The organism is Mycoplasma sp. 773, from assembly GCF_053851515.1.
Genome location: NZ_JBSQAV010000001.1, coordinates 57,672 through 115,342, shown reverse-complemented (window position 1 = coordinate 115,342; position 57,671 = coordinate 57,672). Strand labels below are relative to the sequence as shown.

The 57,671-nt window shown below is 27.7% G+C and carries 36 protein-coding genes (2 of these 36 cut by a window edge); 13 read left to right on the top strand and 23 right to left on the bottom strand.

Annotated elements, in window-relative coordinates; all coding sequences use genetic code 4:
- The 3 genes from ACWXVJ_RS00400 to trmB form a co-directional block, all read right to left on the bottom strand.
- On the bottom strand, nt 1-1,109 hold the 5' portion of the coding sequence (locus ACWXVJ_RS00400) for a variable surface lipoprotein (protein WP_455966007.1). Its footprint begins 889 nt before the window's first position; 1,109 of the gene's 1,998 nt are visible here — the first part of the coding sequence; the start codon lies at nt 1,107-1,109; the stop codon falls past the left edge of the window.
- A gap of 311 nt (nt 1,110-1,420) precedes the next feature.
- Nucleotides 1,421-4,162 carry a DNA gyrase subunit A gene (gyrA, locus tag ACWXVJ_RS00395; protein ID WP_455966005.1) on the bottom strand — a complete coding sequence of 914 codons (2,742 nt, stop codon included), beginning with the start codon at nt 4,160-4,162 and terminating at the stop codon, nt 1,421-1,423.
- Between the two features lie 95 nt (nt 4,163-4,257).
- Nucleotides 4,258-4,863, bottom strand: a complete 606-nt coding sequence (gene trmB, locus ACWXVJ_RS00390; protein WP_455966003.1) for a tRNA (guanosine(46)-N7)-methyltransferase TrmB — start codon at nt 4,861-4,863, stop codon at nt 4,258-4,260.
- A 139-nt stretch (nt 4,864-5,002) separates the two neighbouring features.
- Between trmB and ACWXVJ_RS00385 the strand changes: the two genes are divergently transcribed.
- Complete coding sequence (locus ACWXVJ_RS00385; RefSeq protein ID WP_438340542.1) at nt 5,003-5,617, top strand: DUF402 domain-containing protein; 615 nt, start codon at nt 5,003-5,005, stop codon at nt 5,615-5,617.
- A gap of 52 nt (nt 5,618-5,669) precedes the next feature.
- Here ACWXVJ_RS00385 and ACWXVJ_RS00380 read toward each other — a convergent pair whose 3' ends face one another.
- The 5 genes from ACWXVJ_RS00380 to ACWXVJ_RS00360 form a co-directional block, all read right to left on the bottom strand.
- Complete coding sequence (locus ACWXVJ_RS00380; RefSeq protein WP_455966001.1) at nt 5,670-6,947, bottom strand: hypothetical protein; 1,278 nt, start codon at nt 6,945-6,947, stop codon at nt 5,670-5,672.
- Between the two features lie 204 nt (nt 6,948-7,151).
- Nucleotides 7,152-9,347 carry an ATP-dependent zinc metalloprotease FtsH gene (gene ftsH / locus ACWXVJ_RS00375; RefSeq protein WP_455965999.1) on the bottom strand — a complete coding sequence of 732 codons (2,196 nt, stop codon included), beginning with the start codon at nt 9,345-9,347 and terminating at the stop codon, nt 7,152-7,154.
- Between the two features lie 59 nt (nt 9,348-9,406).
- Nucleotides 9,407-10,348: a tRNA lysidine(34) synthetase TilS gene (gene tilS, locus ACWXVJ_RS00370; RefSeq protein WP_455965997.1), complete on the bottom strand. Its 942-nt coding sequence runs from the start codon at nt 10,346-10,348 to the stop codon at nt 9,407-9,409.
- Nucleotides 10,338-10,892, bottom strand: coding sequence for an aminoacyl-tRNA hydrolase (pth, locus tag ACWXVJ_RS00365; protein ID WP_455965995.1), 555 nt, complete (start codon nt 10,890-10,892; stop codon nt 10,338-10,340). The genes tilS and pth overlap by 11 nt, the downstream gene beginning before the upstream one ends.
- A 39-nt stretch (nt 10,893-10,931) precedes the next feature.
- Nucleotides 10,932-13,208, bottom strand: coding sequence for an ATP-dependent DNA helicase (locus ACWXVJ_RS00360; RefSeq protein WP_455965993.1), 2,277 nt, complete (start codon nt 13,206-13,208; stop codon nt 10,932-10,934).
- A gap of 131 nt (nt 13,209-13,339) precedes the next feature.
- Between ACWXVJ_RS00360 and serS the strand changes: the two genes are divergently transcribed.
- Both serS and ACWXVJ_RS00350 read left to right on the top strand, forming a co-directional pair.
- On the top strand, nt 13,340-14,605 hold the full coding sequence (gene serS, locus ACWXVJ_RS00355) for a serine--tRNA ligase (RefSeq protein ID WP_455965991.1): 1,266 nt from the start codon (nt 13,340-13,342) through the stop codon (nt 14,603-14,605).
- 86 nt (nt 14,606-14,691) lie between these two features.
- Entirely contained in the window at nt 14,692-15,282 is a 591-nt protein-coding gene (locus tag ACWXVJ_RS00350; protein WP_455965989.1) for a hypothetical protein, read from the top strand.
- A 71-nt stretch (nt 15,283-15,353) separates the two neighbouring features.
- Here the strand turns inward: ACWXVJ_RS00350 and pyk are convergent, their stop codons facing one another.
- Entirely contained in the window at nt 15,354-16,775 is a 1,422-nt protein-coding gene (pyk, locus tag ACWXVJ_RS00345; RefSeq protein WP_438340534.1) for a pyruvate kinase, read from the bottom strand.
- Nucleotides 16,776-17,725: 950 nt separating this feature from the next.
- On the opposite strand from pyk, the gene ACWXVJ_RS00340 reads away from it, so the two are divergent.
- From ACWXVJ_RS00340 to ACWXVJ_RS00320, 5 genes are all read left to right on the top strand, one after another.
- The gene (locus ACWXVJ_RS00340; RefSeq protein ID WP_455965987.1) at nt 17,726-19,189 is read left to right on the top strand and encodes a DUF1846 domain-containing protein; all 1,464 of its coding nucleotides are present in this window, start codon (nt 17,726-17,728) and stop codon (nt 19,187-19,189) included.
- 9 nt (nt 19,190-19,198) lie between these two features.
- A complete protein-coding gene (locus ACWXVJ_RS00335) occupies nt 19,199-20,383 on the top strand; it encodes a phosphopentomutase (protein WP_455965985.1) in 1,185 nt (394 codons plus the stop codon).
- A 69-nt stretch (nt 20,384-20,452) separates the two neighbouring features.
- A complete protein-coding gene (gene proS / locus ACWXVJ_RS00330) occupies nt 20,453-21,886 on the top strand; it encodes a proline--tRNA ligase (protein WP_455965983.1) in 1,434 nt (477 codons plus the stop codon).
- A gap of 17 nt (nt 21,887-21,903) precedes the next feature.
- Nucleotides 21,904-22,206, top strand: a complete 303-nt coding sequence (locus ACWXVJ_RS00325) for a thioredoxin family protein (RefSeq protein ID WP_444704934.1) — start codon at nt 21,904-21,906, stop codon at nt 22,204-22,206.
- Between the two features lie 7 nt (nt 22,207-22,213).
- Entirely contained in the window at nt 22,214-23,026 is an 813-nt protein-coding gene (locus ACWXVJ_RS00320; RefSeq protein ID WP_455965981.1) for an HAD family hydrolase, read from the top strand.
- Nucleotides 23,027-23,142: 116 nt separating this feature from the next.
- Here ACWXVJ_RS00320 and ACWXVJ_RS00315 read toward each other — a convergent pair whose 3' ends face one another.
- The 12 genes from ACWXVJ_RS00315 to uvrB form a co-directional block, all read right to left on the bottom strand.
- Complete coding sequence (locus ACWXVJ_RS00315; protein WP_455965980.1) at nt 23,143-24,837, bottom strand: hypothetical protein; 1,695 nt, start codon at nt 24,835-24,837, stop codon at nt 23,143-23,145.
- Between the two features lie 1,009 nt (nt 24,838-25,846).
- Nucleotides 25,847-36,403 carry a hypothetical protein gene (locus ACWXVJ_RS00310; RefSeq protein ID WP_455965978.1) on the bottom strand — a complete coding sequence of 3,519 codons (10,557 nt, stop codon included), beginning with the start codon at nt 36,401-36,403 and terminating at the stop codon, nt 25,847-25,849.
- 280 nt (nt 36,404-36,683) lie between these two features.
- Nucleotides 36,684-37,514 carry a hypothetical protein gene (locus tag ACWXVJ_RS00305; RefSeq protein ID WP_455965976.1) on the bottom strand — a complete coding sequence of 277 codons (831 nt, stop codon included), beginning with the start codon at nt 37,512-37,514 and terminating at the stop codon, nt 36,684-36,686.
- A gap of 20 nt (nt 37,515-37,534) precedes the next feature.
- A complete protein-coding gene (locus ACWXVJ_RS00300) occupies nt 37,535-39,007 on the bottom strand; it encodes a hypothetical protein (protein ID WP_455965974.1) in 1,473 nt (490 codons plus the stop codon).
- 9 nt (nt 39,008-39,016) lie between these two features.
- A complete protein-coding gene (locus ACWXVJ_RS00295; protein ID WP_455965972.1) occupies nt 39,017-39,772 on the bottom strand; it encodes a phosphotransferase family protein in 756 nt (251 codons plus the stop codon).
- A 9-nt stretch (nt 39,773-39,781) separates the two neighbouring features.
- A complete protein-coding gene (gyrB, locus tag ACWXVJ_RS00290; RefSeq protein ID WP_455965970.1) occupies nt 39,782-41,749 on the bottom strand; it encodes a DNA topoisomerase (ATP-hydrolyzing) subunit B in 1,968 nt (655 codons plus the stop codon).
- A gap of 628 nt (nt 41,750-42,377) precedes the next feature.
- Nucleotides 42,378-43,043: a LemA family protein gene (locus ACWXVJ_RS00285; RefSeq protein ID WP_444704914.1), complete on the bottom strand. Its 666-nt coding sequence runs from the start codon at nt 43,041-43,043 to the stop codon at nt 42,378-42,380.
- Between the two features lie 29 nt (nt 43,044-43,072).
- Entirely contained in the window at nt 43,073-44,953 is a 1,881-nt protein-coding gene (locus ACWXVJ_RS00280) for a hypothetical protein (RefSeq protein ID WP_455965968.1), read from the bottom strand.
- Nucleotides 44,954-44,967: 14 nt separating this feature from the next.
- On the bottom strand, nt 44,968-45,912 hold the full coding sequence (locus ACWXVJ_RS00275) for a hypothetical protein (RefSeq protein ID WP_455965966.1): 945 nt from the start codon (nt 45,910-45,912) through the stop codon (nt 44,968-44,970).
- Between the two features lie 278 nt (nt 45,913-46,190).
- A complete protein-coding gene (locus ACWXVJ_RS00270; RefSeq protein WP_438340519.1) occupies nt 46,191-47,846 on the bottom strand; it encodes a ribonuclease J in 1,656 nt (551 codons plus the stop codon).
- A 112-nt stretch (nt 47,847-47,958) separates the two neighbouring features.
- Entirely contained in the window at nt 47,959-49,284 is a 1,326-nt protein-coding gene (locus tag ACWXVJ_RS00265; RefSeq protein ID WP_455965964.1) for an MnuA family membrane nuclease, read from the bottom strand.
- 134 nt (nt 49,285-49,418) lie between these two features.
- A complete protein-coding gene (gene uvrB / locus ACWXVJ_RS00260) occupies nt 49,419-51,395 on the bottom strand; it encodes an excinuclease ABC subunit UvrB (protein ID WP_455965962.1) in 1,977 nt (658 codons plus the stop codon).
- Between the two features lie 78 nt (nt 51,396-51,473).
- On the opposite strand from uvrB, the gene ACWXVJ_RS00255 reads away from it, so the two are divergent.
- The gene (locus ACWXVJ_RS00255) at nt 51,474-52,319 is read left to right on the top strand and encodes a leucine-rich repeat protein (RefSeq protein WP_438340516.1); all 846 of its coding nucleotides are present in this window, start codon (nt 51,474-51,476) and stop codon (nt 52,317-52,319) included.
- 490 nt (nt 52,320-52,809) lie between these two features.
- On the opposite strand, the gene ACWXVJ_RS00250 is transcribed toward ACWXVJ_RS00255, so the two are convergent.
- On the bottom strand, nt 52,810-54,399 hold the full coding sequence (locus tag ACWXVJ_RS00250) for an MATE family efflux transporter (protein ID WP_455965960.1): 1,590 nt from the start codon (nt 54,397-54,399) through the stop codon (nt 52,810-52,812).
- 90 nt (nt 54,400-54,489) lie between these two features.
- On the opposite strand from ACWXVJ_RS00250, the gene ftsY reads away from it, so the two are divergent.
- The 4 genes from ftsY (at nt 54,490) to ACWXVJ_RS00230 (ending at nt 57,142) form a co-directional block, all read left to right on the top strand.
- Nucleotides 54,490-55,545: a signal recognition particle-docking protein FtsY gene (ftsY, locus tag ACWXVJ_RS00245; RefSeq protein WP_444704905.1), complete on the top strand. Its 1,056-nt coding sequence runs from the start codon at nt 54,490-54,492 to the stop codon at nt 55,543-55,545.
- Nucleotides 55,545-55,763 carry a sigma factor-like helix-turn-helix DNA-binding protein gene (locus tag ACWXVJ_RS00240; protein ID WP_455965958.1) on the top strand — a complete coding sequence of 73 codons (219 nt, stop codon included), beginning with the start codon at nt 55,545-55,547 and terminating at the stop codon, nt 55,761-55,763. The genes ftsY and ACWXVJ_RS00240 overlap by 1 nt, the downstream gene beginning before the upstream one ends.
- 91 nt (nt 55,764-55,854) lie before the next feature.
- Nucleotides 55,855-56,583 carry a UMP kinase gene (gene pyrH, locus ACWXVJ_RS00235; RefSeq protein WP_438340512.1) on the top strand — a complete coding sequence of 243 codons (729 nt, stop codon included), beginning with the start codon at nt 55,855-55,857 and terminating at the stop codon, nt 56,581-56,583.
- A 7-nt stretch (nt 56,584-56,590) separates the two neighbouring features.
- On the top strand, nt 56,591-57,142 hold the full coding sequence (locus tag ACWXVJ_RS00230) for a ribosome recycling factor (protein WP_438340511.1): 552 nt from the start codon (nt 56,591-56,593) through the stop codon (nt 57,140-57,142).
- Between the two features lie 378 nt (nt 57,143-57,520).
- On the opposite strand, the gene ACWXVJ_RS00225 is transcribed toward ACWXVJ_RS00230, so the two are convergent.
- Nucleotides 57,521-57,671 carry the 3' portion of a transposase gene (locus ACWXVJ_RS00225; RefSeq protein WP_455965956.1) on the bottom strand. Its footprint extends 86 nt past the window's final position, so the window shows 151 of its 237 coding nt (coding positions 87-237); the start codon falls outside the window, past its right edge — the gene reads right to left on this strand; its stop codon occupies nt 57,521-57,523.

Sequence of the window (57,671 nt, the reverse complement as noted above, 5' to 3'; positions counted from 1 at the left end):
ATATCTTTAAAAACATATTGTAATTGATGATTCTTTGTTGTTAATCAATAAGATTTATTAGTTAATTTTGTATAATCGCCCTTTTCGATAAATGTTTTATCTTTTGAATAATAAGGATAAACAAGAACATCCTTAAGTTGTGCAACTAAAAATTCTTTTTGCTTTTCTTGTGTTAAATTATGAGGATTAATAGAAGAAGGATGCGCATATCTTTCTTTATCAATTGTTTTGGTTATTTTTTTACTTATTTTTTTGTCTGTATTTGAATATAATAGAATATCAATTTTATATTCATTATCAGACACCTTAACTAGATTAGAAAGTTCAAAATTATACAAATTTTTATCATATTCCGAAACAACAAAGTTAGGCTTATTTTCAAAATTATTAATTGATACATTCGTAAGTACATTTTGATAAGCCTTTTCATTATTAAATCTTATCTTTAACTTTGTAAGGTTCTCATCTAATTTTGCTTTTTCTTCTAATTCTTTGTTTATTTGATTCATACCTTTTTTTCATCCAGTTAGAATGAAAAATTTATTTTTTTCATGTCTTATATTGGTATTTTTCTTTTGTAGTCGATATATAAAGGTAATGTCATTAGTTTCTTCGTTTTTAACAGCCTTGTATTGACTAAATTCAAAAGTCTTAGGCAAAATCTTAATAATTTTGCTCAAATCAGCTTGTGCTAATGTAGTATTTTCTATACTTGGATAACTAAATCTTGTATACGATTCCGCTAATTTAAGCAACTCTTGATCAGATTTTTTTGACAAATTAGCAATTTTAGATTCCATTTCATTTTTTGCTATTTCCATATGGTTAGTAGTAGATTCTATCATAATTAAATCACTACTGTTTTTTAAAATGTCCATAGCTTTATCTATAGCCTTTTGATAAACTTCCTCTTCTTCGAAACTAAAAGCTAACGATGCCTTATTTGCACTAAAGATTCTGTTTGTTTCCTCAACAGAAGTTTTTAATAAATTCTTAATTTTTTTTAAATCTTTTTTTGCATCCTGACTGCATGAAATTGATATCACAGGAATGGTAATTAATGGTGAAATTAACCCTATTGATAATAAAATTCTCCTATTTTTAGACATAAAGTTCCTCCGTAAATTTAAAAGAAAAGGCCACAAAAAAGTGGCCTTTTTATCCCTTAGATTTTATTGATTTTAATTCTTAATCTGATTGATTTATTCATTTTATAGTGAAATTATAGCATAATTAACATAGGCATTATAAAAGCACTGAAAAAGTAATAAAAAAGTCCTAAAATGGACTTTTACTTGCAACTATGCGTATTTAATATATAACAACAAAAGATTTATTTTGTGCTTGGTTTAAATACATCTAATATTTTATAATATTTTGACTAACTAATTTAATATTATATTTTTTATTTAAACAATTTTTATTCATTATTATTGGTCTTTTCTTCATTTTGAATATCAAGATCAACATCACTGGTAATATCTTTTAATTCAGTATCAGTCAATTGACGTGTTTCATTTTCCTCGCCTGTTTCGTTAATTACTTTTGCCACTGCAACAATAGAAGAATTTCTCTTCTTTAGATCGATTAATTTAACTCCTTTTGCATTTCTTCCAGTAATACTTACGGCTTTTAGTGAAAATCTAATTGTAACACCCTCGTCGGTTATAACAATTATATCCTCAGTTCCTTTTACAGTTGCTGAGTAAGCAAGTTCGCCAGCTTTTCCTTCATTTAAAGCTAAAACACCCTTTGAATTTCTTTTTGTTTTTCTAAATGAATCAACAAGGCTTAATTTTCCATATCCACTTGCACCAAGACTAAAAATATAATTCCCCTCGCTCGAGGTCGAAGCAGAAACTACCTTTTCATTTTCTCCTAATTTTATTCCCACAACGCCAGCTGCTAATCTACCTTTTGAATTAATATCAGCCACCTCAAAACGTGATAATTTTGAATTATTGGCCGCTATAAAGATGTCCTCATTATCAGTCGCAACTAGTGCCTCAACAAGACTATCTCCATCCCGCAATCCAAATGCTAGTTTTCCGTTTCGATTAATTAATTTATATAATGATAAATGTGATTTTTTAATAATTCCCTTCTTAGTTACAGTTACTAAGAATTTATTTTTATCATAGTCGCTATCATCAACACTTAATATTTTTATAACACGTTCATCACTACTTAAAGCACCAATGATATTAATAATTGGTGTACCTTTTGATTGCTTAGTCCCCACTGGGATTTCATATCCTCTTACACGATAAACCTTAGCTCCAGTAGTAAATATCAATAAATCAGTATGTGTATTAGCTACCAGAATGTCTTGAATATCATCGTCTTGATAGGTTTTAGCAGTTGAAACACCAACGCCACCGCGGTTTTGTTCTTTGTACTCATCTAAATCTAAACGTTTTAAATAGCCATTTGTAGTAACAGTAATGACAACGTCCTTTCTAGGAATCAAATCCTCATTATTAATATCAGAGGCTTCATCTCAATTAATTTGCGTTTTACGGCTATCTCCATATGATTCTTTGATTTCGTTTAACTCTTTTATTATTAGATCAATTAAAGCATTTTTATCGCCCAATATTCTTTGATATTCGCCAATTCTTTCGTGAACTAATGCCAGCTCTTCATTCATCTTAGTAATAGCTAATCCAGTTAGTCTGCCAAGTCTCATATCAACAATGGCCTTGGTTTGAATTTCACTTAAATTAAACTTATTACTTAATTCTGTTTGCGCTTCTACATCAGTTTTTGATTTCTTTATAATTTCAATTACACGGTCGATATTTTCAACGCAAATTTTAAGGCCTTCCAAAATATGAGCTCTTGCTAAATCTTTTTCTAAATCAAATTGCAATCTTCTTGTAAGAACATTAATTTGGTGTTTTAAATATACTTCTAAAGCGGTTTTTAAATTAAGTTTTTGCGGTTCATTATTAACTAGAGCTACCATATTAAATGAAAATCTAGTTTGAAATTCTGTTAATTTAAATAATTTATTCAAAATAACTTCTGGGACATATGCCTTCCTAATTTCGATTACAATTCTTATACCATCACGGTTTGATTCATCACGAAAATCGGAAATTCCTTCAATTTTTTTATCCTTAATTAAATGATTTATACTTTCAATTAAGCTTGCTTTATTTTTACCGTATGGAATTTCTGTAATAATAATTTTAGATTTGCCGTTACTCAATTCCTGAATAGTTGCCTTTGAACGTATAGTAACACGGCCAACTCCTGTTTCATAGGCGCGTATTAAACCTTCTTTGTCAAAAATTATGCCTCCAGTTGGAAAATCTGGCCCTTGAATATATTCCATTAATTCACTTATTGTAATATCAGGGTTTTTTGCCAATGCACAAACACCATCGATAACCTCATTTAAATTATGAGGTGGGATACTTGTTGCCATACCAACAGCAATACCATATGAACCAGAAACTAATAAATTAGGAAATCTAGAAGGCAATACTACTGGTTCTTTTTCTGTCCCATCATAGTTATCAATAAAATCAACAGTATTCTTCTTAATACCATCAACCATAGCGCCTGCAATCCTTGACATCCTTGCTTCTGTATAACGCATAGCCGCAGCAGAATCGCCATCAATAGAACCAAAATTACCATGGCCATCAATTAAAGGATATCTCAAAGAAAAATCTTGAGCCATTCTAACCATTGCTTCATAAACTGAACTATCACCATGAGGGTGATATTTACCCAACACATCCCCAACAATACGAGCAGATTTTTTATGTTGCACATTATGAAACATCCCTAATTCGCTCATACCATATAATATTCTACGATGAACTGGCTTTAGTCCATCCCTTGCATCAGGTAAAGCTCTTGCAACAATAACACTCATTGCATATTCAAGAAACGAACTCTTCATAACCGTTGCAAGATCAGCCGGTCTTAGTCCGTTTACTTCACTATCTAGAATTTGACTTTGGACAACATAGCTTTCATTATTTTGGGGAATATATTCCTCTTCATCATCTATTGTTTCTTTTGGCTCGTCATCAAAAACTCTTTTAATTTCATCGCTAACTGCATAAAAATCATCTATTGTTTCCTCTTTGCTTTTTTCCTGGCTCATTTTTAGTTCATCTAGTTTTTTTTCTTCATCATTAAGCATATTTACTCCTATAATATATTACAAAGTAATATATTAATTATATCAAAAAAGATATAAAAATTAAAGGCATAAAAAAACCATAAACTTTTTATGGTTTAAAATTTAAAAGCAATAAAATAAATTTTTTTGCCTTCATTTCTGAATTTTTCTTCATAATCAGTCAATTTATTTTCAATTTGATAATTACAATTATGTAAATCCGACGTATGATAAATTATATCAGCGTTAAATTCCTTTAATTGTTCCAATGCAAATTCATATAACCCATTATTATCAGTCTTAAAATAAACTTTGCCTTCCTTATCAAGAACAGATTTATATTGTTCTAAAAAAGTTTTATAAACTAATCTCCTCTTAAAATGCCTTTTTTTAGGCCATGGATCAGAAAAAGTTAGCCAAATTGTTTTTACCTTATCGGCAATAATTTCATTAAGTTTAGCAGCATCACCCACAATTATCTTCATATTTTTTAAAGACTTTTGTTCAATCTTCTTGAGCGCTGATAATGCTGGGGTCGAGTATTTCTCTATACCTATATATTCATTTTCCGGATGACATAGTGCTAATTCTGAAAGCATCTTGCCCTTTCCCATACCAATCTCAACAACAGCATCCTTTTTAGGTGTATAAGGGAATTGGTTAATATAAAATTCGCTATTTTCGAGAGTGCTTAATGCGTTTTTATTATGTCTTAATCTCATAGATAAAATTGTATAAAACCTTCTTGCATATTTTTTAAAAAAGATGGTTTTTAGTAACTTTTGTTTATAATTTTTATGATAACTAACTAAGTAAAATTAGTTTCTTATACATATATTAATTATTTAAAAATGAGGATACATGAGCTCTAATAATGAGATTAAGAGTTTTCATGATTTAGCAAAACAAGAAAATATATCAAAATTAGAATCAAGAAAACCTAAGAAACTATATCAAATGGGCCAGCTAGTTTCTGTTCAAGCTTTTAAGTATGATGGCACATTATATCGACAATATGAAGGGTGTAAAATCATAGCTAATCTTGATGATTTTGTTGTTGTTTTATTAATGAAAACAAAAGTGCAAGAATCAAATATCAACTGGCTAGTTTCAAAACCTATTTTGTTTTTCTTTGCCAAAAATAAATTTTATAATGCTTCGATAACTCTTAATGATGATAGACCAAACAATATTTATGTTAATTTAGCTAGCCCTTTTTTTATTGAGGATAATATCATTAAATACATTGACTTTGACCTTGATATTAAATGTTACAACGATGATGAGTTTAACGTTATTGACTGAATTGACTTTAAAGAATCGATAACCAAGTTAAATTATCCTTTAAAATTGATTTATCGCATCTATAATGAACTTGATTTTTTAGAAGAACAAAGTAGATTAAAAAGGGGTATTTTTTCTAAAAAACTTATTAACGATATTAAAAAACAATTAATAAATTCCGGCGATATTTAGAATATTTAAGACTAATAAAAATAGAGGAAATTCCCTCTATTTTCTTTTTATTTTAAGCAATTTCTATTTCGGAAGAAACAACTTCATTGCCAATAATAGGAGCACCATTTTTAACAAATTCAGCACCTTTATATTTAATTATTAAAGTAAATTTACCGTCTTTTTCATTAACTTCGTAATCAAGCTTGCTACTGATTTTTGTTTTATTTTTACTAATGTATGTTGGATTAGAAGGGTTTGCAAGTTGATAGTTCTTTCCGTCTTTATTTCACTCAATACCGTTTGATAATAAAACCTGGTCCGATTCAGTCAAATCTTTTCAATTAGGGTGTTGATTTCTTTCGGTCCAAACAATGGCATGCGAGGTGTATGAATATCATAGATCAATCTTCTTTTGTTTTAAATCTTCTTTTAAGGAATCTTTTTTAGAATATTTATCATTTAGTTTAAACTTACCTTGTGTAGTTTTAATAAAGGCATCAACATCGCTAATTTTTTCATTAGTTTTTGGTACCTTAATTGAAAATTCTAATTTAGAAGTATTAGAAGTATCGGAAATTATGTGATTTCCATCTTTACTGTATGATGCACTTTTATATTCAACAATTACTTCAAAATCAACAGTCTTATTTTTTCCATCAGAATCATCTTTCTCACTCTTTTTGACTATTTTATAGTTAAGCTGTGATTGCAATTCTATTGAATTTCTTTTCTTATTTTCATAGGTTGATTTTTCAGAATTAACAAGTTGTGTATCTTCTAATAAACTAGCATTTTTTATTGTAAATATTACATCAACCCCTTTTTTTCAATTAGGATTCTTACCTTGTTGTGTTACAACTATATTTTTATCTTTTCTGCCATATCATAATCAAACTTCTTTATTTAATAATTTAGCACCATATTTAGTTTTATTTTCTTCACTAACCTCAAAGATATCTTTTAATTTCTTAATTACTTGATTTTCTTTTTTTGTTTCATCAATAGGAGCACTTGGATTATCGCCTGTTTTGTCATCTGGTTTAGGTGTTGGTTGTTGTTTGTTTTTTAATTTAATCTCATTAATTTCATTAATAAATGCATCCTTTATTCGTTTAATTTCTGCATCTGACTTCGCTTGAGCTAATAAATTTCTTGTCTTTGTAACACTTTGCGCTAATAAAACTTTTGTTTCGGCAGTTAAACTTTTATCCTCTTTGATAGTTTTATTAACATTTTCAATTTCTTTTTCTAATAATTGTTTTTCAGAATTAGAGCATGAAACTGCTAAAACAGGAACAATTCCGATACTTGTTAAGGGCAATAATATTTTTAATAAACTCTTCTTCATAATCTTTTCTTCCTTTGCGTGTTTAATTTACATTATCTATACAGTAATTTATAATTAACTAAATTATAATATATAACAATTACATAAACAAATTAAAGCTAAAAAAGATACTTAATATAACACATATGGCAAATTATTAAATTAAAATCCCAAAAGACACCATGTTATTGTCTATTGGGATTTTAAATAAAAAGTTATTCAATTTTAATTATTATCATCATTTTCATCATTACCAGACAAATTATCATCCAATGGAACATCATGTTTTGCAAGTTCCTCTGCTAAGTCGTTTTTATATTTATCCTCAGTTATTTTTTTAGCTCCTGAAACTTCATTAAATAAATTATTAAAATCAACTTCTGAATAATCTACTTTTAATTGTTCTTTTGTTTTGCTTAGCCCTTCTGGTAATTTCATATTTTCAGCAATATATTCAATTTCCTCAGCAACGATTGTTTCTTTAATAATAAGAGCATCTTTAATTAACTCTAATAAATCGCGATTCTCTGAAATAATTTTATGTGCTTCGCGTTCTGCTGTAAGAATAATTTTGCGAATTTGTTCATCAATTTCTTGGCCAACCTTGTTTGAAAAAGAAGCATTTTTCATATAATCACGCCCTAAAAATGGATTTGATGTATCTTCCTCATACTTAATAGGTCCTAAATCAGATAAACCTCATTCAGTAACCATTCTACGTGCAATAGATGTTGCCTTAGCAATATCATCACTAGCACCAGTTGACACATTTTCCTTTCCATAAATAATTGCCTCGGCGACACGGCCACCCATAAATGAAGTAATAATAGCAATTAACTCTGATTTTGAACGATTGTATTTTTCTTCCTCAGGCATCATTAAATTATATCCACCTGCCTGACCACGAGGGATAATGGTAATCTTTTGTACCTTATTGCCGCCTTTCATTTTAATTCCGACAACGGCATGTCCCGCTTCATGATACGCAACTGCTATATTTTCTTTTTCAGAAATTGTTCTTGATTTCTTAGCAGGACCCGACATAACTCTATCAATAGCTTCATCAATTTGTTCTAAAGTAATAAATAGAGTTCTTTCTCTAACGCTCAATAATGAAGCCTCATTAATTACATTTTCGAGTTGTGCACCCGAAAATCCAGGAGTTCTTCTAGCCAATTGTGAGAAACTAATTTTAGGATCAACTCTTTTTCCTCTCGCATGTAATATTAGGATTTGTTCTCTTTCTTTAATATCAGGAAGTCCGACAGTAATAGTTCTATCAAAACGACCAGGTCTTAATAAGGCAGGATCAAGAACATCAGTTCTATTAGTTGCTGCCATAATTAAAATTCCACTATTTTCCTTAATGCCGTCCATTTCTACTAGCAATTGGTTAAGAGTTTGTTCTCTTTCATCATTTCCGCCACCAATTCCAGCGCCCCGCGATCTACCTACAGCATCCAATTCATCGATAAATATAATTGCAGGTGCATGTTTTCTTGCTTCTTCAAACATATCTCTAACACGTTTGGCCCCAAGACCAACGAACATTTCCACAAAATTTGAAGCAGAAATAAAGAAGAAGGGCACATTAGCTTCCCCTGCTGTAGCTTTTGCAATTAAGGTTTTACCAGTTCCTGGAGGCCCTCCAAGTAAAATACCTTTAGGGATTCTGGCACCCGCAGCATCATATTTATTAGGATTTTTTAAATAATCAACTAATTCTTTAACTTCTTCCTTAACTTCCTCATTTCCTGCTATATCTGAGAATTTTTTATTTGAATATACTCTTTGTGCTAATGATTTATTACCTATACCAAAATCACCGCCCAATCCTCTTCTTGACATTGATTTTAAGCTAAATACAATAGCAATAATAATAATTCCAAAGAAGATTACATTAATTGCTGGACTTATGTATTTTTCGAAGATGCCAGCCTGTGGAATTGGTGCTGAACTAAATGAGCCAGAAATACCACCACTTGTTGAAGTTATGGCACTAAGAGCTTCATAATATGTTTTAGTATTTGTTCATGAAATTAATGAAGATGGTAATTCCCTTTCTAATAATCCACTTAAGTTAATCGTAAATGAATAAGATGAAAAGGGATAAAATTTTCGACCAAGCAAAAATTGCAATTCATTCTGGGTCCCATTAACTGTAATATTTAAAGTATCAGAATAAGTATTTTCTAATCATTGCGAAACATAAAGACCATCAGTTTGACTTTTTGCTGTTTCTCTTACGACTTTTTCTAAAAAACCTAGATTCTCGTATTTGATTGAAGCAGCACGAATTTGATCAACTGCAATTAAAACAAGAACTATAAAGGCAACAATAGCAATAAAAATCCCAACTATTCCAAATAATCCAATTTTTTTCTTTTCTTTCGGTTGTGGAGAGTTATTTTTATTTCCCATATAAAACTCCTTTCTATAGTAATTTAATTTGATTTATTAGCAAAATTATAAAATAAAAATTAATTTTTACAAATTTTTAGAGACGCTTGCTTCTTATAGATAATTACTTCATCATTAATTTTAAAACCTTTAAAATTTTTTTGAGACATAATAAACTTTTTAAATGAATTTAATTTATTTAATGATATTTTAATATCCTTAACATTAGCGTGCAAATATTCAAATAAAATTTCATTAATATAACAATGATCAAAGTTTAGAATTTTATAATTGTAATTAGATTCCCTAAACTTTTTAAATTCATTATTTACAAGATTTTGTTTTTTTTCTAATTCTTTATTCAAGAATTTTAATTTTAAAAATAATTCATCTTTTTGTAAAGAAGAACATTTTTTTAGACCAATTCTAATTTTATTTCTAGTATATATAGGCAAATTATTTGTATAATCAATAGCATATAGAATCGCAAATTGATTACAGAATGCTAAAATTTCATCTTTGTATCACAAATTAATCATCGGTCTAAAAATATTCATGTTATTAATTTTATTTAATGGCATTATTCCATATTGTTTGGGGTGTCTAAAAGTTTGCTTCTGAAATAAGAATGTTTCAAGACAATCATCCTTGTGATGCGCAAGAACTAAATAATTAGCCTTATATTTATCATAAATTTTTTTATAAAATGTATATCTTTGATCACGTGCTATTTTTTGAAAATTACCAATATGATCATTTGATTTTTCTATTGAAAAAATTTCGCATACGATGTTATTTTTATAGCAAAAATCTCGAACTATTTTTTCATCTTTTCACGAGTCCTCACGCTTATTATAATTAACACAAGCAACAATAATTTTTTGATTTTTCATAAGATTGAGCAGTCACATTGAATCAGGTCCACCACTAATGCCAAGGATAAAGGTTTCATCCAATGAAACAAGGTTATTAATAAATTCATTAAAAAATTTTTGTCTTAATTCAATTAACTTATTTTCCATAAATTTTACCTGAATAGTTATTCATAACATAACGAATATCATTACTAATAAATTGAATTAAGGCATCAGATGCTACATCAATAACTTTTTCAATTACCAATGAATCACTATAACTAAATTTTCCTAGAACAAAGTTAATAGCGTTTTCCTTTCTACCAATCCCCACTTTTAAACGTTTAAAATCTTGGGTGCCTAGATGGTTTATAATGCTCTTAATGCCATTATGGCCTCCTGAAGAGCCTGATTGTCTAATAGTAACTTTACCAAGTTCGGTATCCATATCATCATAAACGACAATGATATCGTCGATCATTATTTCAAAATAATCGCAAATTGCTTTAATAAATTCGCCACTATTATTCATATATGTCAAGGGTTTAGCTAAAATTATTTCACTATCCTTATAAAAAATTCCATTAAACTTTTTTTCCTTTAGGGGACATTCTAATTTCTCGGCAAGTTTGTCAATAACCATGAAACCTACATTATGTCTTGTTCTCTCGTACTCAACACCTGGGTTTCCCAATCCAACAATTAATTTCATAATTTCTCCTTAATAATTAAAATTAAAACAAAATATTTGTTATTTATGATTTTTCATTCATAGATATTGAATATTAGTAATTCTTTTGGAATCGTCGTCATTTGCAATACCAAATTCTAGCGCACTTTTTTCACCTATAATAACACTATATTGCTTTGCTCTTGTTATTGCTGTATATATTAATTTTTTACTTAATAATTTTTTGGCTTCTGAGAATAAAATTACAATTACAGCCTTGCACTCACTACCTTGATATTTGTGAACACTTGTACAATAGGCTGAATAAGTATTTTCAAAGAAATAGGCTCTTGGTAAGGTAACCACTTTATCATCACTATCAAATTCAATGGAAATGTGTGATAAAATGGGTTCCTTTTTTGTTGTTGATTTAGCATATATAAATTTCGAAATATAACCTATTTCACCATTAAAAACTTTCAATTTAGAATCATTAACTAGGTTGATAATTTTATCATTAATTGCTAATGTTCTTTCACGATATTTAGCGACTTCAGGTTTTTCTTTATTTCTAAAATAACTAATAAGAGCCTCATTAACTTCATCAATACCAGTTTCATAACGATATATTGGGCTAAGAATAGCTATGTCTTTTTTTGTATAGCCTTGAGCTAATAATTCTTCAATCTTCTTAATTAATTTATTTTTAAGTTCAAGGCGATTTGTTGGATAAAATTCAGAATTTTTTGATTCAAAATCCGGAAATACCCCTTCATTTATTTTTAAAGCATCTTTAACAATATCAAAGTTTCCAGATTGACGATATATATTAGTTAAAATAATAGTTTTAAAAATATTATTCTCAATAAAATCTTTAATTAAGTAGCCACTGCCAATGGCCGGCAATTGATCCTTGTCACCAACTAAGATAATTTTAGTTAATGTATATTTTGATATACCTTTTAAAAGATTATAAAATAAATCCAATGACACCATTGAAAACTCATCAATAATTAAAATACCAATATCAGAGGTTGAATCTTCATTAGTAAAAAATCTGTTACTTTCTTGATCTCAACGCAAAAAACTATGAATTGTTTGGGCCTTCATATTTTCTTGCTTTATATTAATATTAATTGTTGCTCGACCAGTCGGAGTTAAAATTGCTATATCGTTATGATCATATTTTTTAGCTAATTGGTCAATAATTTCATTAGTTATTAATGTTTTACCAGTCCCAGGATTGCCAGTAATTAATACTAAATTCTCAGTTAAAGCCGATTTAATAGCTGTGACTTGTTGTGCATCAAAAATCGATGGAATATTTAAAATATTAGGCTCTTCGTAATTTGATTTCTTTAATATATATGAAAGACGCTTTACAACATATTCTTCTTTATAGATTGTATCGCGAGTAGTATAGTACTCACCATCAATGTATTTTAAAGAAATAAGCAATCTTTTTTCTAATAATTGGGCAACTGTCTCATCAAAATGTTTCTTAATACTATTAAAAATTTCATTATTAAAAATATTACATAGGGTTTTATAAAATTTATCTACTTTAATTCGCGTATTACCAGAATTAAAAAAATATTCTTCCACAAATGCATATAAATAAGTTGCGTTTTTTTGAACTAGCGATGTAGGATTAAATTCAATTGCAATCTTATCAATATCAGATATCTTAATATTTTCATATTCTTCAAGGTCAAAATAAAAATTGTATAAATTATCAAAATACTCATCTAGAAAACTTTTAAGGCTACTAAATTTCTTTAAAATTAACCTGCTTGTTGCCTTTGAAACATTAATCTTAAAAAGGTGTGATATATCAATTAAATATTGAAAGTTATTTTTTATTATTTCCACAAGTCTTTTTCAATCTTCCGCAGTGATACCAAATGTTTGCCCATAAAGCTTTTTATCGTCATAAATTTTTTGAAAAACATCTTCTCCTAAATCTCTTATCAATGTATTAAACTTAACATTTTTTAATTCATTAAATAGCTCTAATTTAAAAACTTGACTTAAATATTCATTTTTTTCCTCAATTAGAAGCTCAGATGTAACTTTTTTAAAAGGGATTTGGGAATCGATCAAATAACTATCATTATATTTTGAAAGGTTATTTTTAATTACGCTTATTTCATATTTTTTTTCGTGAATTTCAATTTTTAATTCGTCAAATAAATGATCATAAAAAGTTATGGTTATTGAATTATAGGAATTTAAGATTATTGGATTTTTTTTATCATTTTCTAAAACTTTAAAAGCCACAATTGCTGTACGCTGATCTCTTGATCTCCATAACACTTTTTCAAATGTTCCAGTTACTATAAAATTCTGTTTAAGCATATCTTTTTAATTGTAGCACAATCATACTTTTTTATGACCTATTTAAGGATATGCAAATTAAAGTTAATAACAACCATACTTTATTAAAAAAGTATAAAATTATTGATAGTTTAATTCAGGGAGTTTAAAATATGATTGATCTAAAATATCTTTTAAAAAATAAGGAAGAAGTAATTAGAAAACTTGCTAACAGAAATTTTGACCATTTAGCACTTGATAAAATTTATGAACTTGGTGACAAAAGAAATTCATTGATTCATAATTTAGAAGGTCTTCAGGCCAAAAGAAATAAACTAAGCGAAGAAATAGGAATCAAAAAAAGAAATAACCAAGATTATAACTTGCTAATGCTAGAAGTAAATGAAGCCAAAAAACAAATTGAATCAATCGAATCTGAAACAAATCAAATTGTCAAAGAAGTAAATAAGTTATTATTACAAATACCTAATATCCCGTATGATGACGTGCCAATAGGTTTAAGCGATGAGGATAATGTTTGCATTGGCGAATATGCTAACCTTGGACGTGGATTAGTTAAAAATGTCTTGCCGCATTATGAAATCGCAACTAAGCTTGATATTGTGGATTTCCAAAGAGCCGTTAAACTTTCAAAATCACGCTTTGCACTTTATAAAAACGATGGGGCTAGATTAATTAGGGCGCTTGAAAATTTCATGTTAGATACACATATAAAAAATGGATATAAAGAAATTATGCCAATGCACCTAGTTAATTCAAATATGCTTTATGGCACAGGACAACTCCCAAAATTTGGCGAAGATCTTTTTAAGGTCGAAAATAGTGACTTATGACTGATACCAACTGCCGAGGTTCCAGTCACCAATTTGCATTACGATGAAATATTAAATCTTGAAAATCCTATCAAATATGTCGCATATACTAAATGCTTTAGATCTGAAGCTGGAAGTGGTGGTAAAGATACAAAAGGCTTAATTAGACAACACGAATTTCACAAAGTTGAACTAGTTAAATTCGTTAAACAAGAAGATGGCTTATTGGAATGACAAAAAACGGTCAATGATGCAAAAAGCATTTTAGAATTACTAGAAATACCTTTTAGAGAGCTTATATTATCAACAGGTGATACGGGATTTGGGTCAGCTAAAACAATTGACCTTGAGCTGTGAATTCCTTCTGAGCAGAGATATCGCGAAACTAGTTCAATTTCAATTTATAAGGATTTTCAAGCGATTAGAGCAAAAATTAGATATAGAACTAAAGAGGGAAAAACTAAATATGCATACACAATAAACGGTTCTGGTTTAGCCATTGATAGAGTTGTTGCTGCTATCTTAGAAAATTATCAAAATGAAGACGGTTCGATAACTGTTCCAAAAGTTTTAGTTCCATATATGAATAAAGAAATAATAAGATAAATAAGTTTAGTATTTTAAACAACTAAATGTTATTAAGAAATCAAATTATAAATTCTTTATTATCCTAAAAATGGGGAAGAATAAATATGCAACCAGAGAAAAACGAAAATATTCAAAATGAAAATGTGTTATATGAGGAATCAAAAAATTTGTTAAAAAAACTTAATGAGCCGTTAAATTCCTATGAAGATTTCACTAAAATTTTCTCGATTGAGGAAATAAGTAAGAAACAACATGACGATTTTTGCAAACTATATGACGGGGAAGAAGAATATAACCAAGAATGGGGCCACACATTTTTCTGTTATTACTACTATCTTAGCAAACATAAAATTATTGACTCAATAAAAAGAGATTTCTTCCTAACAAAGTCAGAATCAGAAGAAAAATTATATAGTTTAACTACCTTAGAAATTCTTGACAAACTGCCAAATATGATTCTTTTTTTGGATAGAAAAATTCTTGCTAATAAATATATTTGACTAGACACCAAAATAGGCGAAATTCTATACTCAATGTATGGTGAAACAACATTTGGTTTTTTAGATAAATATTTTGAAACAAATGAAAGAATTACATTTAACCCTTTTTCATACATCATAAATCAAAAAATTTCTAAGCAACTAAAAAAATTGAGAAATACATATAAACTCGACAAAAAAATATGATCTAAATAAATAGATTAAAATTGTTTAAATTAAAACCGCATGCCTAACGTTGCGGTTTTTTTTATTAATAAAAATAACTTTTAGAACTCATGTGAAGTAATATTTAAACTATCCACAACAATAAATTTATCACCTTTTTTAGCACCATATTCCTCTAAAACTTGACGTCCAGCATCGTGATTATATTTTATTAAAGATCTTACAGCTTCTGAATGCTTTTCACAAAATACGCCCGCAGTTACTCCATAACTCCATACAAGTTTGTCGTCACTTACAACACCAATAATATGAGCATTAGGACGATACTTAGCTACCTCTTTTAATAATTTACCACTATGTGATAAAACAATAGCAAACTTATAATCGCCAGGTTGCAATATTGATGCTACTTCATAAGCAATTAGCATTCTTGAATTTTGATCATTAGCAACCTTTTGAATTTGTTTCTCATAGAATAATTCAGTAAAATATTCTTTTTCAGCTCTCTTCGCTATTTTGGCCATTGTTTTAACAGCTTCAACTGGATATTTTCCAGATGCGGATTCACCAGAAAGCATAGTTGCATCAGCACCTAATTCAACAGCGTAATAAACATCAGTAACTTCTGCTCTTGTTGGTAAAGGATTATTTTCCATTGAGTCAAGCATTTGTGTTGCAACGATAACATTCTTTCCTTGAATTCTTGCTGCACGAATAATTTTCTTTTCTCAATATGGAACATCATAATAAGGTATTTCTAAACCTAAATCACCTCTAGCAATCATAATTCCATCAGATGCTCTAATTATTTCGTCAATATTGTTAATTGCCATTTGAGATTCAATCTTTGAAATTATTTGAATATGTTGTCCGTTATGCTCATCAAGAATTTTTCTTATTTGATTAACCTGCGCTGCATTATTAACAAATGATGCTGCTATATAGTCAACTTTATATTGAGTTCCTCAAATAATATCATTAATATCTTTTTCTGATAAAAATGGTAGAGAGAAATTAACGCCCGGAATATTAACTCTTTTATTTGTTTTTAATTTATGAGAATTTATAGTTTCAACAATAACTTCATTAGGTTTTACTTCTTTAACAATAGTTACCAATTTACCATCATCAATCAATACCTTATTGCCTTCATTAACATCTAGGTCCATACGATATGAAACGGTAATAGTATTCTCATCTCCAATTAAATTTTCATATGATTTTTTATCTGTTCTAATAGTTAATTTATGTTTAGCAGGAATTAAGCAAACGCCATCTTGCATCTTACCAATTCTGATTTCTGGCCCCTTTGTATCCAACATCAATGAAATTGGTCTATCTATTTCTTTTGATATTTGTCTAGCAATGTCAAACTTTCTTTTATGATCGTCAATTGTACCATGTGAAAAATTTGCTCTAATGGTTGTAACACCAGCTTCAATTAAAGCTTTCATTGTTTCATAACTTTCACTTGAAGGTCCGACTGTAGCGACTATCTTAGTTCTTAGTTCATTAAATTTCATGTTATGCCTTTCGAAATTTTTTATATAATAAAATTTTACTCTTTATTTAAAACTTGTTTTTTTAAATAATGATAAAAATACCAAAATTACTTTCCTTTAAAGATTTTTTAATTTTACATTAGTTAAGATTTGACTGCAATAATAAATTAGCAAGATAAAAAATTATTTTTCTACTAATTTTAAGGGACAAAATATACAAGGTAGATAAAAATCTACACAAAGATGGGAACAAACAAATAAGATTCAATTATTAACTTTTTAAAACACCAAAAACTTATATGCTAAAATCAATTTTGTTTCTATATCTAAAGAATCTTTCTTTGCCAAAAACATATTTTTACAATAAAAATTGCACTAAAAAAACAATATATTTTAATTTTATAAATACAACTATAGTTTGAAAAAATATTTAAAAAACAAAATTTAAAAAATTAGTAATAACATATTAGGTTCTTTTTTACTTTATATTATTTAAAATTAAAATAAATAAATCTATCTTTAAGAAGCATCAAAAATTTTTTGCACTATAAATAGTAACGTCTATCATTTGATCTTAGTAGTTTCACTGATGATGTAGCATTCTTTAAAAGTTTATTTACTACCTAAAAATCAAAAATGTATGAGGATTTATAGTCTTGGCGCTTTTGATAATGCAATTAAAAATAAGCATTCAACACGGTTAATTGCAAAATAAAAATCGTTTTTATATAACAAAGTTCAATGTAAAGAAGCAATTTAATTGTCAAAATTCCCCTTTATTAATTTTTTGTAATCATAATTTTTAAAAGCTCATCTAAACTTTAAAAACTAATTATCATTATATAGTTTATGAAGCATTGCGTTGTTCTTCCTTTTAAAAGATGACTATTTGTAATTTCTTAATATCATAATATTAAATTGTTATAAAATTATTTAAGAATTAAAATAAATTTATATTTTAGGAAAAATTTATGGAAATTGGTTTTGATAATAACAAATATATTAATCTTCAATCTGATGAAATTAGGAAGAGAATTGATAAGTTTGGCAATAAATTATATGTTGAATTTGGTGGAAAACTATTCAATGACTTTCATGCCACAAGAGTTTTGCCAGGATTTAAACATGATGCAAAATTACAAATGCTGTTAAAACTTAAAGACGAAGTTGAAATAATGTTAGTGATTGCTGCCCAGGATATAAAAAACAGAAAAATAAGGTCTGACATTAATATTACATATGAAGAGGATATTTTTAGAATTATTAATAAATTTAAAAAATATGACCTTGAGGTTAAAAATGTTGTAATAACACAATATGAAGATTCTATTCAAATCAAGTCCTTTATTCATAGGCTAACTAAACGAAGGATTAATGTTGTTAAGCAATATCATATAAAAAACTATCCCCACGACATTGAACATATTGTATCTGAAAGCGGTTTTGGCAAAAATGACTACGCTATTACTAAAAAAAGAATCATTGTCGTAACGGCGCCAGGACCGGGATCTGGGAAATTAAGTGCAATACTTTCACAACTGTATCACGACAATAAGAATAATATAAAATCTGGCTATGCTAAGTTTGAAACTTTTCCCATTTGAAATCTACAAGTAAATCATCCTACCAACCTAGCATATGAAGCAGCTACAGTAGATTTAAATGATATAAATATGGTCGACTCATTTCATTGGAACGCATATAAAATCAAGGCGACAAATTACAATCGAGATCTTGAAGCATTTCCAATATTAAATAATTTATTAACAAAAATATACAATACATCACTGTACAAATCGCCAACAGATATGGGTGTTAATATGGCAGGATTTTGTATTACCAACGATCAAGCAGTTACCATAGCCTCTCAAAAAGAAATAGTATGTAGGTATTATCAAACCAAAGTAAATTACCAACAAGATAAATGTCCAAAAGTCTATCTAAATAGATTAAATAAAATAATCAAGAATAATAATATTGACCCTAATATTATAGGATCAATAAAATTTGCAAATGAATATACCAATAAAAATAATGTAGTTTGCTCAGCTATTGAAATAAATTCTGGTCATGTTTTGTTAGGGAAAGAATCTAAGTTATTAAATTCTAATAGTGCTGTAGTTCTAAATGCCTTAAAGTACTTTGCAAAAATTGATTCAACAATTGACGTTCTAAATCCTGATGTCATAGAATTAGTTAAGGATTTAAAACAAAACTTACATTACAATCATCTATCACTTGATGTTAAAGAAACGCTTATGGCCCTTTCAATTAGTGCGCTAACATCTAAAATAGCTAAAAAAGCATATGATCAAATTAATAAACTTGCTGGTTTATATTTACATAGGACCACAATATCAAGCGAATCTGATAAAGAAATTTTAAAAAGTATGGATATATATTTAACCGAACAAGTTGAAGTAATAAAACATTAAGGAGAAATTATGAAATTTAATCGTATATTTTTTATTGTAACAGATGGTTTAGGAATTGGACCTGAGCCTCGTCAAGAAGAATTTGGTGACAAAGGTGCAAATAGCTTATTGCATGCCTCTGAAGCCTTACCACTAGAAATTCCAACATGAAAATCATTAGGTGTTACCGAAGTAGCCAAAATTGCAGGACATAATCAAAAAGTAAAAAAACCGCTTGCATATGTTGCAAAAATACATGAGATATCAAATGGTAAAGATACTCTAACCGGGCACTGAGAAATGATGGGGATTTATACAGAAGTTCCAAACCCTCAATTTACTCAAAAAGGCTTCCCTGATGATTTGGTAGCTGAACTATCAAAAGCATTTGATGGAAGAAAAATTATTGGTAATAGAAACGCTTCTGGTACAGTTATTTTAGCTGAACTTGGTCATCAACATATGGAAAAAGGAGATATGATTATTTATACTTCTCCTGACTCGACTTTGCAAATCATTGGTGATGAAAAAACATTAGGTGTTGAAAAACTTACCGAATATGCAAAAAGAGCAAGAAAAATTTGTTCCTCAAAACCAGAATGGAATGTAGCAAGAGTTATATCGAGACCCTTCGTTTATGAAAACGGAAAATTTACAAGAACATTCAACAGACACGACTTTGCAAACAAACCAACAGGGCACATTATTCTTGAGGACTTACAAAAAAAGGGTATTGAGGTTATTGCAATCGGAAAAATTAACGACATTTTTAGTGGTGTTGGTATTGATAAAGTGTACGGCCCTGCTTCTGATGATGAAAATATGGACATTGCTATCAATATCGCTGCATCTTCATCAAAGAATCAATTTATATTTGTGAACTTAGTCCAATTTGATAGCCACTATGGGCACCGAGAAGATCCGATTGGATATAGTCAAAATGTTTCAAGATTAGATATTAAACTAGCAAAACTAATTAATGCTATGAAAAAAGATGACTTATTAATTATGACTTCTGATCATGGCAATGACCCAACCTTTGGACCAGACCATACCAGGGAAGCTCTACCTTTAACAGTTTATTCAAAATCATTCATGCATCCGAAAGTTTTAGGGTCGCTAAAAGGATTAGGAACAGCTGGTAATATTGTTGCTAGAAACTTTGATATTCCTACTGTAGCAACCGGCGATGATATTTTTGATGATTTAATATAACAGCTTATCTGGCTGTTTTTATTTATAAATAAAAATACAAAAACAAAAAAAACTATAAAATTATAAATTGTGAAAAAACTAGAAAAAATTACAACTCAAAAAGAGAATTTTGCAAAGTGGTATACCGATGTCATACAAAATGGTGACTTAATGGCTTATGGCTCTTCGAAAGGTTCGATCATATTCAAACCATTATCATTTGGAATTTGAGATAATATTCGCCTTATCCTTGACAAAAAATTTAAGACCTTAGGTGTTCAAAATGTCAACCTACCTCTTTTGATTCCAGAAAGTTTATTAGCGAAGGAAAAAAATCATATTGCAGGTTTCAATCCAGAATTAGCAACAATCACTGAAGTTGGTGGAAAGAAACTTAATGAAAAATTCTATATAAGACCAACAAGTGAAGTTTTATTCGGCGATTTCTTTAAAAACGAGGTTGAATCATACAATGATTTACCTTTAATTTACAATCAATGAGTCAATGTCCTTAGATGGGAAAAAACAACAAATCCTTTTTTGAGAACAAGAGAATTTTTATGACAGGAAGGTCATACACTACACTCTAATTCACAAGAAGCACAGGAACTAACTAAGAAAATGTTAGATGTATACACCAACTTTATTGAAGAATATCTAGCAATACCTGTTGTTAAGGGACAAAAAACCGAACATGAAAAATTTGCCGGCGCCAATTATACTTTTACTGTTGAAGCAATGATGAAGGATGGCAAAGCATTGCAAGCTGGAACAAGTCATTATTTGGGCCAAAATTTCACAAAAGCATTTGATATCACATTCAAAAATAAGGAAAACAAACTCGAAAATGCTTATGGAACATCATGAGGTGTTTCGACAAGATTGCTAGGCGCGTTAATAATGACTCATGGCGATGATAGAGGAATTATTATTCCACCTAAAATTGCTCAAATAAAAGTCGACATTCTTGAATTATTTGCCTCGAAAGATCCAAGAGTGGCACATGTTGCTGAACAAATTCATGAAAAACTAAATGAATTAAATATAGAATCAAAAATAGATAAAACTAATAAAAGTGCGGGGTATAAGGCTGCCAATTCCGAAATTCATGGTACACCTTTAAGAATTGAAATAGGTCCTCGAGATCTAAACGAAAATAAGGTTACACTTGTCAGAAGAGATACACTCGAAAAGATTAGTGTCTTTATTGATGAGGCAATAAATAAAACTCAAATGTTATTGGTTGATATACAAAATAACCTATTAAGTGAAGCGAAAAAGAGATTAACTAACAATATAAGAGTAGCTTCAAACTATACAGAATTCAAGAAACTGATTGAAGATGGGTATTGAGTTATAACTAAATTTAATGGCAACGGCGATGATGAAGATAAAATCAAGGAAGAAACCGGAGCTTCAACACGGTGCATACCTTTTAATGTCAATATATTGCCAGAGTATGAAAATTGTTTCTATACAAACAAAAAAACTGATAAAGTTGTTATTTTTGCTAGAGCATACTAAATGAACGGAGATTAAATATGTACAAGAAATTACTACAAAACGAATTAAACGACGATCACTTGACAGGCAAAGCGGTTTTGGCTTTTAGAGCGGTTTGATGTCCACCATGCCAAATGATAGGCCCAGAAATCCAACGTTTAGGCACAGAAAATGAAGGAATTAATGTTTTTGACTTTGATATTGATCAAAATCGTGATTTTGCACGTGAAATGAACGTATCAAGCATACCTTCATTGTTCTTCTATGTTGATGGAAAATTAATTAATACTTCACAAGGATATATGCCTGCTGAAGAATTAATTAAAAAATTTAACAACTAAATAAAATATGATTAATTTTAAACCAAAAGCCTATTTTACAGACTTAGATGGTACATTATTAGATTTACCTAAAACAAAAGAAGGACTAAGTAAGGAAAATTTTGAAATAGTTAAAAGCAAAAACGACTCGGGAATACCTTTCATCATTGCCACTGGACGTTACGCATCAGATTTTGTTCTTAATTTAGCTAAACAAACAAATTCGCCATATGTAATATGTCAAAATGGTGGTTTGATTGTTGATTCAAATGGTGAAACCATATTAAAAAACGAAATTCAAAAAGACACTGTAATGTCTATTGTTGAAATTCTAAAAGAAAAAAAATTATTTTTCATTTTCAATAGTGGTAACACAATCTACGGTACATCCTCTAAACTAAAGTTATTCAGACCTTGAATTAAAAATTTAATTCAAAAAACTTATGATGATATTCCTCATATTACTAATGCCACAAAAATCATTACCTTTGGCGGAAGCAGAAAATATATAAGAATGATAGCGGAAGAATTAGCTAAGAAATTCAGAAACCTTTCACTTCATATTGTTTCAAAGGGTTATGCGATTGAAATTAATGACATAAACGCAGGAAAAGGAAAAGCAATAGATTATGTCTGCAGACTTCTTGATATTAATCCAATTGAAACTGTACATTTTGGAGACTCAGGTAATGACACTTCAACAATCCCTTATGTAGGGGCATTTATCGCTATGAATAATGCGTTAAAAAACATTAAAATTCAAGCCAAATGAGTAGCTGGCTCTTATAAAAAATCTGGGGTTGCTAAGGCTGTAAAAAAGATCGAAGGTAATAATAACTAATTTTATATTTATTAATAAAATCAAAAATAAGGCACAACTTTTTTTAATGGGTTGTACCTTATTTTTTTGATTGTTTCTAGCAAACTAATACAATGGTGATATTAAATCTCATAATTTTAAGCAATATTTTTAATAAAATCCTCAAAATCTAAATTGTAATGATTTGTTAAATCTAAAATTTTATCTTCAAAATAAATTTCAAGACTGTTTTGCGATTCAAGAAGGGTTTTATCTGTATCGATATCTTTTATAAATGTTTGAAGATAATAATTCATTATTTCTTTTGTTTTAGTTTCAATATTTAAATCTTTAAATGCATTAGACAAATCATTTTTAAAATTATTCACTAATTCATCAATTTTTCCAAGCAAATCAATTCTAGTTTTTACGGTTTGATAATTAGCATCAGTCGAAAGGAATTTATCCAATAAAATATTAACAACATCATGATATGAATTTATTTCGATTGGATATAATAAAAACTTTTCATAATATTCTTTACCAAGGCTACCGTTTTGAACCTTGTCATTATAAACGTCTATTAATTTATTGGCAGATAATAAAAAGTCAATCAATTGTTTGTTAAATGTTTCCTTTTTTTCCCATCACAAATCATGTAAATCATAAAATTTTTGCAATTTAGGCATATCAATATTTAAATTATCATCATATAAACCATATCTTTGTATTCTTAACTCTAGTTGTAAATCTGAAAACGCTTTTTCTAGTTCGCCAAAAAACATTGTTTTAGGTGTATAAAGTTTTTGATATTTTTCTTCGATGTTTTCTTGGGAAGTTAAAGGATCAGTAAAATCATAAACATAATTGTTTCTATTAAAATAGGTATATAAAAGTGTTAAAAATCTTTTTAATAAAGGTGTATCAAGATTTTTGACTAATTGTCTATTAATAATAAATTTTTCATAATTTCAATAAAGTCCTTTGTCGTTATAATCCTTTTCTAGAACTTTTTTTAATTTATCATTAAAAACAAAAACATTTTTAAGTTCGTTAGGATAAAGTGGGGATGGGTCATTAGGATTATAAAAGTGCTGGCTGATTTGCTGTCTGACACCTTGCTCATATCTTTCTATAAATGCTTCGGTATTATAATAATGTCTCAATCCCGCTTTTTTAACTTCTTCAACATCTTTTAGATAAATTGGCAGTATTTTATTCTTAAAAATATTATTTAAGTATTCTGCCTTATAATAGCCGTCTGAGATTTTGAATTTTTCATCATTAAATTCTGAATTATCATTAAGAAACTTGCTAAATCTATAGTTACTTTGGTAGTAATCTTTATATTTTTCTTTAAAGTAATTATATTGTTCATTAAGTTCCTTAACATCGTAATTAAGAGCAAAAAATTTTAAGGTTGGTTTATCCTCGCCTTTGTACTTATATTTTAGTAGAATGTATAATTCAGCACTAGGATCGTTAATAATATATTTTTCGTCTTTTAATTGTTTAATGAAATTTTTATCAACAACCTTGATCTCGTTATATTCTAACTCATCCTTATTTGTTATTTTTAAAACCTTAGTATTATCTTTTAAATCTTTAAATAATTCTGGTTGAAATGGAACTTCTTCTTTTAAAACCACACTATTTTGTCTATCCATTGAAGGTTTAGTTTCTTTCGCTGGTAGCACAGTTTCTTTCTTCATTTGATAGGATTGACCTATCCTAATTCCGCCTAGCAAAGCGCCAACAACAACGCCCGTTCCAAAAATAAGTGGAAGTGCAATAGCTAATGCTTTCCTTTTTCTATTTTTTCTTTCTTCTTGCGAAACATTTCCATCTTGCATATATATTCTCCTTTTCATTTTATTAGCAATTTATATTAATATTTGATATTCGAAAATAAAATAACGCTTATTTTTTAAACGAATCTACAAATTTATTCTTTTATTTACTAATAGATTTTTCTATCTAGTTTTTACCGATAGATACGCGAAAATTTTAAATTATTTTTTATGCTTTTTGAAAAAAAAAAAAAAAAATAGCGAAAATATAAAAAATAAAATTTTTAAACCTTAAAACTATGCTTTTAAACTTTTTTTTAAAATTTAATTCTTGTTTTTTGCATTTTTATAATTTTTCTCTTGTGTAAAATTCTTTTAAATTTTTAAAAAATTCGATTTTTTTCATAATTAATTCCTTTTAATAACAAAAATCTAGACATTAATTTGTCTAGGTTTTTAAACTGTATACATCAATATAGGTTTATTTTTTATAAAAAAATTAATATCAAAGTTATTGCAAAAAACATTTTTGCTAAAAAAACTATTTAAACCAGCAAGATTTATAATGTCTTGCTAAAAATCCGTGTTCATACTACACATCATTATTTTCTTCTATATTTTTTGCACTAGCATTTTTTTTATATCAATATTTCTTTTTATACCAATAGTAATGTTCTATCACAAATAAAAGAATCCTGGCAATTGTAAAAAGCGGTAATATAAATAAGGGCAACATAAAAGTGTCTCATTATGCACATCCGTCTTGCAATAAATGCAATTCCGATCAATAAAATAGGTGGTCACAACCCAAATATAATATTTTTCCATTAAAACAATTGTTTATGCCATTTTTTAAAATTATTTTGAGCAATAACAAATTCTTTATTTTGCTCAATTTTTATCATTAACCCCCACTAATATATTGATTATCTATAAAAATAAATCAATTATAAGGCTAAAAACTTCTTGATTTTTTAGTTTTTGAATTTGCTTGCACTACTAAAATAACTTACAAACTTATTAATATTTTGAATTATTCTTATTATTTTTAAAAAAACATAAATCAATTTTTTTATATTTTCCAACCTAAATCGTAATGCGTCAATAAATTACTATTTTTATTCTGTCTACGGAAATAATCGTATGTTGTTGCTCCACCTACAAAGGCGGCTACAAGGTATTCATTTCCTTTAACTTCTTGATGAGTTCTTGCATTATCTAATAAAGCAGCAACGGAAAAAATTCCATCTTTACTTGGATTTTCCTTAAATTTTGCAAAGCCAAATCCTGCAATGGTATCTACAGTTGCATATAAATCCTCTATGCTCGTAAGTTTTTTATCTTTTTTAGCTAAACTAATTGCCTGATCAATTAAATTATGGTAATTGTCTAGCGGAAATTGATTTCATTTATGATTTTTAACATAACTGTCATTATATAAATTTGGTTTTCATTGCGTAGCGGCGCTGAATATATCTTTAGTGTCCTGCTGATTAAAATATCCAGTTTGATCGTTGCTAATTTGCACTCACATATGTGCAAATTGCGCTAGTGTTCTATCCGAACTATTTGATTCTGTATATGTATAATTATTTTGATACTTTGTTTCGCCGTTATTTTTAAATCCTTTAATAAAATCCTTTTCTTTAAATTTATTAATTAAATTAATATATTTAGGATTTAAAGATTTTTTTGCTTTACTAATAAGAATTTCGCCTATGAACTCAAGTGAATTGAGCACACTGTAAAGACGCTTTGATTCATAGTATCTGCTAAAAATAAATTCACGTTCAATTTGTTCTTCTTGTTGTACGTTAGAAGCTCTTTCAATCTTTTGTTTAAATTCCTTTATATATTGTTCTTCAGGAGCATTAAGAATTTGCTTCTTATTTTTTTCTGGATCAGAATTGCTTGTTTTTAACTGTTTTAATCTAGTTTCAACCCTTTGTACAATTAATTCTTTTCTAACATTTGATATAATATTTTCTAATTTAGTTAAGGAATCAGCATCATCTAACATACCGTTATATTTTGATTTTGAATCATTACTTTTTAGTTTACTAATCATTGTTTTTAAATCGCTTAGTTTTCTTTGATATGATCTTAGCTCAGGAATAATAACATTTTCAATTGTATTTTTATCAGGAGCTAATTGAACTCTTTGGTTAAAGATATTTAATACTGATTTAGGTATTCCGCTTTTATCAATTATTAAATAATCAATATATCCATGATATAAAGGAATTGTATAATCGTTAAATTTCTTTAACTCCGCTGCACTATTAAATGTTCTTGCATCATTAACTAACTCTTCATATCGTTTAATTCCATTAAGAACATTTTTGCTTAGTAAGCTCTTGTTGTCTCTTATATATTTTTCAAGATTCTCAGAACTACTTCAAAATCTCGTCAACTCTCTTTTGTACTCTAGAAGATCATTTCTAATTTCTTCTAGCTGTGCTGCATCGCCTGCAGATGCAATCTTTTTAATATAAGCTTTTTCTACTAATAAATCGGTTTTAAATGAATCTTTTAGCAATCTAACCACTTCATTTGCCTTTTCTACAAATTGATTTAATTTATCAATATCATTTTCTTTTGTTATACCCAACTTATCCTTATAAGATTCGCGAAGCTTAGACAATTCTTCATTAACTTGTTGACTATGAACTAGTTCATTACCGCTTCCAACATCAGATGATTGTAAATCCGTAATTCTATTAATCTTTTCTAAAACCTGGTCAAATTTATTTATTTTAGCAAGTAATAATCTTAATTTTTCTGATGTATCAGATTTTGAAAATTCTTCATTTCAAACGGATGTTTTGGTTGCTACATCAATATTTTGAATTTTAGTCTTAATATTATTAACCAATTCATTGAGATTATTTAGTTTGGTTTCCAATGCTTGCACTTCTTGATGATTATTAATTTTAGTACTTATTTTTGTAAAACTATTAACCAAAATATTCTTTAAGTTATTCTTTGAATTCAAGGAGTTTGCTTGATTATGGTTATCATTAGGTAAAGCTAATTTATCAATGAAATTATTGTAATTCGCCTTAACTGCTTCAATATAAATTAAAGCAACTTGTTGCATCCTATTTTCGTCTGGAAAGCCATTTATAGCATCGATTCTTGCTATAAACACTTTTTTAGAATCACCTAAATGTTTGAAAGTGTTGATATGATTTTTAGCTAATACTTTCATTGTTAGCAATAATTGTTTTTCTAATTCACTAACCGTATGGTCAGAAGATTTAGGGTGGGTTCTATTAAATCTTGCTGCAAGATTCGTTTTATTTTGTGCTTCAAAATATTTTTCTAACACTTGCTTATAATAAGCAACTTTTTGACTTCAATCATCTGGAAAAGCAGTCTTTACTTGGAGTATAGTTGTTGCTTTATTTAATTCAGTTTTGATTGCTTGTTTTGCAAATGCATTATTTTCACTATATTGTAGTAAATCAACTTGCGGAGCCTTTTTGCTAATCTCATCATTAAGTTTGCTTAATTCAATTGCTTTATTTATAAATTGATCAATTGTATTTAAATTATCAACACCTACACTTAATACATTAATTGAATGTTGCGCCTCACTACTATTCTTATTTGGATAAGGAATATTATTAATAATTAATTTTAATTTACTCTTAAATTCAGATTTAATTTCATTTATCAAAGAGTTAGCTTCATCACCATCTTGGATAGCGTCAAGTTTTTTATTATATTGATCAAACCTTGTAGCATCTTTGTTATTAAGATTTTTATAGGCTTCAACCAACTTCCTAGATTCATCATACTTAATTTTAAAATCATTAATTTGAACTATTATGTTTTGCATTGTTTGGATATCTAAAGCATTTGAAATTGTTTTATTAAATGTTGTTTTGTTACTATCCTTAGCAAATAAAGAAAGAATGTCTTTGGCAGTTTTCACTTTTTCATTAAATTGCTTAGCCTCATTTGTTAACCTAGTTATTTCACTATGATAATTTAAATAATTTATTCCTTCTTGTCTAAGTAAGATTATATATTTATTTTGTTGATTGATATTTAGAAAAATCAATTGCTTTACTTGTGCAATTGCTTTTGCTCTTGCAATTTCAACTTCAATTTCATTTGCCAGTTGCGACGAAGTATCTGCTTCTTGCAATTTATCTAATCTCGTTTCAAAATCTCTAAGCTTAATTTCTTCTTTCTCATTTAGTGACTTATATTCGTTAAGTTTTAAAGTAGCATTGCTAAATTGATTTCTAAATTGTTCTATCTTATTCAACACATTTTGAATATTGCTTGCATTATTTGCATTTTCAATTTCCATCATTAATTTAGCTCTATTCCCAACCTTTCCAATTTGGGCTAGTTTATTTCTTGATTCAAGTACTTTTTGATTAAATATTTTAGCATCATTAACTTGGAGCTCAATTTGTTGCTTCGTAGTTGCTTTAAGAATTTCATCCCTATAATACTTATGAGCAGCCTGAGTTAGATTATCTTTGGCAATCAATAAATAATCAATAACACCATGATATAAAGGAACCACCTGTTCAATTATGCTCTGCAACTCATTTGGATTAGTTTGAGTTCTTATATGTTTAATGAATTCATCAAATGTTTTGAATTTTGTGCCATTAATTATTCTTTCATTATCGGGCTTGGCAGCGTTTTCTAAAAGTTTGTCTCTATGATCAAAAATATAAAAACCGATATAAGGGGATGTCTTTTTTCAAAATACATCCATTTTATTTTTAACTTCAGATGCATTATTCATTATAGTCTCAATTGAACCTACGCCAATAGCCTCTTTGATTTGCTTTAAAAATACTGACATCATTAATGTATCTCTTTTTACAAATAACATTTTTAACCTAGTATATGCGGCCTTTACTTCACTAACAATAGATTTTAACTGCATTATTTCAGATTGATTATTAGCGCTAAAGGTGTAGTTTAATAATTTTTCTCTTAAACCTACTATGTTTTGATTTACATCTAAAACATCTTCCGCCTTGCTACCGTAACTAATGTCAAATTCATTTTTTTCGAGATCAATAATGGATAAAATATCTCTTTGTAGTTCAACATACCACTTGATCTTATTTTTAAGTTCCTTTAGTTTTTCTAAGTTATCTGCTCTTGAAAACAAATCATTGTAGAACATTTTTTTGGTAATATCTGTTATCAAATTTATCAGGCTATTTAAGTCATCAACCTGCTCTTTATATTTCCTTAATTTATCATGCAAAATTGTGACTTCTTCATTGACCAAAATAACTTGATTTATCTTAAACGAATCAACTAATTGAGTTTTAATTGTTGCTTTTGATTGGGCGGAATTACTATCTTGTGGATAAGCAAGATTTTGAATAAATTCAATCGCATCATCAGCAATAGCTTTATTAATAATTTGATGCGGTTTTTCAAAAATATCTTGATCTATAGCAAAAATTATACCATCAACTAAGATATCATTAATTTGCTTATGCAATTGTTGTTTTTTGCCTTCATCGACCACTAATAAACTATCAATTTTAATCTTTGCTTGTTTTTTAAATTCAGTTATTAATAGTTGACAAAATTCTTGCAAACTCAAACCTTCGCTATCACTTGCGTTCTTTTGAGGATATGTATGACTTAATTTATTGGTTACAAAATAAGAATTAATACCAAAGTACTTCTCAGCCAATTTCTTGAGTGTTTTAATATGCTGAGGTCAACTTTTAGGAAGGGTTTGTTCTAATTCGGCAACTGAGGTTGCAGAATCAAAACCTTCCAAAATTTTAACTAGTGCATGCGAATTGCTTTCGCTATATTCAATGGTTTTTGCTAATTCTATCAATTCTTTGAGCTTAGTATCAAATGTTTGTATCTCTTGCTTCTTTATTGTAACTTCACTATTGTTATTTAAAGCTTGAACTTCATCCTTAATTTTTTTAATTGACTTAGCAACAAAATCATTATTTTTCTTAGGATAAGAAACCCGATCAATTAACTTAAATGTTTCTTCTTTTTTATTTTGCAACTTTGCAGATTCAACTACTAAATTAATGCCAATATCATTAGTTTTTTTATCTATTTCGCTTTTATAGTCTTCTTTTTGTTTGGTAGATAAATCAACTAAATTATCAATTACATCAGCTGCTTTGGCTCTAAGTAATTCTAATCTAATGTTCTCAAGATTTTTTATGTCAGTAACACTATTAATTAACTTATTTATTTTATCCTTCCGAAAGGCATCTACAATCAATGAAACCTCATTATTTATTGTGGTTATTTCATTTTTTAATAAATCTAAAATATCGTTAATAGGATACAAGCCCTCTTCGCTCTGAACAGAATCAATTTTTGCATTAAATAAATTTCTTGAATTCTGTGAAGTCGCATCATTAATAGGATACGGTATTTTTTGAATCTTTTGCTTGGAATTTTGTTTTTGAGCTTCAAATATTTTTGCATTAATATCAGTTAACTCTTGTTGTAAATCCAAACTATTTCCAGATATTTTTTGGGTTATTTCTTGCTTTTTAGTTTCTTTAACTAGATTATCCAAATCGGTTAATCCATCAATTAATTTATAGGCGGTTTCACGTTTTGCATTATATATATTTAGTTTTAAAACTTCTTCTTCTTGCTCATTGGTTAGAGAACTCAATTCATCAAGTAATTTTGCCTGATTTTCAACTGAAATAGGATACTTAATGCCTTCAATTAATTCCTTATATTTTTCTATCTTGCTTTTTAAATCGTTATTAGCTAATTTATTTATTTGGTCTTTATTAATTGACTCATCTAATTTATCATTTAATTTCTTCTTAGCCAAACTAGGTTCTATTGGATAAGAAAGAGAATTTATTCTATTTTTAGCGTTATTAATAGCTACTTCTAGTTCGCTAAGTTCCTTTTGTTTTAAGTAATAACTATTTTCATTTGTTATATTGTTTAATTGTGATTTTAAAATAATTTTAGCTTTGGCGTTACTTAAAGGATAAGGTAATTTGTCAATCTTAGCAATAAGATCAATTTTGTAGGCTTCATTCAAAACCGCAACCATTTCATTGTATGATTTGTTATCTAATTTTTTGATTAATTCAGAAGATTTTGTTGTCTTGTCAAGATTAGATAAAGCTTTGATTTTTTGTATTATTTCTTGTTTATCTTCTTGTAATGCTTGATTAATTTTTTTGTTAAATATTTCAAATTTATTTGATTCATCAGCCTTATTGAATTCTATATTTAAATTATCTAAATGCTTAGGGTTTATTTTTTCCAAAATTCCTTTAGAATTAAAAATATTTTTCTCAATTTCTTCCAGTTCTCGTGCTCATTTATTACTTAATAAATTTGTATCATTAGACATAGTACTAAAATCAACTTCAATCTTCTTAATAATTGAAGTAATTGCTTCAGATTGTTTCGATTTAACTGATGGGTATTCTAATCCTTTAGCTTTTTCAATTAAATTTTGTTTCCGAGATTGACGATATTGAGACTCATTTTCATTTTTTGCTGCATTAATGTTTTTCAACAAAAGATCAAAGTTATTTTTATCAACAGATCTATTTAATTCCTCCTTTAAAGCTTGTTTTCTTTGCGCTATATTATTTTTTAATGGGCTTTTATCTAAACTATCAATTGCTTCCTTTGCCTTTTTAATTTTTTCTGGAATTGATTTAATTAGATTTTCTAGTACTTCAATTTCATTACTATTTTTAGCTAAATCAATCTTCGAATTCAATATGATAGTTGCAGGGGCTGGCTGAGGAGTATCCTTATAATAATCAAGTTCTAAAATTTGTTTTTTTAATTTATATTTAGCAATCTCGACTTCAACTTTTTCAAGATCACTTTTATTAATTATTGTGGTAATTAACTTTTTGAGTTCAAATTTAACATTATTTACATCAATAACATCTTGCAAACTTAAAGAATCGATTAAGTCTCTAGCCTTATGAAGTTCGGCAACAAAATCTTTAGTTTGCTCCTTAATTTGATTATAAGAATTATCATCAATAACTATTTGATCAATAACATTATCGAATTGAGCTTTTGTTTTATTAAAATTATTTTTAATCGATACATCTGAATTACTATCATTAACATAGTCGCTCATTGAAATTAGTTTCTTAATTTCCTCTTTTTTATCTTTTAACCTTGCCTCATTGACTATCTTTTTTATATTTTCATAGTCGTCATTAGCCTCTATTCTAGCATTAAATGCACTAACTAATTCTTGGCTTAAATTGGTTAACTTAGTTATTTCTATCTTCGCCTCGACCACATCGCTAGCATGTGCATTAGCAATCTTTTTAATTAATTCATTAAATTCTTGATCGGTGTAAGAATCTCTTAATTTGCTCCAAAGTTCTAATTGATTCTTTTTTGATATTTTATTAATAGCTTGTTTACTTGATTCAATGTTAATTGTTATATTAATGATTTTGTTATCTATTTCAGTAATTTTTTCAGAAATTCCAACACCATTCGAATCAGTATAATAACTTTTAATCTTGGAAATAGCTGGGGCATCATTGCTTCCAATGTTAAAAACGCCATCGCTTTTTGGATATGGGAGAGATTCCACCTTATTATCAAGTGCTAATTTATTTGATTGGTTATCAAGTGCATTTTGAACCAAAGTATTTAAATTATCAAATTCTTCATTTGTATTTGCTTCATCAAATTTTTCTTTTATTTCATTAGAAATTACTAACAAATTAGATAGTTTTGTATTAACAATAGCAATATTTCTTTTTATTTTTTCGATTATAGATTGGTAATTGATTACTTGTTGCAAATCTTGTAAGGCTTCAATTTGAGAAATTATTTCAAGAACTGCTGGGGCTTTATCCTTATGTGGATATTCAAATTTCTTGACCTCGTTAATTAATTTATTTTTTTGATTTTGCAACTTAGCGTTTATTACTACTTTTTGAATTTCATCATATGTTTTAAAAGTACTATCATTTATTTTTTCTTTAAACTCTTTAGATTGATCAGATGTCAATAAATTAAGTTTTTCTATTTCGGCAATTGCCTCATTTTTATCCTCATTTTTAGCATCTTGAATTATTCTTTTAAGTTCATCAAATTCATTATTATTTGGAGGTAAAAAATTAGAGTTATCAAGTTTATTGTTTAAACGTGTCTGTTTTTGCGGATTTACTTTTTTAATATCATCCTTATAGCGATTTATTTTATCAGCTAAACTATTAATTATTGAAGCTATATTTTTAATTTTTTCTAATTTTTGATTTTGACCTAATGTAGAATCATTTTCAATATTATTTATCTCATTAATCATTTCTTTTATTGCAGGAGCATCTTTACCAGAAGGATAAGGAAGCCTATTAATCTCAGATTTAATAATTTCAATCTCGTCCCCTGCTTCCAAAGCAATAATAAGCTCTGAGTCAACAATAATTTTCTTTATTTCATCCAATGCGATATCTAAGGCTTTATTAATTTTCTTAACTAAATCATTTTGTTTTTCGCGTTGGCCAACATCTTTAATTTTATTGTTAATCAAATATGCTTTGATTTTTTCTAGTATAACATTTAGCTGATAAATATTCGTGGCTTCATTTATTTCATCATTTATCGAATCGCTTAATTGCATACTAAAACTTAATGAGCCAAGTTCATTTATTAGATGCTTTTTCATATCATTAAATAATTTCAATGCTTCAATTTCGATATTTTTATACTCATCCTGCGTAGTATTTTCAGCATTAATTTTCTCTTTAAAAACATGATATTGTGAAGAATTATATGATTTTGAAACACTCATTAATGCTTCATTCTTTGCCTTTTCTAATATAGATTGGGCCTCGGTTATAATGTTACGTAGGTCATTTTCAGTGCTTGATTTATTAGCAATTATGGATTCAAAATTAGACTTTTTGTCACTTTGTGCAAGACGCATAACTATTTCTGAAGCAACTTTTCTCAAATCTTCTGTATTTGCTAATAATGCATCAATATCTTTTTCTATCTTTTTGATTTCATTCTCTGTTTCTGCTTTAATTAATTCACTATTAAATTTATCCCTTGTTGTTGAATTTTCTATTTTATCGGCCTTATGTTGAACATGATCCTTGAAATCCTTAATATAAGTATTTATTTGATTAATAACATCAAAAATTTGTGAAGGATTATGAATTTCGGTATTTAATTTTTGTTCTATAGCAGTCTTGAAATTTGAAATATTTAGTCTTTTAATCAAATCCTTAGCTTCTGCTTGCAAAATCGAAAGAGCTATTGTATCGTTTACTTCAACCATAACTTCATCTAAATTTTTATTATCTAAATTGTTTACCTTATTAACTAATTCTTCGATCATAGGAGATAAAATTGAACTATCATTAATTTTCTGTATCAAGGAGCTATTAATTATTTTGATAAAATCAGCTTTATTTTCAAACTCTAAAGCCTGAAAGAATTTATCTTTAATATCCGTTATTTGTTTAAGATCAAAATTATCACTTTTTAACAAGGCGCCATACATTTTTTTTATATATTGATCGGATACTCTTGATAACAAAAATTGAGCTTCATTTTTATTAATTTTCTTTGCCCTATCAAATGTATTAAACACTTTTTCAAAAAATATTTCATTTTCTACGGTCTTAATTAAGGCTTCAATTTCATTTTGATTTATTGCCTTATTTTGCTTGTTATAAAAATAGTTTTTCGTTCTTGCAACAATCAATTTTGATACAAGGTCCAAAAGTTTTTTCCTTTTATCATTCAATATTTTTTCAATCTTGTTATTGATATCGTTAAGCTGTTCAATTGTTGTTGAATCCTTTGCTTTTTTAACCAAATTATTTCTTTCTAATCCGTAAGATAGCGCTGAAAGAGTATCCAGTGTGGCTATTTTTTGTTTAATAAGTTCGATGTAATTTAATGATTTTGTATCCTTGATTTTATTAATTAAGTCTGCCTTTTCTTCACTACTAAAATTAGAATTTTTCGTTATTTCTTCAATTAAATCCTCCTTAATTTTTTCAAACGTTCCCCGCTCACCACGTTTAGCAAGATATAACAAAATATTAGATTTTAGTCTAGCTAAATCTTCATTATTTGCTACTTTATCTAGTTCTATATAAAATTCTTTAGCTTTATTTTTATCGATTAGAACAACCTTTTTAATTAACAAAATAATTTCATTTTCATATTTTATAAAGTCCACAACTTCTTTCTTTGTGTAGATTTTTTGTTCTAATGAATTAATTTCATCTGCTTTATTTTTTTCAATATTTTTAAGAGATTTTGAAACTATGTTATCAGCAAGATTTTTTATTTCTTCTATATCCTTTTTGTTTTCTGCTATTACCTTATTAATCAGTAAAGCAATCTTTTCTTGATTTTGTTTTGTATACTTATTGAAATAAGCATTTTTTAGAAATGCTTGCACTTCAATTTTAAGAGAGCTATCATTATATAAAGAATCGGATTGTTTTTTTAATATATCCTTTAAGTAAAAATAGTTTTGTTTTAAATCCAATTGATTTTTTAAATGCGAATCCAAAAGAATATATGTTCACGTCCCAGCAGTCATTAATGTTGCCGATCCAGCCATTGTATATAATACATTACGTCTTTTTTTATTCAAATTTTTAGCCATATATCACCTCTATAATATACTAAGTATTATATATATATATATTGCTTAGATAAAAACTTTTTTATGATAAAAATCAGCAAAAACAACAAAAAACATATTTTTTGGTTTTTATTCTTTTTATGAATATTTTATTATTTATATAGAATAGACATCAAAAAATAAGCACTATATTTTCATTTATAAAAAAATAAAATTTTAGAAATTATAAAGAAAAAACCATCTTAATTAAGAGGTTTTTTGTTTACATGCTAAGATTGTTTTGGTATATTTACCTTGCTTTTTAATTCTTTTTTTCTTGCTTCGAATCGCTTTTAGATTCTATTGTTTCAAATGAAAATTTCACTAAAAATTTCACCTTATCTATTATTCCGTTTTTATTGATAACATTTATTTTGAAAATAAAGTCTTCATTCTTAATTTCTTTTTTTGCCACAACATTTCTAAAGTATTCGTGTATTTTAGAAAATAATGTCTTTATTTCAAAACCAGTAACATTCTTCTTATTTTCAATAAAAAATGTTTTATTGTTCATAGTAAAATAATATGAAATAGCTAGCTTTAAACTAGTTAATTGTTGAATAAAATATTTAAAATCAATGTCATATTTATTTTTATCTTTAAATTTTTTAAACTCATCTTGCAGCTTCACCACTGCAATTTCCTTATCGGAATTTTTATCTAAAGCAAACACAAATTTCTTATTATCAAAATAACTATCTAAATTATAGCCAGTCTTATAAAACGAGTAGTTTGTCAAAAGATGAACTCCATATTCTCCATTTTGATTCGATATTTCAACTTTCTTGTCCAAATCAAACAATTCGCTTGCTGGTATTTCCTTTTCAAGCACAAATGTTGAAATTGTGTTGTTTTCAGATTTTTCGCTCTTTTCGAATTTAACATCACGTTCGCTATCATATAAGTAATTTACACTTCTCGACTGATTTGTTGAATAAAATATCGAAACACCAGAAATTACACCAATTGATGCAATTATTCCAGAATACATAAAAATAGTTGTCAATAGTTTTTTAATATTCTTTTTAGGTTTTGCCGATAAAGAATTATTCATATCACCTTTAGACTCGATTTTTTTGTTATTCTTTCTCATTAACTACTCCTATATATGTTTTAGCTCTTATCTTCAATTAAAATTTCTTTAATTCTATTAGCTATATTTCTAACTAATTTATCATCATTATTTAAAACCTTATTTTGCAAATAATGAACAAATAATGCCATAATACGATATCTATAAAAATCTAGTGGTTTATGTTTATTATATGATCGCCAAAATTGTTCCTCGATATTTTTATTAACTTTTAAATTTTCAAACATAAATGCAATATCTAAATATCTAGAACTGCGATAAGCAATTGATCAGTCAATCACATAAATACCTTGATTATCATCTCATAAAATATTTTCAAAATTAAGATTATTATGACAATTTGCATCAATCTCAATTTCTTTTATTCAGTTTACAATTTGAGAGATGAGATCATTACTACCAATTTCAATAACTAAATCTTTTTTATTTACATTATCCAAATATCACTTTATTTTTTCATACAATATGTAGTTAGGGAATTGAACATTTGAATCGTGATAGGTTCTCATAATTTTAGCCAATATCTTAATAGTTCTATGAGTTAATTGAAATTTATCCTTTCTAGTTAGCCATCTTCAAATAATTTTATTCTCATCTTCATAAATAAAAGTTGGAACAAAATAAAAATCTTCAATTGTCTTAATTTTAAGACGGTTATCAAATTGATTGTGGTGCTTATGCACAATAAATTTGTTGTTAATTATTGAGGTTCTAGTTTTATATACATTTAGGGACTCAGGAATTATATCCTTATTAATTGTTAAATAACGATAATCACTCTCATATTCTGCCTCGCGGTATGTATTAACCAAATATATGTAATCATCAAAAACATCCTTGTCTAAATTAAAATAGTCAATAATCATTTTTTTATCAATTCCAATGTTAATGTGCAGTAGTACAAAATCAAAATATGGGGAGTTAAGAGATACGCTATCCATATCCACCAACTTAACAAAGTTATACTTGTTAACTATAATATTATGTTTTTGGATATTATTGTGACTCAAAACTTGTTCTTCATCTTTGTACTTATGAAGCAATTCATGATATTTTTTGTCTTGAATAATAAACTTATTTCAATTAAATTTTTGCACCTCAATATTACACTCATGAAAACTCTTTACACAATTAAATATTGAATAAATAGTGACCTTTTTAAATTTTATATGAAATAAATCTTCGCCCGGAAATCATTTTTTTATATATATTCCGTCTTTAGCAAAAATATAATCCTTAAAATGTTTAATAACAATAAATTCATTCTCACATTCAGCATCAAATTTATGTTTAGGTATTCTTATTTGTACTCAAAGATTATTATACTTAGCAATAAAATATGTCTTATTTAATTCATGACGATAAAAACGGACATGAGAAATTCTCTTTGCAACTTCTTCATCAAAAGTAGTTCTAATCATTTCAAACATTCTTTCAATTTCAAACAAATGCGAATTATCAATAATATGATTGTTTTTTTCTTCTAAATACATAGATCTTCTTTATAATTTTGCCTTATATTCTTTATCATATTCAACTATTAACTTATCAACCCTATCTAAATAAAGTTTGTCATCAAATGGTTTTATTGCATGTTTATTTATTCATAAAACAATTAATGCATTAACTATAATTTTATGAGCAAGTAAATATTTATGTTCAAAATCATCTCCATAAGCATCCAAAAATATTTTTTCCTGTTCCTTGCTAAGATTTGATGATTCAATAAAATATGCTAAATCAAAATGTATATCGCCCATTGTTGCATACTCTCAATCTGTTATAAATATCCCTTTTTCATTGTCGATAAAGTTAAATAATCATAAATCATTATGAACAGGAGCTGAATTATCAATATTTTTTAAAAATAAGTTAATTTTTTTGTAATGTTTGTCTAAAATTGGAATTTTACGACCTAACTTAGATATTGTTTCGCGATAAACCTTAAACCTTCTAGCTATTTGATTTTCCTTATAAAACTTTAATTTTGAATTATGAAGAGTAATCAATTTATTACCTATCTCTTTTAATTGTTCATTTGTTAATGTATTTGGATTTAGGATATCTCCTGGAATTCATTCATTAATAACCATGGTTTCATCTTCGGATATTGTTTTAGGAACAAAACTAAAACAATTTAAAATACTATTAGGTGTCTTATGATTGAAAGAATCAAACTTTTTTATTTTAATGAATTGTTTATTTTCTTCATCAAAATATGTGGTGTTGGTATATCCTTGATTTTTAACTAACTTCATTCTTATTCCTTAAAAATCAATATTAGATACATATTTAGCATTTTCTTCAATAAAGTCATGTCTTGGTTCAACTTCTTCACCCATTAGTGTTGTAAATACGCGGTCGCAAACAGCTACATCATTAATTTGTACCTGAAGCATTTTTCTAGCATCAGGATTCATAGTGGTTTCTCACAACTGTTCAGCATCCATTTCTCCAAGCCCTTTATAGCGTTGTATAGAGATAGCTTTTCTATCATCAAATTTGCTTAATATTTCTTCTTTTTGAGCATCGTTGTAGGCGTATTCAACTCTCTTTCCCGCAACTATTTTATATAGTGGAGGTAAGGCTATATATACAAAACCATATTCAATCAGCGGTTTTAAATAACGATAAAAGAAGGTTAAAAGCAATGTTGAAATATGAGCACCATCAACGTCAGCGTCAGTCATAATAATAATTTTGTGATATTTTAGTTTATTAATATTAAAATCATGTCCAATACCAGTACCTAAAGCATGAATAATGGTCTGAATTTCTTGATTTGATAAAAATTTAACCTTATCATTTTTTTCAGCATTTATTACCTTTCCTCTTAAAGGCAGTATAGCTTGAATAGATCTATCCCTTCCGCCTTTCGCTGAGCCACCAGCAGAATTCCCTTCGACAATAAATAATTCTCTTATTTCCGCATTCTTAGATGAACAGTCTGCAAGTTTCCCAGGAAGACCGCTAAATTCCAACCCATCTTTTTTTCTTGAAGCTTCCTTGGCAGCATTAGCAGCTAATCTAGCACGTTGTGATTGCAAACATTTGTTAATAATATTTTTAGCAATATTAGGATTTTCAGCTAAATATCTTTCTAAAGACTCTGAAACGACTTTATTCGTTGCATAACGCGCATTTGCTGAGCCAAATTTTGATTTTGTTTGACCATCAAAAACAGGATCACTATGCTTAATAGAAATAACTGCAATAAGTCCTTCTTTAGAATCCTCTTTGCTTATTTTTTCATTTCCCTTAAACAATCTATTTTCCTCAGCATATTTATTAAAGATTCTTACTATAGAATCATAAAACCCATTTTCATGTGTCCCGCCCTCAGTAGTTTGAATATTATTAGCATATGAAATAACTGTTGATTGATAGGCTTCATTATATTGAAAAGCAACCTCTACTAAAATTTCAACTTGCTTTGGCGGTTTGTTATTAGCAATCTGCTCCTCAGTTGGTTTGTCAACATCACTAAATGTGCCTAAGGCATAAATAACTTCTGGGTTTATAGTCTTTTTACCTTTATTAAGTTCTTTGACGTAGTCAACAATACCCCCATCAAAACAAAAAGTTTTTTTAGTATCTTTTGTTAAATCAATTAGGTTAAACATAAGGCTCTTATTCAAATAAGCCACCTGCTTAATATGATCGCTAATAGTACTAAAATCAAAATCTATTTTATCCATAACCGTATAATCAGGATGGAATTTAATTCTTGTGCCAGTTTCACTGATAGGCACTTCACCAATAACTCTTAAATCATCAATGGGTTTTCCACCATTTTCATATTTTTGATAATGTAATTTACCTGCTCTTTTTACTCAAACTTCAAAAGAATCACTTAAGGCATTAACCACAGAAGCTCCAACACCGTGTAATCCACCACTAACTTTATAGTTGCTTGAGTCAAACTTTCCGCCAGCATGCAAAACTGTTAAGATTGTTTCAACAGCAGATTTTTGTGTTGAAGGATGGATGTCGACAGGCATGCCACGTCCATTATCCTCAATCTCAATAAAATTATCCTTATGCAAGGTAACGCTTATCTCAGTAGCATAACCAGCCATTGCCTCATCAACTGAGTTATCTAAAATTTCTCAAATAAGATGATGAATTCCTCTATAGCCGGTTGAGCCAATATACATTCCTGGTCTAACACGTACAGGATCTAACCCTTCAAGAACTTGAATATCACTAGCAACATATTTTTTTTCCTCAGGCATTTTTTCTCCTTACAATATAATTGCTTTGCAATTATAATAAATAAATTATATCAAAAAGTCATGAAAAAATGGTTTTATGTAAGCATGGTTAATATTAATAAATGTAAAATTTTCTAATTAATATGTTGTTCTGCCTAACAAATGATATTTTTCTTTTCATTTTAAGGAATAAAATGCAAATAAACACAACTTTATTAATATATTTTTTAGTATTCTAATATACAAAAACATCAGCAACTACAATATTTAACATATCTCTATCTTTACATAACCAACAAGTGCAAAATTTAAATCCTTTTCTTATCCTACTTTTCGTAAATTGTTATTATTTTTTAGTTCTTGGCCTTTTCGAAACCAGTTCCTTTTTTTTAGGACTTTGCCACTTTTTATATTAAATTACCTTTTGCTAAAATATATATTTTTTACATATTTTTTTATATTTTAAAGCTGCTAGCTTCTTTTAAATACCGCTTTTAAATGCCATGGGAGCAATCCCTTATTTGTTTAAAAAGATCTAATCTGTTCTTTTATATTTGGCTATCGCACATGATTAAATTTAATTTTAAAAAATCCGGGCACAAGTGTGTCTGGATTTTTTGACCGTGTTTGATTTGTTTTGATATTTTTATTATTTAAACGCGCCTGTTAAACTGCTAGTATCAACATCTTGTCTTTCTACTTCACTAGCTTGAAATAGTGGTTGGTTATAAATATTGTTCTTATTAGCAACAATGTTTGTTCAAAATTTATAAATTTCAGCATTAAAACTTCTTGCTTGAGCATTATAGTTTCTAATAGTTGCATAAATTTCATCTTCTTGAATAGCAATTTCGGTTTGAAATTGAAGATATGATCTATCAGCTTTTAGATTTGGATATTGTTCAATTTGAATATTAATTGCTCTTTGAACTGAATTTAACGTATCTGATACTTTTGCAACGTCTTTTTCTCCCTCTATGTCAACTAATTGTGAACGTAATTTAATTATTTCTTTCTGAGTTGATTGTTCATATTCGGCATATCCTTTAACAACATCAAGTTGTTTAATCAATGTTGCTCTTCTTTTCTTTTCAGCCGCCTGAATAAGAGAAGATGCCTCTTGAATTCTATTCATTCTTTCAAGTAGTTCATTTCTTTTGCGAATGGCAACTAATAGTATTATTCCGATTGTTATAATACATAAAATTATAAATAACGTTCTTTCACCTTTAGTTGGTTGTGGAATTTTGATTGAATTATCAACATTAGGCTTAAACCCTTCATTTGATTGAGGTGTTCTTGAATCAAATAGCATATTGCCTCCTTTATGATTAAATAATTATACTATCTAAACATAGCAAAAATTTTATTTATCTCATCTTCACTAATTTTTTCATTTATATAAATATATGTACCGTTGCTATCAATTGATATTTTATAATCTTTATTAGCAATAAGCGATTTTTTTATTCTGTTAACAAACAAAAGGCAATCATCTAGTTCATCACTTCTATTATTATGCAAGCTCTTATTAAAGGCTAAATATTTATCTGTATATTTCGCTGCATCCATAAATGAATTTGAAATTGAATTTTCTCGAAACAGATCACCATATGATACAAAATCATTATCTTCGTTTAAGAAAACAGAAGGAATTCAAATAATAAATTTTTCTTCTGTAAATAAATGAAACCTTTCAAATGGCACCTTAATAATAATCCCACTTTTATATACTTCATCAATAAGTTGCTCTTTTCAATATGAATCAATACTAATCTTTAAAATAAGGGCATTTGAGTGCTTTATTCCAGTATCTTTCTTATATTCTCTATCAATAATTTGTTCTACATATTTAACATATAATTCACGAGCATTATCTTTTGTTTTCATTGAAAACTTATTTCCAGTAATTGCTTTATTAATTACATCAAAATAATTAAAAAAGTCTGTTTTATCATCACTAACACTAGCATCTTCATAAACATAATCGGATAAATATCTCTCGCCCCGTTTTTCATATTTTTCTGATGCAATATTTGGATTTAAGTATGCCTTAGTTATTGCCTTAAATACAGGTATTAAATTATTTGCAATGATTAAAAGCATTCTTGAATATATGTCGCCAATAGTAATCAGATTATTTAAATCAAATAAAAATCCCATCCAATTATGCAATGAGGAATAACCGATTTTTTCCTCATTATAAACTCTTGAAAGCAATATATTATTTTTATACTTACTAAATAGTGGTCCTGGATAACCAAAATATTGCGCATAGTTAATAAAATTTTCTTGCGTTTTAACCTTAAAATAGTCTATAAAACCAATTTGATTATCATAATTAAAATTGTAATTTTTATAAAATTCCGGTCTTTCGAGTAAAAATTCTCCTTTTCTAAAAAGCTTATTATATTCTTTCTCGTTTAAATATTCTCGAGTTTCAATAAAGCTTAGATCAGAGCGATAATTTGTTGGAATATTTAAGGCATGCATGGGCACTATAAATGGTGTAGGCTCTGTATGATAGGCATAAACAGCTTCTTCTACTCACGAATCCTTAGTCCTAACAGTAATATATCCAACGCCTCGTGTTACAACATCTCTTCATTCTTCAATGTTATATAAAACATCATAAAAATAAGAATTTCTAACTTTATATTTTTCTATCGCACTAAAACCGAAAAAGTCATCTCTATTAAAAATTGGACTAAATTCCTTTTCACAAATTCCATATATTTTTTTAATATCCATTAGTGCTAAAACTTTATTTTTTCATTCCAACATTGAATACTTATTAAAAATTGTTGCTAGTATACTATTATTTTCATTTATTTTTGTTTGAATAATAGATAGCTTTTTACTTTTAAATTCTTTGAAATCTTTAATAGTTTTTTTATTATTAATAAAGATACGGATAAAAAATAAACCTATTATTAAAAAGAAAAGAAAAATTATCAAACCATTAACGAATTTCCTAGAATTAATTTTGTTTTCCTTCTTGTTCTTGATAATTTCTTGCTCTAGTTCTTTTATTTTATTAATATTTTCATCAACAATTTTAACTTCGTTTTCATTATTTTTATAGACTTCTTCCTCAAAAATTTTATCAAGAGCTGGCTTAATATTAAATGCTAATGGTTCGTATAAAGTATTAATCTGGTTGGAAAAAATTTTATTTCAGTCTATTTTCTTGAATTTGTTTTGTTCCAAAGTACTTGCATTCATATCTTAATTATTCCTTAAAATAGATCTTCTTTATCTTTTATCAAAGTAAAGTTTTGTTTTGGCTTTTCATATTGCTTCTTATTATTAATAGCACTATTAATTTTAAAATCTTTCTTTTTTTCAATGCCTAGATCATCCTGATCAAAAATATTTTCTTTTTTATTAACTTCCTCATTTTTTAAAACAACAGATTCTTCTTGTTTATCAATCAATATTTTTTGTTGCTCATCAATTTTTTTTAGGCCCGCCGGATTAATATCCAAATCACCAGAATTTAGAGTACTAATGTTTTGCTCATCAATTAAGCCATTAGTAATATTTTCTCGATTTTGATCATCATACATTGATGCTTCAAATTCCTGCGTGCTAAAATCAGGTTCATCTGGAATTATACATATACTATCAGCAGTTACCTCTCTCGAATCACTTAAGGCACTATCATCAAGAATGTATACTTCTTGACTTTGTACTATTGATGTATCATCAATCAGTATTGTCTCCCTGGTGGCATTATCTTCAGAAAAAATATCTTTCTTATCTAAGTTAACATTAAGATTATTTACTTCCATATCTCTTTTTAGCTTTTTATTTCTTAGTGATATTTTCTTCAATTTTAAATCACTAATAAAAAAGAAACATAAGCTAATTACCAAAATAATGATAGGAATGATAAACGATAAAACAATTCCAATCTTATTACCAGGAAAAGCCATCGCCACATATATAAATGAATTAATCAAACCTGCATTTCATTTATTTGGCAATCATAAATTTTGTTCATTCTTAAAATCAGAATATCATTTATCAAATATTGCTAAAAAAGCATTTTTAGAATTATATGGTGCCGGCTTCAATTTAGCATAGTAAATTGATGTGCCCAATAAAATTAGCGCAATAAAAATAAACAAAAGCCGCCATAAGCTAAAATGGAAAACACCAACAGAATATGTGTTTTTCATTTTAAAGATATTCTTAATTGCTAAAAAAAACAAATATAGAAAAAAAATAGGAGAAAATAAACCAAAAAACATTCCAAAAGTGTATGTATGTATTGTCGTCAAACCCTTAACATTTAAAAAAGATACAACAGTAAAAAACGCAACTATAAAACATATCATAGTCCAAATAAAAGGTTTGTCTTTGGATCAAAAATATGTCTTTTTTCTTTTTATTTTTTTAGGAATTTGCTCTTGTTTTGTATCATTTTCAATATTTGCTTCTGATGCCATATTATCCTCTAAATTTCATATAAAGTTATAACAATCATTGGTTCTTTTGATAGCACCTTAAATATTTTTCTTTTTATACTTTTCCGTAATTTTTCCTGTATTTCTTTTAAATCAATATCATTAGCCTTTTTATCCTTAAATTCTTTGGAAACCATGTCATTAACAATTAAGGTAATAGTTTCTTTATTGTCTTTAGTGATTATCCCATAAGAAGAAATATGAAGTTGGCCAATTGGTTGTTTGGTTTTATAATCAACTAAAGTGCTTATTGCAATAACCCCGTCTCTTGAGAGATTTTCTCGTTCATTAATTACTTCCTGAGAAATATCACCAACGCCAAAACCGTCGATAATTGTATCCCCAACAGATTTAATAGAATGTTTTTGGGATATAAGCTCATTGTTTAAAAATTCTGCCACTTTACCATTTTGCAAAATTATACAATTGCCAAAATTCATTCCTGCATCACGCGCTACATGAGATGCAACCACTAAATAACGATAAAGTCCTTGTATAGGAATAAAATATTTTGGTTTTAATGTTTTAATTATATTATATATATCTTCTTTAGCAGGATTACATGAATAATACTGATCTGAGCTTAATTCAATTAAATTTGGTGTGTTTCTGGCTATTTCATCTAATGTCAATGCGTAATTAACTTCAAGGCCATTTACAGGAGGCGCAATTATTATTACTGCATCATCAGATCTAAGTTTTAAATAAACGTCATTATTTGATGCGATTCTAATGAATCTTAAATATAGCCTTTCAATAGCGCCAGTAACAAGAATTACCGCATTCTTTGTTTCATTAGCAACACGATAATCAATGAATTCTGGTAATTGAAGATCTGGATTAATTTTTGATACTAAATTAATAAATTGTGAATAATTTCTTCCATATGTAACAACAGGACGATTATATCTTTTGGCTAGAACTAAAACTTCGTGTGCTGTTATCATATCTTCATCATACAAACCAACTATTATTCTTTTGTTATTAGGGGTTTCCTTGAATTTATATTCAATTTTTTTTGAAATTCAAAGTTTATCTATACTTCTTCCAGGGTAATTCGAATGCCCGGAATCTAAGATTAGTAACTGCAATTTCTTTCCATTATTGATAATTTGTCTAATTTTAGGAACATCAGTTTTTCCATAAGGACCCAAGTCTCCATCAACAAAATTTGCCATAAAGAGAATATTTCCATCCTTATATTCGAAGTTAAAACCTATTTGTCCAATCAATCCACCAGCTAGATCAAAAGGAGTAACAACTACATCATTAAATTCAATAGGCATGCTAATTGTTTTTACATCATAACTATGATTATTGATATTGTATTTTGAAATTCTATCCATAATAACAATACGATTAAATGGACTTGTATAAATTTTTAGGTTGGGAATTCTCATTAATAATCAAGGAATAGCAGAAAATGATTCATTTTTAACGTCGGTTATAAACACTCCAACAATATCTTTTTCTCTCTTCACAAGATAATCATAATTGCAAATTAAAGTATCAATCCCGTTATGCGAATTTATTGGCACCTTAGTTCCTGAATTAATAATAAAAAGTTTTTCATTAATCTCCAAAACATAAGAGTTTTTACCATTTTCATCCAATCCACCTAGTGCAAAAAAATTTATTTTGTTCATATTCCCCCATATCAAAATTATTCATTGAAATCTTATAAGAATTTAATTAAAATAATTTTAGCAACTTTTTTTATTTCTATAAGAAATTAAAAAAAATAAAGCGGTCTACGCTTTATTTAATTAGGAACTCGGCCCACACATAAGTATGATCCGAAAGCACAGAACCATTTCGGATTTTTTCATCTTGACCAATTTCAATTCCCAATTTTGTTAATTCTTCAACAAGTTTGCTATCCTCTTTTGTTTTATAAATATCAAAGATGCCATATTCTTCAAGTTTATAATCGGTTTTATAAAAAAGTTTATCATATGGTTCTGAGAATCTTTTGCTTGTACCAAGTGATGTGCTGAATTTTTCAGTGTCACCAAACACAGACTTATATTTTCCTTCAAGTGTGCTAAAAACAAATGATTGTTTTCCGTGTTTTATATTAGTGTCTCCGCCAAAGAAAATATTGCTTTGAGGTCCATCTATTGAATCAAAATAATCTAATACATTAACTAGTTGTTGGCCCTCTCTACATTCGAATGTTCCAACCCCTTTATTTGTTTTTTCACCAATTGCTCTATTTGATTTAGAAGCTCCTGGAGCGTCAAAATGATCGAATACAAAAGTTAGTTTAACATCTGGTTTTAATTTATATTTAAATTTTATACCATAGGGAGGTCTTGCATATTGAGCCTTTTCACTGCTAGAACTAATAGTAAATTCCTGTGTATAACTATAGCCAATTTTGCCATTTGAGAATGCTTCTGGTTCCATTTCTTTTGTGTTATATATAACTGCTACATGCTCTGCAACTTTAGGCCCAAATTTATCGCCTTTCAATTTTTTTGAAGCTATGTATGCATACATATTTGAACTTGATAATTTATTCATTTCATCAACAATATTTTTGACACCATCGGCATTATCAACCTCAGTTAGGCCCAAAACATCAAAATTTTCTTGTTTTGCTAGATAAGCAATTCTTTTGGTTTTCTTTTCTTGTTTTGTTAAATCACCTGTGAAATTTAAAATATTTCAATGTCCATATTTAACTTTATTGTCGCCACTTGGATCAGGTTGCAAAGGTTCTTTGTCCTTCTTTTCATCATCTTTATTATGCTCAGTTTCACCAGGATTCTTTGGTAGTGGAGTAGATGAAGAATCACTTGATCCATTATTTTGTTCTTTATTATCGTCGCCCTTATCTTGGCCAGGGTCCTTTGTATCCTTATTTCCTTCTTCTTTTTTTTCTTTTTCAGGATTTTGTTTTAAGTCCTGGTCATTATTTCCATTATCTTTTTCTTGGCTTTCCTTTTCTTCTGGCTTTTTGCTATGATCAACATCATTATTATTTTTATTACCGCAACTTGCAGCAATCAATGGCAACAACACAAGTGGTGATGCACATAGTGATAATAATATTTTCATCTTTTTGCTTTTATTTTTCATAATATAAATTTTACTACTTTATAAAAAATATCATCTAGGAGATATATAGTTTAGGTTTGTCCTCTTTTAAATTTGCAATATTTACTATAAAATTTTAAAAAAATAAAATTATAAATTTTTGTTTTTAATTTAAGCTATTTTTTATCAAAATCATAACCTAATTCAAATAACAAATCCTTTATTTCCTGAGCTTTTGCAAAATCTCATTTCTTTGAAGCTAGCTGCATCTCTCTAATTAATTCATTAATATATGACTTTTTAGCCTTTAATTTATAATCATTACCAAATTTAGAATTTAAAATAAGATCAACATTAATTTTGGGAATCGGTTTAATAACCGTTTTTGGAATAATATTGTGTTCTTTGTTAAACTTTATTTGAATTTCTCTCTTTTTTAAATTATCATCTATAGTTTCTTTCATTGCTTCAGAAACTTTATCAGCAAAGAAAACTACTTTTCCATGGTCGTTTCTTGCGGCTCTGCCAACAATTTGAATAAGTGAAGATGTATCTCTTGAAAATCCATTTAAATCAGCATCCAAAACAATAATTAAACTAACTTCAGGTAAATCAATGCCCTCTTTCAATAAATTAATTCCTATTACAACGTCGAACTTTCCCATGCGAAGGCCCGCTAGAATAGCATTTCTTTCAAAAATTTCTAATTCATGATGAATGTAAGCTGATTTAAATTTTTTTTCTTTTAAAAAATCCGAAAATTCTTCTGCGCTTTCTTTTGTCAAGGTTAATATTAATGTTCTTTCGTTTCTTTGAATCTGCGATTTTAGTAAATCATATATTTTGGCTTGTTGATTCTCTTTAAGCATAATCTCAATTTCTGGATCCAACAGCCCAGTTGGCCTAATAATCTGTGTAATAACCTCACCATTAGCATATTCAATTTCTCTTTTTTTGCTTGGTGTTGCAGACATATAAATGCGAGGAAAATCATACTCAAAAAATTCTTCATATTTTAATGGCCTATTATCAAGAGCAGATGGTAAACGGTAACCATATTCAACAAGAGTATCTTTTCTCGATTTATCACCGAGATACATTCCTTCCAATTGCGGTAATAATAAGTGACTTTCATCGATGTAAATCACTGCATCCTTTGGTAAATAATCAAACATTGTATAAGGTTTTTGACCCGGCAGTCTACGATCAAGATATCTTGAATAATTTTCCATGCCTTTTGTATAACCAAAATCTTCAATAGAAGCAATGTCAGCATTAATACGCTCATTTAGCCTTTCATACTCAAGGAGTTTGTTATTCGATTTGAAAAAATCTAGCTGGCTAGATAATTCATCTTTAATCTCTGCAGATATCATTTGAATTCAATCTTTATTCATGATATAAGTGGTACATGGAAAAATGGTAGTACTGCTAATAATTTCAATAACATCCTTAGTTATAGAATTAATTATTTTAATGCTCTCAATTATATTATTTTCATTAACTTCTATTCTTATTTGGCCATTATGCTTATAACCAGGGCATATTGTTAAGACAGAACCATATGCAGAAAATTCACCAAATTCAATATCAGGATAGATCTTTTTATTTTGATAACCCATTTGTACTAATGAATATTTTATTTCTTTGATGCTTATGCCCATTCCGACATAAATATTTAATAAATATTTCTTGTACTCATGTGGATTAAAAGCGCCATAAATTGCTGCAACAGATGCGACAACAATAGTGTCCCTTCTATTGAGTAATGAATTAAAAGCTGAAATTCTCATTGATTCAATTTCCTTATTAATTGTAGATGACTTTTCAATAAATAAATTATCTTTAGGCAAATAAGATTCAGGACGATAATAATCAAAGTATGAAACAAAGTACTCAACTTTATTTTCGGGAAATAGTTCTTTAAGTTCGTTATATAATTGGCTAGCTAAAGTTTTATTATGGCTAATCACTAAAGCGGGTCTATTGCTATTTTGAATAACATTGGCCAAAGTGAATGTTTTACCAGACCCTGTAACGCCTAATAAAACTTGATGTTTTTTGCCCTCTTTTAACCCCTGAATTAATTTATTAATTGCTTGGGGTTGGTCGCCAGATGGCTTATAGTCAGAAACAAGTTTAAAATTCTTCATAATTTAAATTATATACTAAGCATATTTATCTATCAGAAACATCCCTTCTATATAAAATTATGATACAATTAGTTAATTATGAAGATAGCAAAAAAAATATTATTAACATTAACAAGTATTTCTGTTCCTTGCATCTCTACTGCTCTTGTTGTTTCGTGTTCGAGAGGCGAATCATTGAATGATTTTGCGAAAGCCTTCGTTTTAGGAACGGCTGGTAGAGAAAACTATAAAAAAGATACTAAAACACTAGATTTAAGCAAAACTAATCTAAAGGTTATTCCAGCTGGAGCCTTCTCAGGAAATTCATTACATGGTTTGTTTTTAAACACTAATGAACAATCGCATGCAGCTCCTGAATTTCTTGCTGCACCAGGAATCTTTGATATTAAAAAAAATGAGATTAATATAGAAAAAATTATTCTTCCTAGCAGTTTAGAAATTATTGAAAAAGGTGCTTTTGCCAATTTAGGATTAAAAGAAATTCAATTTGATATTTCTTCAAATAACCTAACAAAAATTGAAGATGAAGCTTTTGCAAACAACAGATTAACTAAAGTAGAACTACCATCATCAATTGCAGAAATAAATGAAAAAGCATTCTATAACAATCAAATAACTTCAATCAATATCGAAGCCGCGGCAAGACTAAAAAAACTAAGTTTTGGTGTTCTCGCTAAAAATAAATTAACTCAAATAAATTTAAAGAACATTAACACTATTGAAGACTCGGCATTGGCGCTAAATGAATTTACAATGCTTAACTTGCCAAAAAATGTTACTCGTGTTTCAGAAAAAATGTTTTTCTTCTTTGGAAAAAATAGTGATGCTCATAGCGTAGAATTAACCATTGAAAATGATACTGTTAAAAAACAACTAACTAACGCGCTTAAAGAAAACAATGATCTTCACTATTCAATCAAATAATTTTTGATCAGCTAAATGGCTGATTTTTTTATTTATTTTTTTGTTTTTTTGGATTAAAAACTATTTAATTATTCTGTTTTTAAGCTAAAACCTAATTATCCAAAATTAATTAAGAATAACTTTATTAAATATTTGATTTATTTGATCATAAGCATTAAAATTTTAATCTTAAAGATTGTTTTATTAAACGATATGATTTCGTAATTAAATATTAAGAAAAAATATAAAAATATCCTTGCTTTATTTGCCTATTAATTCTTAAAAATTATTCATTAATCTTTATTATCTATTGCATAACAAAGAAGGTGGCTTATATTATGCTTCTCCCCAAAAAGGTGAGGAAATATCCACAAAAAATAACATTTGCACATTATATATTTTTAAAAAAATAGTGCATCGCCATTATATTAACGCTTATTTTATACTATGAACATAACATAATAATTCTTTTTTTAAAAAATCAATAATTTAATTTTAGATATTTGCTGCTTTAAAGTTTTTTTGCAAATTTCTTCCAAGCTTCTGTATTTCAGCGTAACAAATATAATAAAGTCCTAAATAGTGGATCAATTATTGCAATAGAACTTAAACTTATTAAAAATATTTCTTGACTTATATTATTACTTCCAAAAAGAATTAGAATATATACAAAACTAGTTTGTAATCCAATCATTGTGAATATGGAAATTAAATTAGGCATTCAAACATCATTGGCTCCCCACAAAGATCTTAATGTTGTTAATGGCCCTACATCCATCAATGATTTAATTGCAAAAACGCTCATTAAAATGTAACAATATTGGTTTATTAATTTTGTCTCTATTGAATATATTTTAAACAAGGGGTAAGTTAAAATAATTCCCAAAATGCCGAATAATAGCTGAACTATAAAACCAGTTTTATAAGCCAAATTACCAATTTTTTTAGCCTTATCAAGTTTATTTTTTCCGATTTGTGTTGCCACAACAGATGAGGTAACATAACTTAACGCTAGCAAATAAGCAGCAAATAAATCATAGATATTATTCAAAGCCCTTCAAAGACCAATAAACCTATCATTTAATTTAGCATCCGGAATAGCCTTGGATAATAAATATTGCGAAACAAATCAAATCCCTGTTTCTAGTGAGATCGGGAAACCAATTTTAAGAATTTCCTTAATATATTTATTATTCCATGTTTCTTTAAACTTAATTTTATGATTCTTGACAACATATTTTTTCACTAAGATACTAGATATCACAATATTAATTAATGAACCTATGATAATTTCAAGTGAGGCTAGGAATGCATTTTTTATTACAAATAGAATCATAAAAATTCAAATTGTTCTAACAATTGTTCCAACAATTACGCCAATTATAGCAAGTTTATTTTTCTTTATTGCTTGCAATGAAGAATTCATTATAAAGGCAATGGAAGTTATAAAAATATCAATAGTACCAATTCTTAAAAATTTTATAGCAAAACTATGTTCATTTTTAACTTCTACTTCAACATTAGTTGGAATATAATTGATCCCATCAGCAAATCCACCAACAAATATTTTATGTTTTAAATCAAGTTGATAAACCTGCTCTAATTTTAAGTTAGATTTCTTTAAATTACTTATAAAATTGTTATAGTCAACTTCCTTTTTTCAACCAATAATAAAAGTATTTTTAGCGCCTGAAAGTGATAAAAGTTTAGGAGCACTAAAAAATACAATTAAATATATTGCGCCATTCAAAATTAGTGATAAATAAAAAGCTGATCAAAGAAGTTTTGCAATTTCTTTTTGCTTTCCTTGACCATAAAGGTTGGATGCTACAACTAAAACACCAAGTTGGAATAATAATGGTAAGAAAGTTATTATTTTATATACAACAAATATCTTTGCAAAAGTATAAAAATAATAGCCATTGTAAGACCCATCAGCATGATAAACACGATTATAAAAACTGACAGCTAATGATCCCGCAATGGTAACTGTGGCGAAAAATAATGTCTGAATAAAAATGGGAAAAGATAACCTTAAAAGATATTTGAAGTTATATTTTTGTTTAAAATACTTGTCGTTTTCAATTGCTTTAATATTCATAGTTTATCTATTAATTTTACTAAAAACATAATTATAATTTTTATAATAAAATATATAGATAAAATCATATCAAAACATATAGGAGAAATTATGGGTTTCTGGTCAAAACTAAAAGATAAACTTTTTGGAACAAAAGAGGAAAGAATTGCAAAAAAACAAGCTAAAATAGAAAGTAAGGAAAAGAAAAATCTTGCAAAAGAATTAAACAAAAAAAATAAATTAGAAAATTACATAGCAGGTTTATCTAAATCAAATTCCTCATTCATTGAAAGCATTAAACAAATACAAAATAGGCATAATAAAATTGATGATAATTTCTTTGATGAACTCGAAGAATTACTTATTATGTCAGATATTTCAATAAAATTAGTTCAAATAATAATTAACGAATGTAAAAAAGAAGTTAAAAACGAAAACATTCAAGACCCTAAATTGATTAATGAAATTATTGCAGACAAATTATTCACTTTCTATGCCTCTAATTCAATTATTGATACAAGTCTTAATGTACAAGACAACCGAATTAATGTAATTTTGGTTGTTGGTGTTAATGGCTCTGGTAAAACTACTTCAATATCTAAAATCGCTCACAAGTTAATTCAAGAACAAAAAAAAGTTTTAATTGCTGCTGCGGATACATTTAGAGCTGCAGCCGTTGAACAGTTGGAGATATGAGCTAATAAAGTTGGGGCAGATATAGTAAAACCGCTTAACAATGAAACAGATCCTGCGGCAGTTGTTTATCGCGCAATTGATAAAGTTAAAAACGATAATTATGATGTTCTAATAATTGATACTGCAGGAAGATTGCAAAACAAAATTAACCTTATGCATGAATTAGCTAAAATTAATAAAGTACTTCAATCCAAAATACCAGGCGCTCCTCATGAAAGTTTATTAGTTTTAGATGCTACAACTGGCCAAAACGGTATTTCACAAGCAAAAGCTTTTGGCGAAGCTACAAATCTAACTGGAATTATTTTAACAAAAATGGACGGAACCTCAAAAGGGGGGATTGTATTAACAATTAAAGATGAAATTAATCTAGCCGTAAAATTCATAGGTTTAGGGGAAGGGATAGACGATTTAGCCGAATTCGATCTTGATTCATATATTTATGGTTTAATGAAGGGTATAAATGAATAATGGAAGATATTGAAGAAAGAGAAAAAATTATTAAATTGTTTGATAAATATGGGCAATTATTACCACAATCACAAAGGCAAGCCCTATATCTCCATTTAATTGAAGATTTATCTTTTGCTGAAATTGCTGATGAGTTGGCAATGTCAAGACCGGGCGCATTTGATGCTGTTAAAAAAGCAAGGCAAAAACTTATATTGCTTGATAAGAAACTGGGTTAAAAGTACTTATTTTGTTGAGTTAAAATAGTTATATTAATTTTAAAAAATATATAATTTTAAAAATAGTAAAACTTTTTAGAGGAGTTATTTAATGTCTTATAAATATAAAAGGGTTTTAATAAAACTTTCAGGAGAAGGATTAGCAAACAAAGAAAAACATTTAGCTATTGACTATGAACTAGTTGAAAAATTTGCTAAACAACTTAAAGTTATTATTGCCAATAATGTCGAGGTTGCAATTGTTGTTGGCGGCGGTAATTTTTGAAGAGGAACAAGCGCTGCGAAAAATGGTATTCAAAGAGTTAGAGCTGATTACATTGGTATGCTAGCAACGACTATGAATGCACTTGCCTTACAATCAGGTTTCGAACATAACGGATTACAAACTAGAGTATTATCTTCATTAACACTAGATCCCAAGGTTTGCGAGGTTTATATAAATGAAAAGGCTAAAAAATACCTAAAAAGTGGCGAGGTAGTAATTTTTGCTGGCGGAACTGGTAGACCTTTTTTTACAACAGACACCGCTTCAACATTATATGCTTCCGAAATAGAAGCCGATGCAATATTAATGGGTAAAAACAATATTGATGGTGTGTATGATAGTGACCCTAAATTCAATAAAAATGCAATTAAATTCAATACATTAACTTATGATGAATTGCTTGAAAAAGACCTTAAGGTTATTGATCAAACCGCTGCATCAATGGCAAAAGAAAACAATATTGATATAATAGTTTTTGATATCAATGAAAATGAAGCATTATTAAGAGCTATTGAAAATAAGATACCAAATACAATCATTGCTAATAAAAAATAGAGGAATTATGGAGTTAAGTTTTTATATAGAAGATTTAAAAAAGAATATTAAAAAAACAATCGACAATTTTGAAGTGCAATCATTAAAAGTTGCTGTCGGAAAAGCAAACCCCGCTTTGATTAATAAAATTAAAATTAATTACTATGAATCGTGAATGAATTTAGATGAATTAGCTTCAATAAGTTCAAATGGACCATTAGAATTATTGGTTAAACCTTATGATATGGCAATTCTAAAAATAGTTGAAAAAACTCTTATAGACCAAAAACTAAATATTACTATTATTAATATGGGACATCAATTAAGATTAATTTATCCGCAAATGACAACAGAAAAACGTATGGAAATGACTAAGTTATTAAATCAAATCGCTGAACAAGCAAAGGTGGGGATAAGACAAATCCGCCAGGATATTAATAAACACATCAAAGCAGATAAAGAACTGTCAGAAGATCTACAAAAGAATTATTTGGACCAAATCCAAAAAGAGATAGACAAATCAATTGAAAACATAAATTCACTAACTAAAATAAAAGAAAAAGATTTAATGACAATTTAATAAAATCAAAATAGTTCATCGGAATTACTGAGAATATAAAAATAAGTAAATTTATAAGAAGTATACTTGTGCAAAAAGGCAAAACTATAATAAAAGATTAATGCATCTTATTAAAACTAAAAAAGTTTTGTGTAAATCTATTAGACCTTTCTTAAGAAATTTTATTAGGAAGGGTCTTTTAATTATAAAAAATAAAAAAAGAAATAATTAAACCTAAATTATTAATAAATTCACAAACGGGATTTTAACAAATTGTCTCTTTTAATAAAGAACCGTTGTGCAAAATTCTAAAGGTAGTGTAAAAAAATGTGTAAGTTAATCTCTAGCTTACTTTTTAGTAAGTGATTTGATAATAGCAATTACACAAATGTAAATTTATTATACAAAAACAGGACCTCAGTTAGGAACAACTTTATTTCATTTTTCTAACTGATTTTGGATTGCAAAATAAACTATCTTTATTAAAGAGTCATCAGTAGGAAATGAAGTTTTGTTTCTTGATATTTTTCTAATATTTCTATTTAAATTT